At 69.2% G+C, this 46,912-nt stretch carries 51 protein-coding genes (1 of these 51 running past the window's edge); 16 read left to right on the top strand and 35 right to left on the bottom strand.

Features of this window, described 5'->3' with window-relative positions:
* Positions 1-52: 52 nt before the first annotated feature.
* A complete protein-coding gene (locus tag AUC47_RS01305) occupies positions 53-1,348 on the bottom strand; it encodes a sugar ABC transporter substrate-binding protein (RefSeq protein WP_096713420.1) in 1,296 nt (431 codons plus the stop codon).
* A gap of 157 nt (positions 1,349-1,505) precedes the next feature.
* On the opposite strand from AUC47_RS01305, the gene AUC47_RS01300 reads away from it, so the two are divergent.
* From AUC47_RS01300 to AUC47_RS01285, 4 genes are all read left to right on the top strand, one after another.
* Entirely contained in the window at positions 1,506-2,768 is a 1,263-nt protein-coding gene (locus AUC47_RS01300) for an LCP family protein (protein ID WP_096713419.1), read from the top strand.
* Positions 2,769-2,798: 30 nt separating this feature from the next.
* Positions 2,799-3,659 (top strand): spermidine synthase, encoded by an 861-nt coding sequence (locus AUC47_RS01295; RefSeq protein WP_096713418.1) that lies wholly within the window; start codon positions 2,799-2,801, stop codon positions 3,657-3,659.
* 101 nt (positions 3,660-3,760) lie between these two features.
* Positions 3,761-4,288, top strand: coding sequence for a hypothetical protein (locus AUC47_RS01290; protein ID WP_096713417.1), 528 nt, complete (start codon positions 3,761-3,763; stop codon positions 4,286-4,288).
* A 91-nt stretch (positions 4,289-4,379) separates the two neighbouring features.
* Positions 4,380-4,868, top strand: a complete 489-nt coding sequence (locus AUC47_RS01285; RefSeq protein ID WP_096713416.1) for a SprT-like domain-containing protein — start codon at positions 4,380-4,382, stop codon at positions 4,866-4,868.
* Positions 4,869-4,888: 20 nt separating this feature from the next.
* Here the strand turns inward: AUC47_RS01285 and AUC47_RS01280 are convergent, their stop codons facing one another.
* From AUC47_RS01280 to AUC47_RS01230, 11 genes are all read right to left on the bottom strand, one after another.
* Positions 4,889-5,401 (bottom strand): DUF3054 domain-containing protein, encoded by a 513-nt coding sequence (locus AUC47_RS01280; protein ID WP_096713415.1) that lies wholly within the window; start codon positions 5,399-5,401, stop codon positions 4,889-4,891.
* A gap of 41 nt (positions 5,402-5,442) precedes the next feature.
* Positions 5,443-6,099, bottom strand: coding sequence for a 2-phosphosulfolactate phosphatase (locus tag AUC47_RS01275; protein ID WP_096713414.1), 657 nt, complete (start codon positions 6,097-6,099; stop codon positions 5,443-5,445).
* A gap of 67 nt (positions 6,100-6,166) precedes the next feature.
* On the bottom strand, positions 6,167-7,639 hold the full coding sequence (locus tag AUC47_RS01270; protein ID WP_096713413.1) for an ABC transporter permease: 1,473 nt from the start codon (positions 7,637-7,639) through the stop codon (positions 6,167-6,169).
* On the bottom strand, positions 7,636-8,397 hold the full coding sequence (locus tag AUC47_RS01265; protein ID WP_096713412.1) for an ABC transporter ATP-binding protein: 762 nt from the start codon (positions 8,395-8,397) through the stop codon (positions 7,636-7,638). Before AUC47_RS01265 ends, AUC47_RS01270 begins: the two co-directional genes overlap by 4 nt.
* A gap of 184 nt (positions 8,398-8,581) precedes the next feature.
* The gene (locus tag AUC47_RS01260) at positions 8,582-9,217 is read right to left on the bottom strand and encodes a response regulator (protein WP_096713411.1); all 636 of its coding nucleotides are present in this window, start codon (positions 9,215-9,217) and stop codon (positions 8,582-8,584) included.
* Positions 9,214-10,392 carry a sensor histidine kinase gene (locus AUC47_RS01255; protein ID WP_096713410.1) on the bottom strand — a complete coding sequence of 393 codons (1,179 nt, stop codon included), beginning with the start codon at positions 10,390-10,392 and terminating at the stop codon, positions 9,214-9,216. Before AUC47_RS01255 ends, AUC47_RS01260 begins: the two co-directional genes overlap by 4 nt.
* A gap of 64 nt (positions 10,393-10,456) precedes the next feature.
* Positions 10,457-11,248 (bottom strand): class I SAM-dependent methyltransferase, encoded by a 792-nt coding sequence (locus AUC47_RS01250; protein ID WP_096713409.1) that lies wholly within the window; start codon positions 11,246-11,248, stop codon positions 10,457-10,459.
* A gap of 51 nt (positions 11,249-11,299) precedes the next feature.
* Positions 11,300-12,454: an AMP-binding protein gene (locus AUC47_RS01245; protein ID WP_096713408.1), complete on the bottom strand. Its 1,155-nt coding sequence runs from the start codon at positions 12,452-12,454 to the stop codon at positions 11,300-11,302.
* A 20-nt stretch (positions 12,455-12,474) separates the two neighbouring features.
* Positions 12,475-13,386 (bottom strand): 1,4-dihydroxy-2-naphthoyl-CoA synthase, encoded by a 912-nt coding sequence (locus AUC47_RS01240; protein WP_096713407.1) that lies wholly within the window; start codon positions 13,384-13,386, stop codon positions 12,475-12,477.
* Positions 13,387-13,417: 31 nt separating this feature from the next.
* Positions 13,418-14,410, bottom strand: a complete 993-nt coding sequence (locus AUC47_RS01235; protein WP_096713406.1) for a hypothetical protein — start codon at positions 14,408-14,410, stop codon at positions 13,418-13,420.
* 1 nt (position 14,411) lies between these two features.
* Positions 14,412-14,744 (bottom strand): PadR family transcriptional regulator, encoded by a 333-nt coding sequence (locus AUC47_RS01230; protein WP_096713446.1) that lies wholly within the window; start codon positions 14,742-14,744, stop codon positions 14,412-14,414.
* 212 nt (positions 14,745-14,956) lie between these two features.
* Between AUC47_RS01230 and AUC47_RS01225 the strand changes: the two genes are divergently transcribed.
* Together AUC47_RS01225 and AUC47_RS01220 are read left to right on the top strand one after the other, a co-directional pair.
* A complete protein-coding gene (locus AUC47_RS01225; RefSeq protein WP_096713445.1) occupies positions 14,957-15,937 on the top strand; it encodes an o-succinylbenzoate synthase in 981 nt (326 codons plus the stop codon).
* Positions 15,938-16,057: 120 nt separating this feature from the next.
* The gene (locus tag AUC47_RS01220) at positions 16,058-16,642 is read left to right on the top strand and encodes a 2'-5' RNA ligase family protein (RefSeq protein WP_256999391.1); all 585 of its coding nucleotides are present in this window, start codon (positions 16,058-16,060) and stop codon (positions 16,640-16,642) included.
* A gap of 16 nt (positions 16,643-16,658) precedes the next feature.
* On the opposite strand, the gene ccsB is transcribed toward AUC47_RS01220, so the two are convergent.
* The 6 genes from ccsB to AUC47_RS01190 all read right to left on the bottom strand — a co-directional run bounded on the left by ccsB (position 16,659) and on the right by AUC47_RS01190 (position 22,108).
* Positions 16,659-17,648 carry a c-type cytochrome biogenesis protein CcsB gene (gene ccsB / locus AUC47_RS01215; RefSeq protein ID WP_096713405.1) on the bottom strand — a complete coding sequence of 330 codons (990 nt, stop codon included), beginning with the start codon at positions 17,646-17,648 and terminating at the stop codon, positions 16,659-16,661.
* A gap of 4 nt (positions 17,649-17,652) precedes the next feature.
* Positions 17,653-19,491, bottom strand: coding sequence for a cytochrome c biogenesis protein ResB (resB, locus tag AUC47_RS01210; RefSeq protein ID WP_256999390.1), 1,839 nt, complete (start codon positions 19,489-19,491; stop codon positions 17,653-17,655).
* A 43-nt stretch (positions 19,492-19,534) separates the two neighbouring features.
* The gene (locus AUC47_RS01205; RefSeq protein WP_096713403.1) at positions 19,535-20,293 is read right to left on the bottom strand and encodes a cytochrome c biogenesis CcdA family protein; all 759 of its coding nucleotides are present in this window, start codon (positions 20,291-20,293) and stop codon (positions 19,535-19,537) included.
* 16 nt (positions 20,294-20,309) lie between these two features.
* Positions 20,310-20,960, bottom strand: a complete 651-nt coding sequence (locus AUC47_RS01200) for a TlpA family protein disulfide reductase (protein WP_096713402.1) — start codon at positions 20,958-20,960, stop codon at positions 20,310-20,312.
* 142 nt (positions 20,961-21,102) lie between these two features.
* Entirely contained in the window at positions 21,103-21,732 is a 630-nt protein-coding gene (locus AUC47_RS01195) for a histidine phosphatase family protein (protein WP_096713401.1), read from the bottom strand.
* Between the two features lies 1 nt (position 21,733).
* Positions 21,734-22,108: a DUF5684 domain-containing protein gene (locus AUC47_RS01190; RefSeq protein ID WP_096713400.1), complete on the bottom strand. Its 375-nt coding sequence runs from the start codon at positions 22,106-22,108 to the stop codon at positions 21,734-21,736.
* A gap of 116 nt (positions 22,109-22,224) precedes the next feature.
* On the opposite strand from AUC47_RS01190, the gene aspS reads away from it, so the two are divergent.
* Positions 22,225-24,006 (top strand): aspartate--tRNA ligase, encoded by a 1,782-nt coding sequence (gene aspS, locus AUC47_RS01185; RefSeq protein WP_096713399.1) that lies wholly within the window; start codon positions 22,225-22,227, stop codon positions 24,004-24,006.
* A 156-nt stretch (positions 24,007-24,162) separates the two neighbouring features.
* Here aspS and AUC47_RS01180 read toward each other — a convergent pair whose 3' ends face one another.
* A complete protein-coding gene (locus tag AUC47_RS01180; protein WP_096713398.1) occupies positions 24,163-24,990 on the bottom strand; it encodes a sulfite exporter TauE/SafE family protein in 828 nt (275 codons plus the stop codon).
* A 240-nt stretch (positions 24,991-25,230) separates the two neighbouring features.
* On the opposite strand from AUC47_RS01180, the gene AUC47_RS01175 reads away from it, so the two are divergent.
* From AUC47_RS01175 to AUC47_RS01160, 4 genes are read left to right on the top strand one after another with little or no spacing between them, the layout of a single operon-like run.
* Positions 25,231-26,376 carry an ABC transporter substrate-binding protein gene (locus AUC47_RS01175; RefSeq protein WP_096713397.1) on the top strand — a complete coding sequence of 382 codons (1,146 nt, stop codon included), beginning with the start codon at positions 25,231-25,233 and terminating at the stop codon, positions 26,374-26,376.
* Positions 26,373-27,323, top strand: a complete 951-nt coding sequence (locus tag AUC47_RS01170) for an ABC transporter permease (RefSeq protein WP_373557840.1) — start codon at positions 26,373-26,375, stop codon at positions 27,321-27,323. Before AUC47_RS01175 ends, AUC47_RS01170 begins: the two co-directional genes overlap by 4 nt.
* Positions 27,320-28,114, top strand: a complete 795-nt coding sequence (locus AUC47_RS01165; RefSeq protein ID WP_096713395.1) for an ABC transporter permease — start codon at positions 27,320-27,322, stop codon at positions 28,112-28,114. The genes AUC47_RS01170 and AUC47_RS01165 overlap by 4 nt, the downstream gene beginning before the upstream one ends.
* Positions 28,111-29,190: an ABC transporter ATP-binding protein gene (locus AUC47_RS01160; RefSeq protein ID WP_096713394.1), complete on the top strand. Its 1,080-nt coding sequence runs from the start codon at positions 28,111-28,113 to the stop codon at positions 29,188-29,190. Before AUC47_RS01165 ends, AUC47_RS01160 begins: the two co-directional genes overlap by 4 nt.
* A 135-nt stretch (positions 29,191-29,325) precedes the next feature.
* On the opposite strand, the gene AUC47_RS01155 is transcribed toward AUC47_RS01160, so the two are convergent.
* From AUC47_RS01155 to AUC47_RS01110, 10 genes are all read right to left on the bottom strand, one after another.
* Positions 29,326-30,081, bottom strand: coding sequence for an amino acid ABC transporter ATP-binding protein (locus tag AUC47_RS01155; protein ID WP_096713393.1), 756 nt, complete (start codon positions 30,079-30,081; stop codon positions 29,326-29,328).
* Positions 30,078-30,875, bottom strand: coding sequence for an amino acid ABC transporter permease (locus tag AUC47_RS01150; protein ID WP_096713392.1), 798 nt, complete (start codon positions 30,873-30,875; stop codon positions 30,078-30,080). Before AUC47_RS01150 ends, AUC47_RS01155 begins: the two co-directional genes overlap by 4 nt.
* A gap of 36 nt (positions 30,876-30,911) precedes the next feature.
* Positions 30,912-31,727, bottom strand: a complete 816-nt coding sequence (locus AUC47_RS01145; RefSeq protein ID WP_096713391.1) for a basic amino acid ABC transporter substrate-binding protein — start codon at positions 31,725-31,727, stop codon at positions 30,912-30,914.
* Between the two features lie 140 nt (positions 31,728-31,867).
* Positions 31,868-32,170: a Dabb family protein gene (locus tag AUC47_RS01140; protein ID WP_096713390.1), complete on the bottom strand. Its 303-nt coding sequence runs from the start codon at positions 32,168-32,170 to the stop codon at positions 31,868-31,870.
* On the bottom strand, positions 32,167-32,463 hold the full coding sequence (locus AUC47_RS01135; RefSeq protein WP_096713389.1) for a glutaredoxin family protein: 297 nt from the start codon (positions 32,461-32,463) through the stop codon (positions 32,167-32,169). The genes AUC47_RS01140 and AUC47_RS01135 overlap by 4 nt, the downstream gene beginning before the upstream one ends.
* Positions 32,460-32,762 carry a rhodanese-like domain-containing protein gene (locus AUC47_RS01130; RefSeq protein ID WP_096713388.1) on the bottom strand — a complete coding sequence of 101 codons (303 nt, stop codon included), beginning with the start codon at positions 32,760-32,762 and terminating at the stop codon, positions 32,460-32,462. Before AUC47_RS01130 ends, AUC47_RS01135 begins: the two co-directional genes overlap by 4 nt.
* A gap of 81 nt (positions 32,763-32,843) precedes the next feature.
* Entirely contained in the window at positions 32,844-32,942 is a 99-nt protein-coding gene (locus AUC47_RS01125) for a 30S ribosomal protein bS22 (RefSeq protein ID WP_003792170.1), read from the bottom strand.
* 140 nt (positions 32,943-33,082) lie between these two features.
* Complete coding sequence (locus AUC47_RS01120; RefSeq protein ID WP_096713387.1) at positions 33,083-33,274, bottom strand: helix-turn-helix domain-containing protein; 192 nt, start codon at positions 33,272-33,274, stop codon at positions 33,083-33,085.
* A gap of 75 nt (positions 33,275-33,349) precedes the next feature.
* Positions 33,350-34,276, bottom strand: a complete 927-nt coding sequence (locus AUC47_RS01115) for a cyclase family protein (protein WP_096713386.1) — start codon at positions 34,274-34,276, stop codon at positions 33,350-33,352.
* 213 nt (positions 34,277-34,489) lie between these two features.
* Entirely contained in the window at positions 34,490-34,906 is a 417-nt protein-coding gene (locus AUC47_RS01110; RefSeq protein ID WP_096713443.1) for an ArsR/SmtB family transcription factor, read from the bottom strand.
* A 103-nt stretch (positions 34,907-35,009) separates the two neighbouring features.
* On the opposite strand from AUC47_RS01110, the gene AUC47_RS01105 reads away from it, so the two are divergent.
* Both AUC47_RS01105 and AUC47_RS01100 read left to right on the top strand, forming a co-directional pair.
* Positions 35,010-36,440, top strand: a complete 1,431-nt coding sequence (locus AUC47_RS01105; protein WP_096713385.1) for a TrkH family potassium uptake protein — start codon at positions 35,010-35,012, stop codon at positions 36,438-36,440.
* Entirely contained in the window at positions 36,433-37,104 is a 672-nt protein-coding gene (locus AUC47_RS01100) for a potassium channel family protein (RefSeq protein ID WP_096713384.1), read from the top strand. Before AUC47_RS01105 ends, AUC47_RS01100 begins: the two co-directional genes overlap by 8 nt.
* A 45-nt stretch (positions 37,105-37,149) precedes the next feature.
* Here AUC47_RS01100 and proC read toward each other — a convergent pair whose 3' ends face one another.
* A complete protein-coding gene (proC, locus tag AUC47_RS01095) occupies positions 37,150-37,989 on the bottom strand; it encodes a pyrroline-5-carboxylate reductase (protein ID WP_096713383.1) in 840 nt (279 codons plus the stop codon).
* A 60-nt stretch (positions 37,990-38,049) separates the two neighbouring features.
* On the opposite strand from proC, the gene AUC47_RS01090 reads away from it, so the two are divergent.
* Positions 38,050-39,021, top strand: a complete 972-nt coding sequence (locus tag AUC47_RS01090; protein ID WP_096713382.1) for a cation diffusion facilitator family transporter — start codon at positions 38,050-38,052, stop codon at positions 39,019-39,021.
* A gap of 30 nt (positions 39,022-39,051) precedes the next feature.
* On the opposite strand, the gene tadA is transcribed toward AUC47_RS01090, so the two are convergent.
* Positions 39,052-39,507, bottom strand: coding sequence for a tRNA adenosine(34) deaminase TadA (gene tadA, locus AUC47_RS01085; protein ID WP_096713381.1), 456 nt, complete (start codon positions 39,505-39,507; stop codon positions 39,052-39,054).
* Between the two features lie 59 nt (positions 39,508-39,566).
* Between tadA and upp the strand changes: the two genes are divergently transcribed.
* Positions 39,567-40,199 (top strand): uracil phosphoribosyltransferase, encoded by a 633-nt coding sequence (gene upp, locus AUC47_RS01080; protein WP_096713380.1) that lies wholly within the window; start codon positions 39,567-39,569, stop codon positions 40,197-40,199.
* 67 nt (positions 40,200-40,266) lie between these two features.
* Here the strand turns inward: upp and AUC47_RS01075 are convergent, their stop codons facing one another.
* The 3 genes from AUC47_RS01075 to nadE form a co-directional block, all read right to left on the bottom strand.
* Entirely contained in the window at positions 40,267-41,055 is a 789-nt protein-coding gene (locus AUC47_RS01075) for a GNAT family N-acetyltransferase (RefSeq protein WP_096713379.1), read from the bottom strand.
* A complete protein-coding gene (locus tag AUC47_RS01070; protein ID WP_096713378.1) occupies positions 41,052-44,522 on the bottom strand; it encodes a TM0106 family RecB-like putative nuclease in 3,471 nt (1,156 codons plus the stop codon). Before AUC47_RS01070 ends, AUC47_RS01075 begins: the two co-directional genes overlap by 4 nt.
* Positions 44,523-44,596: 74 nt before the next feature.
* On the bottom strand, positions 44,597-45,415 hold the full coding sequence (nadE, locus tag AUC47_RS01065; RefSeq protein WP_096713377.1) for an ammonia-dependent NAD(+) synthetase: 819 nt from the start codon (positions 45,413-45,415) through the stop codon (positions 44,597-44,599).
* Between the two features lie 112 nt (positions 45,416-45,527).
* On the opposite strand from nadE, the gene AUC47_RS01060 reads away from it, so the two are divergent.
* Positions 45,528-46,085: a phosphorylase family protein gene (locus AUC47_RS01060; protein ID WP_096713376.1), complete on the top strand. Its 558-nt coding sequence runs from the start codon at positions 45,528-45,530 to the stop codon at positions 46,083-46,085.
* Between the two features lie 3 nt (positions 46,086-46,088).
* On the opposite strand, the gene AUC47_RS01055 is transcribed toward AUC47_RS01060, so the two are convergent.
* Positions 46,089-46,912, bottom strand: the end of a protein-coding gene (locus AUC47_RS01055) for an AAA family ATPase (RefSeq protein ID WP_096713375.1). The gene runs 2,182 nt beyond the window's last position; the window shows 824 of its 3,006 coding nt (coding positions 2,183-3,006); its start codon lies beyond the right edge, outside the window — the gene reads right to left on this strand; its stop codon occupies positions 46,089-46,091.

The following is a 46,912-nucleotide window of genomic DNA, read 5'->3' as shown; positions in this document are numbered from 1 at the left end:
GGCCGGCAGTGGCGCGTGCACCATCGACATGGGGTGATATTGCCTAACTGTCTTACTGGTTGAGCAGCTCGGTCATCTCAGCAGCGGCATCCTTCGTCGCCGTTGCGACGTCCTTCTGCCCGCTGAGGATGGCCTGGATCATGGCGTTGGTCGTCTTCTTGGCCTGGACGGCACCGAAGTTCGGGGTGACCGGCACGGACGCGCCGCCCTCGACCATCTGCTCCGCGAACGGAGCGACCAGCGGGTCGGTCGAGGCGAGGGCCTCTTCCATCGCCGACTGCACGCCGGGGAAGTAACCGGTCTCGTCCGCCCACTTCTCGGCGAACTCGCCCGTGGTCATGAGCTTGACGAACTGCCACGCGAGGTCGGCGTTCTTCGTCGTGTTGAACACCGAGAGGTGCGAGCCGCCGAGCACGGACGGAGCGATGCCGCCGTCCTCACCGGGGATCACGGCCGCGCCGATCTTGCCGTCGAGGTCGGGTGCGGCCTCGATGAGGGCCTTGGGGGTCCACGAGCCGGAGAGCATCATCGCGACGTTGCCCTGCGTGAAGGCGTCGCGGAGGTCGGTCTCCTTCCAGGTGGTGGCGCCCGCCGAGGAGAACCCGTGCTCGGTCGCGAGTCCCGTGTAGAACTCGATCCCGGCCTGCGACTCCTTGCTGTCGAGCTCGCTGGTCCACTCGCCGCCGTCCTGCGTGGCGACCTCGCCGCCGGCGCCCCAGACCCAGGGGTAGACCTGGAACTCGGCGTCGCCCGGGACGGGGAACGGCAGCATGTCGGGCTTGGCGGCCTTGATGGCCTCGCCGGCGGCGACGATGTCGTCCCACGTCTTCGGAGCCTCGAGACCGAGCTCCTCGAACACGTCGGTGCGGTAGACGAGCGAACGGACTCCGGCGTACCAGGGCATGCCGTACAGCTCGTCGTCGTAGGTGCCGGCGACCGCGAGACCCTCGACGAGGTCGTCGCGGAGGCCCTTCTCGGCGTCGACGTACTCGTCGAGCGGCTCGAGCGCGCCCGCGTCGGCGAACTCGGCGGTCCAGGTGGTGCCGGTCTCGGCGATGTCGGGGGTGGTGCCGCCGGCGATCGAGGTCACGAACCGGTCGTGGGCGTCCGCCCACTGGATCTCCTCGATGGTGACGGTCGCTCCGGTCTCGTCCTCGAAGGCCTTCGAGACCTCGTCGTAGAAGGCGCTGGAGTCGGGGTTGGTGCCCTTCATGATCCAGACGGTGAGCTCCTGGCCTTCGCCGTCGACCGCTCCGCCGTTGTCGTCACCGGCTCCGCCGGCGCAGGCCGCCAGGCCCAGGGTGGCCACAGCGCCGAGCGCCACGACCGGAAGGATGCGCTTGTGCATCAGGGATCTCCTCTTTGAACGTCCTGGCGGGCTCGGGTGCTGCCTACCACGTAGGAAAAAGTATTCACGACTAACTAATTCCCTGCAAGTTGCTCCCGGAAACGTCATGCACCCGTAACATCGGGCTCCGCCAGGCTCGACGGGTAGGCTCTGCCGCATGTCAGGCGCCCTGGATGACACGAGAAGATCGACCGTCGCACGCCACGCGACCCTGCCGACGCCCACGGCACTCTCATCCTTCCTGAAGATCCTGGGCATCTCGCTCAGCGTGGTTCTGGTATCGGCCATCGCCATCGGCGGTTTCGTCGCGGCCGACCTCCTCAACCGCACCGGGGACGGCGCCGTCGCGCTCGAGGACGGCGGCGACGCCGCTCCCCCGGCACTCGGCGCCTACCCGGACGACAAGGCGTTCAGCATCCTCGTCGTCGGGACGGACGAGTGCGGCGAGATCACCACCCAGCTCCTCGGCGAGCGGTGCGAGGAGGCCGACGACGGCATCCGCAACGACGTCAATCTGCTCGTGCACGTGTCGGCCGCACCTCGCAACGTCACCGTGGTGTCGTTCCCCCGCGACCTGATGGTGCGCGTCCCCGAGTGCACGCGGGAGGACGGCTCGACCGCCTCGTCGATGTCGAAGGCGCCGATGAACTCCCTGTTCGACCACGCGGGCGTCTCGTGCATCGCGAAGACCATCACCGACCTCAGCGGCATCCCGATCGAGTTCGCCGCGAAGATCAGCTTCGACGGCGTGATCGAGATCACCGACGCGATCGGCGGCGTCGAGGTGTGCGTCGCAGGCGACGGGATCCGCGACCCTCAGGCCGGCATCGACCTGCCCGTCGGCACCCACACGGTCTCGGGCGCCGACGCGCTCGCGTTCATCCGCACCCGCCACGGCGTCGGCGACGAGAGCGACCTCGCCCGCATCTCCAATCAGCAGCAGTACATGTCGCGGCTGGCGAAGAAGATCCTCAGCGCAGAGACGCTCACCGATCCCTCGACCGTGCTCCGGCTCGCGAACACCGTCGCCGACAACATCGTCCCGAGCCAGTCGCTGAACAACCCGCTGACCCTCAGCCAGCTGGCCCTCGCGCTCAAGGACGTGCGGTTCTCGGACTTCGTGTTCGTGCAGTACCCCAACCTCGACGACCCCGACAACCCGGGCATCAAGGTGGTCCCCGACGAGCAGGCGGCTGAGCCGCTGTGGGCGGCGCTCGCGGCGGGCGAGCCGGTCTCGCTGTCGGGCGACGTGGCGACGAATCAGAGCGTCGAACTCGTCGAGCCCACGGAGCCCGCTCCCACAGAGGAAGCGTCGGCCACGCCCGCGCCGACGGAGGCTCCTCGTGCGACGCTGCCTCCCGAGATCTCCGGGCAGAGCGTCGACCAGGAGACGTGCTCGGTGGGCAACCAGTCCCGCTGATCGACGCGGGCGAGCGCGTAGTCTCAGAGCATGGGCAGGACGAGAGCGCGCGACACCGAGCATCCGCAGACCCGTCTCGACCATGGCGGCATCGCCCGCATCATCCCCTCCGAGTTCGCGAGCGGCTTCGAGCTCATCGTCGACGACACTCCGCAGTCGCACGTCGACCTCGACGACCCCACGCATCTGCACTTCGAGTACATCGTGCGGATGGGAGCGGTGATCGACCAGCTGCGCGACGGCCCTCTCACCGCGGTGCACCTCGGCGCGGGCGCGCTCACCATCCCCCGCTATGTGGCCGCCACCCGGCCGGGCTCGCGGCAGCAGGTCATCGAGCTGGAGGCGCCGCTCGCCGCTCTCGTGAAGGAGCATCTTCCGCTCCCCCGCGATGCCGCGATCCGGGTGCGCATCGGCGACGCCAGGGAAGGCGTCGGCCGTCTGCCCGCCGCACTGCAGGGGTCGTGCCACCTCGTCGTCTCCGACGTCTACTCCGGCGCGCAGACCCCCGCTCACCTCACGAGCGTCGAGTTCTACCGTGAGCTGCGTGCTCTGCTCGCGCCCACCGGCGTGCTGCTCGTCAACGTCGCCGACGGCCCCGGTCTCGCGTTCGCACGCAGGCAGGTCGCCACGATCGCCGAGGTGCTGCCCGAGATCGGTATCCTCGCCGACACCCAGGTGCTGAAGGGCCGCCGTTTCGGAAACCTCGTCATCGCGGCATCCGGCTCTCCCCTGCCGACGGAGTGGCTGCCGCGCACGCTGGCCGCAGGCCCCCACCCGGCGAAGATCGCGCAGGGGGCGGAGGTGGCGTCGTTCATCCAGGGCGCTCGCGTCGTGACGGACGCGGATGCCGTGCCCTCGCCACGTCCGGACGCCTCGCTCTTCCTGCGCTGAGCATCGACCGATCGATCGGATGCGGCGACTCGGGGCGTGCCGCCCCGGCTGGGGCGCCCACGGAGGGCACACTGGTCGGGGGATGCTGCGAGAGGAGAGCAATGAGTTTCATCCGTGGATACGACCACGAGAGTCTTCGCGAACTGGTCGATCTCGATGAATGCGCGGCACGCCTGGAGGAGATCTCGGGTCAGCGCAGCCTTCCCGCCCTGCTCGAGCGCGTGTGGCTGCTGAAGGTGCTGAACCGCCTCGACGATGCGCTCTCGGTCGCCGACGAGACCGTGCGTCAGGCTCGGATGGCCGGCACGCGCAAGGACGTGCTCCGCGCGCGCGTGCTGCACGCGACCGTGCTGCAGCATCGCCGAGCCCACGCCGCCGCCGAGCAGGAGCTGGCGACGTGCGCGACCGAGGCGGAGGGGCAGCGGTGGCTGTCGATCGCCGCGTTCGCGTACCACCACCACGGGCGCAACGCCTACGAGGCGGGCGACTACGACACGGCGCGCGAGAGCTTCAAGCAGTCGCTCTTCCTGCGTCGCGAGGCCGGTGCCGACGACCGGGAGCTCGAGACCGTGCTGCTCGCGATCGAGGCGGCCGAGCGCCGTCGCTCGTCGGAGCTGCTCGCTGGCTGACCCCGCTCGACGTCTGGACGGACGGATGACCGCCGCGGCGCCCGCGTGCGGATGCCGCCGCGATGTCGGCGGCATGGCTTAGCCTGAGCGCATGGCGGAACTTGACCGGGTGCGCGTCTGGGGCGAAGCACTCATCTCGATGCACCTCGACGACAGCTGGTCGTTCGGGTTCGACCATGCGAAGCGCCGCGCGGGTCAGTGCGACTACTCGAAGAAGCGCATCACGGTGTCACGGTATCTGGCCGCCCGGTTCGACGACGACGAGATCCACCAGGTGCTGCTGCACGAGGTCGCCCATGCGCTCGCCGGGCACGCCGCCGCGCACGGCCCGGTGTGGAAGCGCGTGGCGCGCGACCTCGGCTACGTCGGCGGCACCACGCACCACGGCGAGACGGCCGTCGAGCTCGCACCCTGGGTGGGGCGGTGCCCCGCCGGCCATGTGACCTACCGCCATCGACGACCATCGCGCGCGACGTCGTGCGCCCGCTGCTCGCGCACGTTCGACGCGCGGCACCTCTTCTCGTGGACCCGCCGCGAGATCACCGCCGATACGCGACTCGCGGCGCAGATGTCACGCTGACCGCGCGCGGGTCGCCGCGTTCAGTCGCGACGAGGATCGCGATCGTGCTCGGCGACACCGTCGTCCGACGCCGCGGGCTCCGATGCGGCAGCGTCGTCGATCGACGCAGCACCCGCGTGCTCGCTCGCGCCGTCGAGCGATCCGTCGTCACCGACTGAACCGGAAGCCGCCCGCGCGCTCGACCGACGGCGGAGGAGTGCTGCCACAGCACGCCACCCGACGAGCAGCACGCCGAGGACCAGTGTCGCGACGATGACGAAAGCGACCTGCGCCGTGTCGCCCGAGACGACGCGCAGGAGCATTCCGCCCACGACGGTCACGATCCACACCACAGCGCCCCACGCCAACGACCATGGCCGCCGAGGACGACCCGGCAGCAGCGCAGCCACGAGATGCCCGACCAGCAGCGCCACGAGGAACGGCCAGGCCGTGACGAGGAAGCCCGCGGCATCCTCCTGGTGAGACGCTCGCCCGATCACGGCGAAGACGAGCACGAACACGGCGTCGAGGATGAAGGCGGGGACGAACCTCATGCCCCGACCCTACGACCAGGTCGGCCGATCGGTCGCGAGACTCACGCGAAGGCGACGAACACCCCGTCGCGCAGCACCGGGACCGCGTCGATCGCGTCGAGCTCGGCGGCCTCCGTCGCGGTGGTCGGCCTCAGTCCCGCCGCCGTCATGCGGTCGGTGGCGGGCACGCCGTCGGCGATCTCGCGCGCCGACCCGCTCGCGCTGAGCATGTGACGCAGCGCGCGGCGGAGGGCTCGGAACCCTTCGGCCGCGACCGCGGCATCCGGCGCCGTGTGGTCGATGCCCAGATCCGTGAGGGCGGCGATCACGGCACCCGCGCCGAGGTGGTCCTCCACGGCGAAGCGGAGTCCTCCCGTGCTGTCGAGCTCGCCCGCCGCGATCACGGCGACCGACGTGCGGGCCTGGCGTCGCTCCTGCTCCACGGCGATGGCTCGCGCGACGGCACCCGCGTTGCGCACACTGCCGAGGAAGACCGTGGCCCCCTCGGCCGCGGCGGCCACGGCGGCGCCGTTGCGCGACCACTCCCCCGCGTCGGCGAGCGACACGGACGCGCCGGAGGCGACGGCATCCGCCACCGTCGACGAGAAGCGCAGCACGTCGACCACCACGACGACGTCGGCCGGGGCCAGCCGCCCGAGACCCTCGACGCCCCAGTCGAGGCGCACCTGATACGTGGACTGGTCGAAGGGAGTCGGCATCCGTCCAGCCTAAAGCGCGACGTCACCCTCGCCCTCCGACGAGGGCGAGGGTGACGGAAGATGACGCTCAGTCGGCGGCGAGTGCTTCGACCGGGGCGACTCGAGTCGCGAGCCTGGTCGGCGCGGCTGCCGCCACGAGGGTCAGCACCGCCGTCGCGACGACGATGATGACGACCGGGAGCCACGGGACGTGCGGCGCGACGAGCCCTGCGGGGGCGAAGTCGGGATAGGTCGGCACAGAGCCGAGCAGCGACTGGGCGGCGATCCAGCCGTAGACCACGCCCAGTACGAGTCCGGTGAGGGTCGCCGCGACCGTGATGTGCGTCGCCTCCAGCAGCACCATGCGGCGCACCTGCCGGTTCGACAGCCCGATCGACCGCAGCAGTCCCAGTTCGCGGCGGCGCTGGACGACGCCGATCGTCAGCAGGTTGACGAGACCCACTGCGGCGATCACCGCCGACACCGCGACGAGCACCATCATGACGCCGGCGAACGCGTCGTAGGGGGCGAAGAACTCCGGCGGCACCTCTCCGCCCGACTGGCCGATCATCATCTGCTTGACCGACTCGAGGGCGACCGCGAACAGCGTGACGAGCGTGACGCCCATGACCACGCCGATCGTCATGCGTGACGACCGCTCGGGGTAGCGGAGCGCGTTCTCGGCCGCGAGCCGCGCGGTGGCGCTCGACCCGAACAGCCGGCCGACCAACCGCAGCACGGGCGGCATGAACAGGACGGACCCGGTCGCGAGCCCCGTGAACGACAGGATTCCGCCGAAGAACCCCACGACGACGCCGACCGGGTGCAGCAGGCCGAGGCCGACACCGGCCGCGAGCAGAAGCGCCCCGGTGACGAGCAGGATCCATGCGCCGATGTGGCGGCGGGGGCGCGAGACCTCCTCGTGCGTGCGCTCGACCGACCCGCCGATCGCCTGCAGCGGGGTGACGGTCAGCACGCGACGCGATCCGGCCCAGGCCGCGGCCCAGGTGGTGAGCGCGACGCCGATGACGGGAAGCGCGACGAAGGGCTGCACGAGCGTGAAGCTCTCGGGCGAGGTGCCGATGAGCTGCGATCCGATCTGCACGCCCACGGCGGCGAGCCCGATGCCCGCGACGAGGCCGAGCAGCGCGCCGATCACGCCGACGACGAGCCCCTGTTTCCCGACCTCCGCGCGCTGCGATCGCGCCGATGCGCCGATCAGGCGCATGAGGGCGATCTGACGCGTGCGACCGGCGATGATCGTCGAGAACGTGTTCGCGGTGACGATCGCCGCGACGTACATCGCGACCCCCGTCAGCAGGACGGAGAGGATGCCGACGACGAGGGCGAGACTCTCGCTGTCGCCGATGAACGGGTCGGCCTGCAGCACCGCGCCGAGATACGCGGTCGTCTCGACGAGCACGACGCCGAAACCTGCCGACAGCGCGGCGACGAGGACGCTCGCGCCCATACCGCGGTCGCGGAGCCAGGCGAGCCGCGGCGCGGTGGCCGCCGTCTCGGGGACGATCGTGGTCGTCAGCGGCTCGGCCACGGCGGTCATGCCGTCACCTCAGCGGCGAGCATGTAGGCCGAGATCTCCTCGGCGCTCTGACGTGGGTGGTCGGCGACGATGCGACCATCCCCGAGGAACAGCACGCGGTCGGCATAGCTCGCGGCGATCGCATCGTGCGTGACCATCGCGATGGACTGTCCGTGCTCGCGACTCGCGGCGGCGAGCAGCTGCAGCACCTCGCGACCTGTCTGAGAGTCGAGATTTCCGGTGGGCTCGTCGGCGAAGACCAGGTCGGGGGCGGTCGCGAGAGCACGCGCGATGGCCACGCGCTGCTGCTGCCCGCCTGACAGCTGATGGGGTCGGTGATTCAGTCGAGGGCCGAGCCCCAGCGTCTGGACGAGCCCGTCGATGCGCGCTTTCTCGATCGCACTCGGCCGGCGACCGTCGAGCTCGAACGGCAGCAGGATGTTCCCCATCGCCGTGAGCGTCGGGACGAGGTTGAACGCCTGGAAGATGAAGCCGACGCGACGGCGGCGCAGGACCGTGAGGTCGAGGTCGCCGAGGCCGGTGATGTCGGTGTCGCCGATCCAGACGCGTCCGTCGGTCGGGGTGTCGAGCCCGGCCATGATGTGCATGAGCGTCGACTTGCCGGATCCGGACGGACCCATGATCGCGGTGAACTGACCGCGGCGGATTCCGACGCTGACGTCGTCGAGGGCGCGGACGGTGCCCTCTCCCGAGCCGTACGTCTTCGTGAGGTGCTGGACGCGGGCTGCGAGCCCGAGGTCGGTGGTCGTGATCTCCATGTCATCGACGCTATTTCCGGCGCCGTTCTCGGCGCGTCGCCCTGGCGGCGCATTCTCGTACATCGCGAGGATGATCCACTCTCACCCGAGCCACCCCTTTTCGCGCGACCCACCCCCTTAAGGGCACGCTCGAAGGGGGTGGCTCGCGCCGAAGGGGGTGGCTCGCGCTGAGGGAAGGGGTGGGTCAGGCCAGGCCGTGCTCGAACGCGAACACGACGAGCTGCACGCGATCACGCAGGGAGAGCTTGGTGAGGATGCGGCTGATGTGGGTCTTCACGGTCGCCTCGCTGAGGTATTCGCGCGCCGCGATCTCGGAGTTCGACAGGCCCCGTGCGGCCAGCGCGAAGATCTCCTGCTCCCGGTCGGTCAGGGCCGCGAACTGCGAAGGGACGGGCTTGGGCGCCTCGGCGAAGTGCTGGAAGAGCTCGCGTGTGGCGGATGCCGCGATCACGCTCGACCCGGAGTGCACCGTGCGGATCGCGGCGAGCAGGAACTCCGGGTCGGCATCCTTCAGCAGGAAGCCGCTGGCGCCCTGCCGTATCGCGCGCGCGGCGGCCTCGTCGAGGTCGAACGTCGTGAGCATGACGATGCGCGGCGGATCAGGCTGCGTGAGGATCTCGGCGGTGGCGGCGAGGCCGTCCATGACCGGCATCCTGATGTCCATCAGCACGACGTCCGGGCGCACCGAGCGGACGAGCTCGACGGCCTCCTGCCCATTACCCGCCTCTCCGACCACGTCGAGGTCGGGCTGGGAGGCGATGAGCATCCGGATGCCGGCGCGGAACAGCGCCTGGTCATCGACGAGTACGACCCTGATCATGCACCTTCTCCGATCGGGAGCGTCGCGCGCACGACGAACTGCGCGCCCTCCCGCTCCGCCTGAAGGGTACCGCCCACGAGCTGCGCCCGCTCGCGCATACCGATCACGCCGTGCCCGCCGCTCGGCTGCGACGACGCGGACCCGACCGCGTTGCGGACCTGGATCTCGACCCGGTCGGGCAGCCAGGCCAGATGCACGTCGACGGCTCCGTCGCCGTGGCGGATGGCGTTCGTCAGGGCCTCCTGCAGGATGCGGTAGACCGCGAGCTGGATCGCTCCCGGCGGCTCACCGGGGGGTGTCGGGTCGACCGTGATGCGCGGCTCGATGCCCGCCTGGCGCACCTGCGCGAACAGTGTCTCGAGGTCGGCGAGCGTCGGCTGCGGCCCGTCGCCCTGCCGGTGCCGCAGCTGGGTGAGCAGCAGACGCACGTCGCTGAGTGCTCCGCGTGCCGTCTGCGCGATCGTCCCGAGCGCCTCGGTCGCCATCTCCGGTTTGACGGCCGCCGCGTAGCGGGCCCCATCCGCCTGCGCGATGACGACGGCGAGCGAGTGCGCGACGATGTCGTGCATGTCGCGAGCGATGCGCACGCGCTCCTGTTCCTCCGCGGCGAGCGACTCGGCCTGCAGCTGCGCGGAGCGGGTGCGTCGGGCCCGCAGCACGACCCGCCACAGCAGACCGCAGACCCAGGCGAACCCGAGGGCGAGGATCGAGAGAGCCAGCAGCAGCGTGCCCGCCGTCAGCTGGTCCCAGCCGGTGCCCGTGCCGAACGAGGCCCCGCTCACGACGACCAGGAACACCGCCGCGACGAGACCGCCGAACAGCGCGGAGCCGAAACCCCACCACAGGACAGTGCGAGACCCCCACGCCGAGGTCGCGTACAGCACCAGAAGGATCGCCAGATCGATCGGAAGGGGACCGAAGCCCGCGAGCATCTGCAGCACCGCTCCGAGCCAGGCCGCGATCAACGCGAGCGCGGGAGAGAGTCGGCCGATCGCCACACCGCCGAACATGAGCAGACCCGCACCGATCACAGCGGCGGCCGCGGCGCCCTGCACGGCGAGGCTGCCGGTCGACGGTCCGTAGAAGGCCAGCGACAGCGGCGTGAGCAGAAGGAAGAGCACCCCCGCGCCCACGATGTCGAGGGCGAGCGCGGTGCGCGAGAGCGGGCGGATCACTCCCCTACGCTACGCGGCACGGCGCGTTCCCGGCATCCGCCTGCAGATGTATACGCCGGGCGCCTCAGGCGCGCGCGATGATCTCGCCGTGCGGAACAAGATACCAGCCGTCCCCGTCCGCGGCCCAGCGCTTCCACACCGCGCTGATGTCGTCGAGGTCGTCCGCGGTGGCCATGCCGGAGTCGACGAGCTGCCGCGCCAGGGCGGATTCACGGATGCGGTCGGCCCACATCCCGCCCCACCATGCGCGCTGCTCCGGTGTCGCGTAGCACCAGGTGGATGCCGTCGCCTCGACCTCCTCGAATCCCGCGGCGCGCGCCCAGGAGAGCAGACGTCGCCCGGCATCCGGCTCTCCGCCGTTCGCCCGCGCAGCGCGGCGGTACAGGTCGAGCCAGCGGTCGAGCTCGGGCAGCACGGGGAACGACAGGAAGCCCGCGTAGTCGGCGTCGCGCGCCGCCACGATGCCGCCGGGCACGGTGACCCGACGCATCTCCCGCAGCGCCTGCACCGGATCGGCCACATGCTGCAGCACCTGGTGCGCATGCACGACGTCGAAGCTGTGGTCGGCGAAGCTGAGGCCGTGCACGTCCTCGATCGAGAAGTCGAGGTTCGTCAGACCGCGCTCGGCCGCCAGCTCCCGCGAGAGCGACAGCGCGGCCTCGTCGATCTCGGTCGCGGTCACGTGCGCCACGACCGTCGCGAAGTCGACGGTGATGCTCCCGGGCCCCGCACCCACATCGAGCAGTCGGATGCCGTCGTGCAGGTGCGGTCGGAGGTACGCCGCCGAATTCGCGATGTCGCGGACGTTGTGCGAACGGAGGACGGACTCATGGTGCCCGTGCGTGTAGATGGCCATGCTCCAGTCTGTCAGGACGCCGGGTCGCCGCCCGACGAGATGCCGCGGCCGTCAGTGCAGGTCCGCGACCGCCCGGCGGATCGCTTCCCGGTCGGGCTTGCCCGAGGCGAGCAGCTGCAGCTCGTCGACGAGGATGAGCCGCGCCGGACGCGCATGCTTGCCGAGCTGCTCCGCGACGGCATCCCTGGCGTGCGCGAGCTGCTCGGCCTCACTGCGGCGCAGCGCCTCACCGCGGGCCGCCACGATCACGGACGCCTCTCCCCACCGCTCGTCGTCGACCGCGACGACCACCGCGCCGGCGAGTCCGGGCACGCCGCGGACGATCCGCTCGACGCGATCGAGGGAGACGTTGATCCCGCCCGACACGATGACGTTGTCCGCGCGGCCGTGCACCCGCACCACGCCGTCCTCCACGAGGCCGAGGTCGCCCGTGCGATACCAGCGGATGCCGTGCTCGTCGCGCACGAAGTTCCTGGCCGTCAGAGCGCCGTCACCGATGTACCCGTCGGCGAGCATGGGTCCGGCGATGCGCAGCTCGCCGTCGACCGCGCGCACGAGAGCACCGTCGAGCGGAGCGCCGTCGTAGACGCACCCGCCGCTCGTCTCGGTCGCCCCGTACGTGCGCACGAGCCGGATGCCGAGGTCGGCGGCGCGCTCGCGCAGCGGCTCCGGAAGCGCCTGGCCGCCCACGAGGATCGCGCGGTAGGCGCGGAGCGCCGCGAGAACGGGGCCATCAGCGGCGGCATCGAGCAAGGTCGAGAGCTGCGCCGGCACGAGAGACGTGAAGAGCTCGGGGATGCCGTCGCCGGGCGCCGGCCGCAGCAGGGACAGCGTCGCCTCGGCGAAGGCCTCCGGCGAGAACCGCCCATCGAGCGCGACCGGCTCCGTGCCCGCGAGGATGGAGCGGACCACGACCTGCAGTCCGGCGACGTAGCCGCCCGGGAGCGCCAGCAACCAGCGCCCTGATCCGATGCGCTGGGCGGTGGCCTCGGCGCTCGCCCGCAGCGCTTCTGCGCTCAGCGCCACCCGCTTCGGGATGCCGCTCGACCCCGACGTCGCGATGACGACGGCGGTGCCCGCCGGCACCCAGTCCGGCGCGTCGGCGAGCATGCCGAAGCCGAGCGCCGGTCCGCCGTCCATCGCCCGGACGAGCGCGTCCCGGAGCAGCGCCGGATCGTCGGCATCCATCGGGATCAGCGCGACCATGGGCGTCCCCTCTTAGTACCTCAGTAGTGCCAGGGGAACGACGACCAGTCGGCGTCGCGCTTCTCGAGGAACGAGTCCCGGCCCTCGACGGCCTCGTCGGTGCCGTAGGCGAGACGCGTGGCCTCGCCGGCGAAGACCTGCTGCCCGACCAGACCGTCGTCGACGGCATTGAACGCGAACTTCAGCATCCGGATCGCGGTCGGCGACTTGGTGAGGACGGTCCGGGCCATCGCCAACGCCTCGCGCTCGAGGTCGGCGTGCGGCACGACTCGGTTGACCGCGCCGGCCTCGTAGGCGCGCTGCGCCGAGTACTCCTCCGCGAGGAAGAACACCTCGCGCGCGAACTTCTGCCCGGTCTGCCTGGCCATGTACGCGGATCCGTAACCGGCGTCGAAGCTGCCCACATCGGCATCCGTCTGCTTGAAGCGCGCCTGCTCGGCCGAGGCGATCGTGAGGTCGCAGACGACGTGCAGCGAGTGTCCTCCGCCGGCCGCCCATCCCGGGACGACCGCGATGACCACCTTCGGCATGAAACGGATCAGACGCTGCACCTCGAGGATGTGCAGGCGCCCGGCGCGGGCGGGGTCGGCCACCTCGGTCGCGGAGTCGGAGTACTTGTAGCCGTCCCGTCCGCGGATGCGCTGGTCGCCGCCCGAGCAGAAGGCCCAGCCGCCGTCCTTCGGGCTCGGCCCGTTGCCGGTGAGCAGCACCGCTCCGATGCGCGGGTCCTGCCGCGCGATGTCCAGCGCCCGATAGAGCTCGTCGACCGTGTGCGGACGGAAGGCGTTGCGCACCTCCGGACGGTTGAAAGCGATGCGGGCGACGCCGCCGTCGTGCGTGACGTGGGCGGTGATGTCGGTGTAGTCCTCGGCGCCGGGCGCGAGCGTCCACTCATCGGGATCGAACAGGTCGGAGACGAATGCGCTGGTCACGGCATCCAGCCTATTCCCGCGCGCCCGCCGGTCACGAGCGGCGAGCGCGCAGCGTCTTGATCCAGCCGTCGACGATGTCCCACAGACCGCTGCCGACGATCACCACGCCGAGGATCACGGTGAGGATGCGGAGCACTCCGCCCTGCGCGGCAGCCCCCGCGTCGGCCTGTGCCATCTCCGCCGCGTGCTCGACAGCGAGGTACTGCAGGAACCCAGGATTGACCAGGTCGCCCGACACGAGCAGGTACATCGCCGGGACGACGAAGGCCACCGCGAGGATCGTGTTGACGATCGCGGCGCCGACCGTCCACCGACGCTGCCGCCAGATGACGATGGCCAGAGTCGCCTCGGCAAGCAGAAGAACCAGAAGCACCGTCATGCCGACCGGCCAGAGCGAGGGATTGAGGATCGGCACCGGCACGCCGTCGTCGCGGACGAATCCCCGCAGCGCATCCCACAGGATCGCCCCGGCCGCGAGCACCAGGAAGATGAGCGAGCCGATGACCTCGCTGCGCCCCGCGCCCTGATCGGTGAGCTCCGGCAGCTGATCGACGGTCCACGTCGCCCCGGTGTCGGTCGCCGTGCGTTCCAGCACCACGAAGACGAGCGTGGTCCAGAAGCCGACGTGCACGATCGACATGATGATCGCGACCACGACGGCGCCGATCGTCTCGCCGATCGTCGCGAACTCGAGGATCTTGGCGAGCGCCACCCCCACCGCCGCGAACGTCGGGACGATCCAGAGCAGGGCCTTCAGCAGTCTCCACCAGGTCAGGTAGTACCTCGGTCCGATCAGATGCAGCGGACGCTCGGCGTAGCCGGCCGCGAGGATGCCCGGGTCGCCGAGATCGGTGAGCACGGCGCGCTCCGCGGCAGGAAGATCCTCGCCCTGCTCGCGTCTCGCCTCGATCGCATCGGCGATGGATGCTTCGAGCTCGGCGCGCACGTCGTCCTGAGACTCCGGGCGCAGGCTGCGCACGGTCGCGCTGATGTAGCGCTCGGTGAGGGTGGCGGTGCTGGGCATGTCAGTTCTCCTCTGCGGTGAGAGAGGCGATGGCCGCGGTGAGCGCGCGCCATTCGTCGGTGAGGGTGTCGGCGAGCCTGATGCCGGCTTCGGAGGTGCGGTAGAACTTGCGAGGTCGAGCTTCGTCGGTGTTCCACTCGCTCGTGAGGTACCCCTGCTTCTCGAGGCGACGCAGCAGCGGGTAGAGCGTGTTCGCGTCGGTGGCGAACCCGCGGGCGTCGAGCTGCTCGAGCAGGAGGTAGCCGTACCCGGCTGTTCGCAGCAGCTGCAGACACGCCAGCACGACAGTGCCGCGCCGCAGCTCCTGCAGGTGGGTGTCGAGCGTCTCGTTCATGTCGATCACATTACTGTGTGACACACACCATTGTCAACGACACTATTGTGTGTGCAATCTGCTGGAGGCGGCGGGATTACACCGTCGAGCCACCCCTCTCGGAGCGAGCCACCCCCTCAGGGCACTCCCGAAGGGGGGGGTGGGTCGGACCGAGAGGGGTGGCTCGCGCAGAGTTCCGCTCCCCGCGGATCGCGACAGACCAGAATGGGTACATGATCCCGCCGCTCGCAGACCTGCTCGACTCCGCCCGGGTCGTCGCCCTTCCGATGCACACCCGCTTCCGCGGCGTCGACACCCGGGAAGCGCTTCTCTTCGAGGGCCCGCAGGGGTGGGCGGAGTTCTCGCCCTTCGTCGAGTACGACGACGCGGAGGCGGCCACCTGGCTCACAGCGGCGATCGACTTCGCGTGGCACGTCCAGCCCGCGGCAGTGCGCGACAGCATCCGTGTGAACGCGACCGTGCCTGCGGTCGGCGCGGGGACCGTGCCCGACGTGCTCGCCCGCTTCGCCGGATGCCGGACCGCCAAGGTCAAGGTCGCCGAGCCCGGCCAGTCGCTTGCCGACGACGTCGCCCGAGTCCGCGCCGCGCGCGAGTTCATGGGGCCCGAGGGCCGCATCCGCGTCGATGCGAACGGGCTGTGGAACGTTGACGAGGCCGAGCACGCCGTGCACGCTCTCGCGGAGTTCGACCTCGAGTACGTCGAGCAGCCCTGCGCGACGGTGCCCGAGCTCGCCGAGCTGCGGACGCGCGTGAAGTACATGGGCATTCCGGTCGCGGCCGACGAGAGCGTGCGGAAGTCCTCCGACCCGCTGGCGGTCGCACGCGCCAAGGCGGCCGATCTGCTCATCGTCAAGGCGCAGCCGCTCGGTGGCGTCACCCACGCACTGCAGATCGTCACGGCAGCGGGGCTCCCCGTCGTCGTCTCCAGTGCCCTGGACACGGCGATCGGCCTGTCGCAGGGCGCCGCGCTCGCCGCCGCCCTGCCCGCCCTCGACTACGACTGCGGCCTCGGCACGGCATCCCTGTTCCTCGACGACGTCGCGGACCGTCGCCCCGCAGACGGCGCCATCCCCGCGGAGCGCGCGGTCGTCGACCCCGCCGCGCTGACACGTCTCGCGGCCACCCCGGAGCGACGCGACTGGTGGCTCGACAGGCTGCGTCGCTGCTACGAGGTGCTCGAAGCACGACGCTGACCGGGGCTGCGCGGCTGATCTCGCCTCACCCGACGACGGCGTCGATCGATATGTCACGCCGTCGCTCGCTCACGCGTCACCATGACGTCACCCGGCCTCACTCGTCCGTACGATCGGGGCATGCGCCGACCGTTCATGAACGCCCCGGATCAGCTCGCCTCGCTCGACGGGCAGCAGTACCTCGTGCTGCGTCCGAGCGGTCCCGTGGCCGAGCTGTACGAGCGGGAGCAGGATGCCGCCTTGCAGCACGCCGACGTCCGTCATCCGCACACGGGGCACGTGACCCTGCGCGGGTTCTACGAACCGCAGCGACGGGAGGAGCTCGCCGCGCTCGTGCGGGAATGGGCGGCCGCGCAACCCCCGGTCGATGTCACGGTCGAGGCGGTCGACGTCTTCCCCGCACCCTGGCAGATTGTGATCCTGCGGCTCGCGCGCACCGCGACTGTCGTCTCGGCGTATGCGAGCCTGACCCGCGCGCTGGATGCCACGGACTTCCGACGGCTGGGCGAGCTGAGCCTCGAGGACTGGACGTTCCACCTGTCGGTCCTCTACGGGAAGACCCTGTCCGCCCACGAGTGGAACGCCCTCGAGGCGGCATCCGTGCTCGAACTGGCGGACGGACCGACGGAGACGATCGACGAGATCGAGCTCGTCTCCTATGACAGCGGAGCCGAGTATGCCGAGGTCATCCGTCTCGGGGGCTGATCCTCGACAACCCGGGTCAGCTCAGGCCCGAGTAGGCGTGCAGTCCTTTGAAGAAGACGTTCACGATCGTGAAGTTGAAGATCACGGCGGAGAAGCCGACGATCGACAGCCATGCCGAGGGGTTTCCGCGCCAGCCGCGGGTGGCGCGGGCGTGGATGTAGCCGGCGTAGAGCACCCAGATCACGAAGGTCCAGGTCTCCTTGACGTCGAAGCCCCAGAAGCGGCTCCACGCGTAGTACGCCCAGATCGAGCCGGCGATGAGGGTGAAGGTCCAGAGGATGAAGCCGATGATCGTGAACCGGTACGCCATGCTCTCGAGGCGCTCCGAACCGGGGAAGGTACGCAGGAATCCGGGGCCGGTCTTCTCCGCACCCTCCGAGATCAGCCGCTCTCGACGGGACTGCATCAGCTGGATCACCGAGAGCGCGAACGACAGCGCGAAGAACGCCGTGCCCAGCGAGGCCACGAACACGTGGATGACGAGCCACACGCTCTTCAGCGGGTCCATGAGGGGCGAGATCTCGACGTAGAAGTTCGTCGCGGCGAGCCCCAGCAGGATCACGACCAGACCTGTCATGAACGTGCCGAGGAAGCGCAGGTCGACGCGGGTCAGCACGACGAGGAAGACGGCGACGATCAGCAGCGTGCCCATCATCGCGAACTCGTAGAGGTTCGCCCACGGCACACGTCCGGCCGCGAAACCGCGCGTGAGGGTCGCTGCGAGGTGGAAGACGAACGCGAGCACCGTGAGCGAGGTGCCGATGCGGGCCATGACGAACCGCTTCGGAGCGGAGTCGGAGCCGGATGCCGCGGCGCCGCCCTTCGGGGCTGTTCCGCCCCGCGTCGCGGCGGAGGCGCCCACGAGCTCGAACTCCCGCACGCTCGCCGCATCTGCGGAGAGCTGCGAGCGTCGCGCGAGGTCGAAGGCATAGGCCACGAAGGCCGCCGCATAGATCGCGATCGCCGTCCACAGCAGGACAGGAGAGATCACTTCGAGATCGAGCATGGTGTCAGTCTACTTTCGGGGTGTCGGATGCGGGCCGGGCGTCGGTTGAGGGCGTCGACTCGTCGCCGTCCACACCACCGGTCATTGAGCGAGCGGAGCGAGACGAAACGCGCTGCTCGTCGTCGGACCCCTCGGCATCGTCTGCATCGGGATCCGCTTCCGCCTCCGCAACAGCCGCCGTGACCCCCGCCGCGTCGAGCAGTCGTGCGTGCCCGGCGACGAGATCGTCGACCGCGTTCGCGAGCGTCGGATCCTCGCCGCGCGCCAGCCCGGCGTATTCCAGCGAGACTCCCCCGTCGACCGGCGTGGCCTTGACCCACACCCGGCGGCGTGGCACGAAGAGCGCCAGCATCAGGCCGCCGAGGGCGAGCAGCGCGAACCCGAGCACCCACGGCCCGGAGGCGTCGCGGTGGATCTGCAGCGACGCGAAGCGCTTGACCGACTGAGACGCATCGGTCGCGCCCTCGGGCGACTCGTCGTCGAACGTGACGGTGCCGAGGCCGTTCGGCAGATCTGCGGTCTCTCCCGGCGCGAGCTCGATCGATTCGAGATCGGTGCCGCGGCCGGTGACCTTCGTCATCCCCTCGGTGTCGAGCACGTATACCGAGCGGGGCACGCCGTCGTCGATGCCGAGGTCGCCCGAGTACACGTCGAGCGTGAGCGTCGGGTTGGTCAGGTCCGGATAGGCGGAGAAGAACGCCCCGGTGTCGAGCACGCCCGTGGTCGGGTAGAAGAATCCGACGAGACCGATCTGCTCCGCGAGCCCGTCGGGGATCTTGATGACGCCGAGCGAGGTCATGTTGTTGTCCTGCGGCAGGAACGGCGTGCTGTTCGTGAAGACGACGTCGCCCTCGGCGTTGCGCACGGTGATCGTCGGCGCGTAGCCGTTGCCGAGCAGGAACACGTTGTCGTCGGCGACGGCGAGCGGCTCGTTCACCTTCACGGCGCCCGTGCGCTCGTCGCCGTTCTCCAGCACGGTCATATTGGCTGAGAAGTCGCCGGCCTGTCCCGATCCTGCTTCACCGAACGGCTGGTAGGTCACGTCGAACGAGTCGAGCCGCATCGAGTAGGGCGCGAGCGCGCCGTCGCTCACGAAGCGTCCGCGATTCATCGAGTCGTAGTCGAGCAGCGTGTTCGCGAACGTCTCCCCCTCGACGAGCACGCGCTGACCCGTGTAGGCGAAGCCGCCGCCGACGCCGATCGTGATGAGCACGCCCACGAGCGCGAGGTGGAACAGCAGGTTCCCCGTCTCGCGCCAATAGCCGCGCTCCGCCGACACCGACGACGACCGCTTGTCGTCGTAGCGCTCGACGCGATAGCCGAGGGCCTTGAGCTGCTTCTGGGCGACGTCGATGGTCGCGGACGCGTCGGCCACGGCATCCGTCGATGTGCGCTCGACAGCGCGGAAGTCGGCGAGCCGCTTCAGACGCGCCGGGGTGCGAGGCGGTCGGGCGCGCAGCGCCTTGGCGTGGTGCTTGATGCGCGGGATCACGCAGCCGACGAGCGAGGTGAACAGCAGCAGATAGATCGCCGAGAACCACGGCGAGAGGTACACGTCGAACATCTTCAGCCCATCGAGGACGGGGAAGAGATCGGGGTTGTCGCGCTGCCACTGCGTGACGCCGTTCGGGTCGGCCATGCGCTGCGGGAAGATCGATCCCGGGATCGCGGCGATCGCCAGCACGAGCAGCAGGATGAGCGCCGTGCGCATCGACGTCAGCTGACGCCAGCCCCAGCGCAACCACCCCACGAATCCGAGCCGCGGCTGGGTGATCGACTCGTCGCCGTCGATGTGGTCGGAGGGGCGGAGCGGATCGCTGGATCGGCTGGCCTTGGTGCTCACGGAATCCTTCCGGTCCGTCGTCTTCTGGTCAGACGTGTTCTGGTCAGAGCGGGAGGAGGACACTGCTCATCACCGCCTGGAGTCGCGACATGATGTCGGTCCACAGCCCGGTCACCATCAGCAGGCCGAGGAGGATCAGCAGCACGCCGCCGATGATGTTCACGACACGGATGTGACGGCGCAGGAAGCCGATGGTCTTCGTCGCCCACCCGAAGCCCAGGGCGACGAGCAGGAAGGGGATGCCGAGGCCCAGCGAGTACGCGAGACCGAGGAACCCGGCGCGCACCGGGTCTCCGGCGTTGAAGGAGAGGGCGAAGATCGCCGTCAGCGTGGGGCCGAGGCATGGCGCCCATCCGATGCCCAGCGCGATGCCGAGCAGCGGTGCGCCGATCACGCCGTATTTCGAGTCGACGTGGAAGCGCAGCTCGCGCTGCGCGAATCCGAACAGACCGAGGAACACGAGACCCATGAGGATCACGACGGCACCCAGGATGCGGGTGACGAGGTCGCCCCAGCGGATCAGGAAGACGTTCGCCGCCCCGCCGAGCGCGGTGAGCGCGACGAAGACGACGCTGAAGCCGAGGATGAACAGCAGTACGCCCAGGACGAGGCGGCCTCGACCGGGGATCGACGGTGCCGAGCCGTTCACGGGCCGTGGTGACACCGCACCCCCGAGGAAACCGAGGTAGCCGGGCACGAGCGGGAGCACGCACGGCGACAGGAACGAGATGAGTCCCGCGAGCATCGCCACGGGGATCGCCAACCAGAGTGCGCCCGAGTTGATGATGACTTCGGGGCTCACGGCGCACCCGCCGGGCTCACGAGTCCTCCGCCAGCGCGTCCTTGACGAGCGTCGAGAGGACGGAGGTGCCGTCGATCGGGCCGATGATCTTCGCGGCGACACGGCCCTGCTTGTCGAGCACGAGAGTCGTCGGGGTCGCCTGGATCGGCACGGCCTCGGCGAAGGCGAGCTTGGCCTCGGCGGTGTCGACGTCGATGAGGCTCGGGTACGTCACGCCGAATTCCGTCGAGAACGCCTTGGCGGTGTCGGGCTGGTCGCGGGTGTTGATGCCGACGAATGCGACGCCGTCACCGCCCTGGTCCTGCCAGACGGTCTCGAGGTCCTTCGCCTCGAGGCGGCACGGAGCGCAGCCCGCGTACCAGAAGTTCACGACAGTGACCTTGCCCGCGATGTCGGCCGAATCGAACTTCTCGCCGTCTTCCGTGACGCCGCCGAAGGATACGGGCTCACCGCGCTCTGCGACGGGGATCTCGACGATCGCGCCGTCGGCGGCCACGTAGCCGGTGTTGTCTCCGCTGAGGAAGGAGTCGCTGACCGCGTCGGGAGCGCAGGCGCTCAAGCCGACGGCGAGCACCGCGGCGAGCGCGACTCCGACCGCACGGCGAGAAGACCGGATGCGGGAGGGGCGGCCGCTGCGGATCGGACGAACCGTCGAGGCGAGTAGCACGATTCCCAGTTTACGCGCGGGTTCCTATGCGTCGGCCGGGTGGAGGCGGGGTGCGGAGCCCATCCCTGGTCGTTGAGCGAGCGGAGCCCATCCCTGGTCGTTGAGCGAGCGGAGCGAGACGAAACGCGGCGACGACCTTCGCTCACACCGCGCCGACGTCGACCGCGCCACCGGTCGCCGCGGGCTCGGCGTACGCGACCTCGCGCCATACGTCGCCGACCAGTTCGAACGACGTGACGCTCGACAGTGCGCAGCGCCGGGTGCGGGGGTCGTGGCGCAGCGGCAGACCCGCGACGCGGAGGTGCGTGATCCAGATCGGCGCCTGGTGCGACACCATCACGAGGTCTCCCCCGTCGGCCGCGTGCCACGCCTCGGCCATGAGCCCCGTCATTCGCTCCGCGATCGACGCGTACGGCTCTCCCCAGCTCGGCAGCGACGGCTGCCGCAGGTGCCACCAGTTCAGCGGATTCAGCAGGGATCGCTTCATCTGCGTGCCCTCGAACACGTTCGTCGGCTCGATGAGCCGTACGTCGATCTCGGGCACGAGGTCGAAGCGCCCGGCGAAGGGCTCGGCCGATTCCTGGGTGCGCTCGAGCGGCGAGCAGAACAGTCCGCTCACCGGACGATCGAGCCCGGCGACGTACTCCGCCGCCGCACTCGCCATCCGTCGCCCGGCACGGCTCAAGTGGTAGTCGGGGAGCCGTCCGTAGAGCACGCGGCGAGGGTTGTGCACCTCTCCGTGACGGACGAGATGCAGTCGCGAGGCCGGCACATCAGGCCTTGCGGTAGCGCGACTCGCCGAAGCCCAGGATCAGGTAGCCGATGTACGGGAAGACGAAGAGCAGGAAGAACGAGAACAGTCCGCCCTTGCCGAAGCGCTCACCGAGCTTGATCGCCACGATGATGCCGAAGACGAACCCGACGACGGGGATCAGGTAGAGCAGCGCGAGCCATCCGGACATCCCGGCGATCTTCACGAGGAAGACCACGTTGACGATCGGGATGATCGCGAGGATGCCGGGGTACCCGGCCTTCGTGAACACCTTCCAGAGGCCGATGACGACGAGGACGTAGAAGACGAGGGCGATGAGGCCGGTGGTCCCCGAGAAGATCGATGCGTACAGGTCGGAGATGCCGTTGGAGTCCATGGTGCGCCTTTCTGTCGAGGCGATCCTACTGACCGATATGCCACGGGCCGGGGAGCCTATCCCCGCCCACGTAGAATGGGCGGGTTCATCATCTCCCAGATCAGGAGGAATACTCCGTGCTTCGCACTCACTCCGCCGGCTCCCTGCGAGCCGAGCACATCGGCCAGACCGTCACCCTCACCGGGTGGGTGGATCGCCGCCGTGATCACGGAGGAGTCGCGTTCATCGATCTGCGGGACGCATCGGGCATCGCCCAGGTCGTCATCCGCGATGAGGAGACCGCGCACCCGCTGCGCAACGAGTTCGTGCTCCAGGTGACGGGCGAGGTGTCCCGCCGCCCCGACGGCAACGAGAACCCGAACCTGCCGACCGGCGAGATCGAGGTCATCGCCTCCGACGTCGTCGTGCTCAACGAGTCCGCTCCCCTGCCCTTCCAGGTGTCGACGGCGCTCGCCGAGACCGAGAACGTCGGCGAGGAGGCCCGCCTCAAGTACCGCTACCTCGACCTGCGTCGCCCCGCCGCGGCATCCGCTCTGCGTCTGCGTTCCGACGTGTACAAGGCGATCCGCGACGTGCTGCACGCCGAGGACTTCACCGAGGTCGAGACCCCGACCCTCACCCGGTCGACGCCGGAGGGCGCCCGCGACTTCGTCGTGCCGGCGCGCCTGCACCCGGGCAGCTGGTACGCCCTGCCGCAGTCGCCGCAGCTGTTCAAGCAGCTGCTCATGGTCGGCGGTGTGGAGAAGTACTTCCAGATCGCCCGCTGCTACCGCGACGAGGACTTCCGTGCCGACCGTCAGCCGGAGTTCACCCAGCTCGACATCGAGATGAGCTTCGTCGAGCAGGAGGACGTGATTGCCCTCATGGAGCGCCTCGTCGCCGCCATGTGGAAGACGATCGGCGTCGAGGTGCAGACCCCGCTGCCGCGCATGACCTACGCCGAGGCGATGTCGAAGTACGGCTCCGACAAGCCCGACCTGCGCTTCGGCCTCGAGCTCGTCGAGGCGACCGAGTACTTCAAGGACACGCCGTTCCGGGTCTTCCAGGCCGAGTACGTCGGCGCCGTGCGCATGCCCGGTGGCGCGAGCCAGCCCCGCAAGCAGCTCGACGCGTGGCAGGACTGGGCCAAGCAGCGCGGCGCCCGCGGCCTCGCGTATGTGCTGTTCAACGAGGACGGGACGCTCGGCGGCCCCGCCGCGAAGAACCTGTCCGAGGCCGAGCAGGCCGGTCTCGCGGCCTTCGTCGGTGCCGAGCCCGGTGACTGCGTGTTCTTCGCCGCCGGCACCACGAAGGAGAGTCGGGCGCTGCTCGGCGCCGCTCGCGTCGAGATCGGTCGCCGACTCGGCTATCTGAACCCCGACGAGTTCGCGTTCACGTGGGTCGTCGACGCCCCGATGTTCGAGCCGGCGGCCGATGCCGTGGCCTCGGGCGACGTGGCGGTCGGCGCCGGCGCCTGGACCGCCGTGCATCACGCGTTCACCGGTCCGAAGCCGGAGTTCGAGGACACCTTCGACACCGACCCGGGGTCGGCGCTCGCGTACGCGTACGACATCGTGTGCAACGGCTCGGAGCTCGGCGGCGGGTCCATCCGCATCCATCGCGAAGACATCCAGAAGCGCGTGTTCGAGGTCATGGGCCTCAGCGACGAGCTGGCCGAGGAGCAGTTCGGATTCCTGCTCGACGCCTTCAAGTTCGGCGCCCCGCCGCACGGCGGGATCGCGCTCGGCATGGACCGCGTGCTGCAGCACCTGTCGAAGACCGAGTCGATCCGCGAGGTGATCGCGTTCCCGAAATCGGGCAACGGCTTCGACCCGCTCACCGCGGCTCCGGCGCCCATCACGGCCGAGCAGCGCGCCGAGGCCGGCGTCGACTTCGAGCCGGAGGATGCCGAGGCCTGACCTCGCCCCCTATCCCCCTCCTCCTCTTCAGTTGGCACCTGTTGCCGGAATTCCTCGCGAGTTCCGACAACAGGTGCCAACTCGTTTCGGGATCACACCGCCCCGCGGTCCGTTGAGCGAGCGGATCGAGACGAAACGCGGCGGGACGGGCGCGGGTCAGCGGATCGCGGCGATCGCGGGCACGATGTTCTCGTTCCACACGTCGACGCCGAGCTTCGCGATGAGGGCGACCACGACCAGCAGGAACACGACGCGGATGAACGTCGCCCCGCGCGAGATCGCCATCCGCGATCCGAGATAGCTGCCCGCGACGTTCGCGATCGCGAGGATGCCGCCGAGCAGCCACAGCACGGCACCGTGCGGGATGAACAGCAGCAGCGCCCCCGTATTCGTCGCGAGGTTGACGATCTTCGCCTTGGCGCTCGCCTGCAGGAAGTCGTAGCCCAGCAGTGCGACGAGCGAGATGACGAGGAACGTGCCCGTTCCCGGCCCGATGAGACCGTCGTAGAACCCGATCACGAGCCCGGCCAGACCCGCCATGAGGTGGTGCTTGCGGCCCGAGAACCGGAGCTTCGTCGCCGCGCCCATCTGCGGGCGGAACGCCGTGAACAGCGCGACCGCGAGCAGCGCGACGACGATGATGGGCTTGAATGCCGCGGCGGGCAGCACGGTGGCGACAGCGGCGCCGCCGAACGACCCGGCGAGCGCGATCCCCGCCATGGGCAGCGCGGTGCGGATGTCGGGCTTCGCCCGGCGATAGTAGGTCACGCTGCTCGTGGCCGTGCCGAACACCGAGGCGAGCTTGTTCGTCGCAAGGGCTTGGATCGGCGAGATCCCGGGGATCAGCAGCAGGGCGGGAAGCTGCAGCAGTCCGCCACCGCCCACGACGGCGTCGATCCAGCCGGCTGCGAAGGCCGCGACGACGATGAGGATCAGCGTGCCCCAGGTGAGCTGCTCCAGCCCGAGCACACTGCCGATGTCCATCCCTCCAGGATGTCAGACCGCGCGGGCGCGACAGCGCAGCCACCCGCACCGAGTGGCCGCGGACCGGCATCCTGCATCGCTGCGCACAGCTGTCCTGGCGGCACGCCACCCCGCACCGGATCGGCCACGATCTAGACACCGGCCGTTCACCCGACCCCGCACGATCGGCAACGTGCGAGCCGTAGTTTCCTCTCGCAACCCGAATACCGGCACACAGCGCCGGACACCGAGAGGACACCCATGTCTCGCATCACCCGCCGCGCCCGCATCGGCGCCGGCCTCGCCCTGGTCACCACGGCCGCCCTCGCCCTGACCGCGTGCTCCGGCGCGGCCGACGCAGCCGGCTCCGGCTCGGCCGACGGCTCTGTCGACGCCGCCACCGCCACCTCCGTCGAGGACTTCGGCACTTTCGCCGACCTCGAGGAGGCCGCCAAGGCCGAGGGCCAGCTCAACGTCATCGCCCTGCCCCGCGACTGGGCGAACTACGGCGAGATCATCGACCTGTTCATGGAGAAGTACCCCGAGATCACGGTCAACGAGGCCTCGCCCGACGTCTCCAGCGCCGAGGAGATCCAGGCCGCCGAGACCAACAAGGGTCTCGACACCGCGCCCGACGTGTTCGACCTCGGCCTGACGGTCGCCCTGCAGAACACCGACCACTTCGCCCCCTACAAGGTGCAGACGTGGGACGACATCCCCGACGCGCTCAAGGAGCCCACCGGCCTGTTCGTCGGCGATTACGGCGGGTACATGTCGATCGGCTACGACTCCTCGAAGTTCCCCGCCCCCGACTCGCTCGACGACCTGCTGGGCGCCGACTACAAGGGCGCCGTCGCGATCAACGGCGACCCGACCCAGGCGGGTGCGGCCTTCGCGGCCGTCGGCCTCGCGACCGTGCAGTCCGACGGCACGCTCGACGACTACCAGCCGGGCATCGACTTCTTCTCCGAGCTGCAGAAGGCCGGCAACCTGCTCAAGGTCGACGTGACCACCGCGACGATCGCGAGCGGCGAGACCCCCGTCGTCTTCGACTGGGACTACCTGAACGCGACGCACGTCGCCGACAACAAGGACTGGAAGGTCGTCGTGTTCGACGGCACCGGCTACGCCGGCTACTACAACCAGGCCGTGAACGTCGACGCACCGCACCCGGCCGCCGCCCGCCTGTGGCAGGAGTTCCTGTACAGCGACGAGGTGCAGAACCTGTGGCTCGGCGGCGGCGCCCGTCCGGCTCGGATGGACGCCATGACCGAGGCAGGCACGATCGACGCCGACCTCGCCGCGGCGCTTCCCGAGGTGCCGGCTGAGACCGTCGTCCCGACCGAGGAGCAGTCGACGAACGCCGGCACCCTTCTCGGTGAGAAGTGGGCAGCGGCGGTCCAGTGACCACTGCCATCGCAGCGGGGGCGGATGCTTCGGCATCCGCCCCCGCTCCCTCCGCCCCGCTCAGCGCGGGGTCTGCGACACCGTCGCGGGCCCCGCGCTCGGCGCCGTCCGCGGCCTGGCTGGGACTCCTCCCGTTCGCCGCGTACGTGCTGCTGTTCCTGGCCGTGCCGACCGTGCTCGCGATCGGCTCCGGCTTCTTCACGAAAGACGGCGACTTCACCTGGACGAACGTCTCGGCCCTCGCCGATCCCGTCGTCCTCACGACCTTCGCGAACTCCGCCTGGCTGTCCCTCCTGACCGCCGTCGTCGGCGCCGTCGTCGGCGCCCTGGTCTGCTACGCCCTGCTCGGCATGAACCCGGAGGGCGTCGTGCGCTCGACGGTGGATGCCGCAGCCGGGGTGCTCGCGCAGTTCGGCGGCGTCATGCTCGCGTTCGCATTCATCGCGACGATCGGCATCCAGGGCGTGCTGAAGCTCTTCCTGCAGGACGCATTCGGGATCAACATCTACGAGAACGGCACGTGGCTCTACGAGCTGCCCGGCCTCATCCTGCCGTACATCTACTTCCAGATCCCGCTCATGGTCATCACATTCATGCCGGCGCTCGCGGCGCTGAAGCCGCAGTGGGCCGAAGCGAACCTCACCCTCGGCGGCACTCGATCGAGCTTCTGGCTGCGCATCGGCATCCCCGTGCTCGCTCCCTCGTTCCTCGCCAGTCTTCTGCTGCTGTTCGCGAACGCGTTCTCGTCGTACGCCACCGCCGCTGCGCTCGCGAGCCAGGGCTCGCAGATCGTGCCCCTGCAGATCCGCACCGCCCTCACGAGCGAGACCGTGCTGGGTCGTGAGAACCTCGCCGGTGCCCTCGCGCTCGGCATGATCGTCGTCGTCGGAGTCGTCATGGCCCTCTACTCCCTCATCCAGCGCCGAGCCGCGAGGTGGCAGTCATGAACCGTCTCGCCCCTTCCCCCATCACGCGCTGGGTCGTCGGCATCCTCGTCGGAGCGTTCTTCGCGATCCCGCTCATCTCGACCTTCCTGTACACGCTTCGTCAGACCGACGGATCTCTCGGTCTCGAGCGGTGGGCCGCGCTGTTCGACCCCGCGAAGTCGGCGACGATCCGTCCGATCTGGATGGGGCTCGGCAACTCGCTGGTGCTCGCGGTCGTGACCGTGGCGATCGTGCTCCTGCTGCTCGCGCCGACCATGATCCTCGTGAACCTGCGCTTCGGTCGCCTGAGGCCCGGGTTCGAGTTCGCCGTGCTGCTGCCGATCTCCGTCCCCGCGATCGTGCTCGTGGTCGGGCTCGCGCCGATCTACCTGCAGATCGGCCGCACGGTCGGCACCGGCACGTGGACCCTGGCGTTCGCGTACGGCATCACCGTGCTGCCCTTCGCATACCGGTCTATCCAGGCGTCGATCGACGCCGCCGACCTTCGCACGCTCGCCGAGGCCGCGCGTTCCCTCGGCGCGAGCTGGCCGACCGTCGTGCTGAAGGTGCTCGCGCCGAACCTGCGCCAGGGCCTGCTCGCGGCATCCCTCATCTCCATCGCCGTCGTGCTCGGCGAGTTCACGATCGCCTCGCTGCTGAACCGCCAGGTGTTCCAGACCGCCATGGTCGTCGTGCAGAAGCAGGACCCCTATGCGCCGGCGATCTTCACCCTGCTCGCGCTGGTGTTCGTCTTCGTGCTGCTCCTCCTCATCGGCCGCGTCGCCCGCGGCAACCGAAAGGCCCTGTCATGACCCTCCCCCAGACCGCCGACAACATCCTGCTCGCCGAGGCCGGTGAGGGAACGCGCGTGCAGCTGCAGAGCATCGTGAAGAGCTACGGCAGCAACACGGTGCTGCACGGCGTCGACCTCGACATCGCCCCGGGCGAGTTCGTCTCGCTCCTCGGACCGTCGGGATGCGGCAAGACGACCCTGCTCCGCGTGCTCGCGGGCCTGGAGGGACTCGACAGCGGAGCCGTGATGCTCGACGGCGGCGACGTGTCGCGGGTCCCCACGAACAAGCGCGACATCGGGATGGTGTTCCAGTCGTACTCGCTGTTCCCGCACCTGCGCGTGGTCGACAACACGGCGTTCGGCCTGCGTCGCCGCGGCGTGGGCAAGGCGGAGGCCGCGAAGCGCGCGCTCGACGCCCTCGCACTCGTGGGCCTCGGCGACTTCGCTGATCGATACCCGCACCAGCTCTCGGGCGGCCAGCAGCAGCGTGTGGCCCTCGCCCGTGCACTGGTGACCGAACCGAAGGTGCTGCTTCTCGACGAGCCGCTCTCGGCGCTCGATGCGAAGGTGCGGGTGCAGCTGCGCGACGAGATCCGCCGCATCCAGCTGCGCCTCGGCATCACCACGGTGTTCGTGACGCACGACCAGGAGGAAGCCCTCGCCGTCTCCGACCGCATCGCCGTGATGGACTCCGGCCGCATCGAGCAGATCGGCACGCCGGAGGAGCTGTACACGACCCCGTCCACCGCCGGCGTCGCCGCATTCGTCGGTCTGTCCAGCGTCGTCTCGGGCGTCGCCGAGGGCGACCATGTGGTCGTGTGGGGTCAGCGACTGCCGCTGCAGTCACCGGCCGACGGCCCGGTCGACGTCTACCTGCGACCCGAGAACGTGCACTTCGCGTCGGAGGCGGATGCCGCGACCGACGCCCTCGTGCAGGAGAGCACGTTCCTCGGGAGCATGCGCCGCACGCTGGTGCGCACGGAGTCGGGCGAGCTCGTGCGACTGCAGCACGCCCCCGGCATCCATCCCGCCTTCGGCGACCGCGTGCGCATCGCCGTCGCACCCGAGCCTGTGGCGGTGCACCCTCGGGGCTGAGTGAAATGCTCTCCGAGCTGATCCTGTCATCGACCCGACGCCCCGTCTGAGCGCCGACGCCCCTGCCTGCTGACGTCAACAGGCAGGGGCGTCGTCACTGCGCCGGGGCGTCGGCGATGTCGCGGGCGACCGAACTCAGAGCACGCGGGAGAGGAAGTCCTGCGTGCGCGGATGCTGCGGGTTGGCCAGCACCTCGCGAGGGTCGCCCTCTTCGACGATATGACCGCCGTCCATGAAGATCAGGCGCGAACCCACCTCGCGGGCGAAGCCCATCTCATGGGTCACGACGAGCATCGTCATGCCCTCATCGGCGAGCGAGCGCATGACCTGCAGCACTTCGCCGACCAGCTCGGGGTCGAGCGCCGACGTCGGCTCGTCGAACAGCATCATGTCGGGGTTCATGCACAGCGCCCGGGCGATCGCCACACGCTGCTGCTGTCCGCCGGACAGGTGCCCGGGGAAGGCCTTCGCCTTCTCGGCCAGCCCGACCCGGCCGAGCATCTCGTGCGCGATCCGCTCCGAATCCGCCTTGTTGCGCTTCTTCACACGCCGCTGCGCGATCGTCAGGTTGTCGAGCACGCTGAGGTGCGGGAACAGGTTGAAGCTCTGGAACACCATGCCGATGCGGGTGCGCACCCGGTCGATGTCGACGTCGGGGTCGGTGATGTCGATGCCCTCGATGAGCACCTTGCCGTCGGTCGGCTCCTCGAGCAGGTTCACCGAGCGCAGCAGCGTCGACTTGCCCGAGCCCGACGGCCCGATCACGCAGACGACCTCACCGGCCGTGACAGTGAGGTCGATGCCCTTGAGCACCTCGTTGTCGCCGAACGTCTTGACGAGTCCCTGCACGTCGATCGCCGGGGCGTGGACGTCGATCAGATCGGTGGTCATCGGGCCCGTCCCATCCGACGCTCCAGCCACGCGCTGAAGCGCGTGAGCGGGATGGTCACGATCAGGTAGAGGATCGCCGCCATGATCAGCGGGGTTCCGTTCGCGTTCTGGGTCGCGGCATCCCTGGCGAAGTTCGTGAGCTCCTTCGACCAGATGAAAGTACCCGCGACGAAGAGCAGCGAGGTGTCCTTGAGCAGCAGCACGAACTCGTTCGTGAGCGGCGGGATGATGATGCGGAATCCCTGCGGAACCACGATCCAGAAGGTGGTCTTCATCGGCGACATGCCCAGCGAACGGGCCGCCTCCGTCTGCCCCTTCGGCACGGCCTGGATGCCGGCGCGGATCGTCTCGGCCATGTAGGCCGATGCCACCAGGATCAGACCGATCAGTCCGAGGACGACCGGTCCGCCGAGCCGGTTGCCGGGCACACCGAGGGCGATCGGCAGGATGAAGGCGATCGCGAAGATGGTGAGGATCGCGGGCAGACCTCGGAAGAGTTCGATCCACGCGGTCGCGATCCACCGGAACGGTCCGATCTCCGACAGCTTCATGAGCGCCAACAGCACTCCCAGCAGCAGGCCTCCGATGAAGGCCACCGCGGTGAACCAGAGGGTGTTCACGAGCGCCGTGGTGAAGATGCCCGGAAGCATCTTCACCGCGACCGCCGGGTTGAAGAAGAGCTGACTGATCCGCGCCCAGTCCGTGCTGATCGCAGCCCAGACCGCGATGGCGATCAGGACGACGTAGACGGTGTACCGATAGATCTTGCTCTTCGTGGTGCGCCTCAACGCCATTGTCAAGGTCCTCCCGATCCCTTGCCTACCGCCGGGTCAGTTCGCGGTGAAGTAGGTGTCGTAGATCGTCTGGTAGTCACCGCTGTCGCGGAGCTCCTTCAGAGCGCCGTTGACGGCGTCGAGCAGCTCGGCCTTCTCGCCCTTCGCGAAGGCGAAGCCGTAGGACTCGTCGGTGTTGTACTCCTCGACGATCTCGTAGGCGCTGTCGGCCTTCTCGTGCTCGAGGTTTACCGGCTGGTCCTGCAGGATGGCGTCGATCTGCCCGGCCTGCATCGCGGGCCACAGCTCGCCGTCGGAGGGGTACTGCACGATCTGGGCGCCGGTGGCGTTCGCGTTGGCGTAGGCCTCGCCCGTGGTGCCCTGCTGGACGCCGACGTTCTTGCCGCTCAGGTCGTCGATCGACTCGATGCCCGAGTCGGTGCGCACGAGCAGCGACTGCAGCGAGTCGTAGTAGGGGTCGGAGAAGTCGAGGTTCGCCTTGCGGTCGTCGGTGATGGTCATGGCCGACGCGCCCACGTCGCAGGTTCCGGCCGCGAGGGTGGTTCCCGACTGCAGCGCGTCGAAGCCGACGTCCTGGACAGAGAGCTTCAGGTCGAGCTTCTTGGCGATCGCGTCGAGCAGGTCGATGTCGAAGCCGGTGTACCCGGTGCCGTTGTCGCCGCCCTCGAACTCGAACGGCGGGTAGGGGATGTCGGAGCAGACCGTCAGCGTTCCCGCCTCGACGAGACCGTACTCGTTGTCCGCAGCAGAATCGCCGGATCCGGATCCACCTGCGCCGCCTGCGCAGCCCGCGAGGGCGAGGGTGGCGGTCGCCGCGAGAGCGATCCCGGCGATGATGTTGCGACGCTGCATGTCAGCTCCTGAGGGGACGAGGGCCGAATGCCCACGGACGGGTAGGAGAACATCTAAACACGGGCGACACCGCCCGACGGAACCGCGAGGGCTCTCTGCGCATCACGTTTGTGTTGCAAACGGCGCGGATGCCGCGGGCGTCAGATCTCGAAGTCGACGGCGACGCGTCCGGCCACCACGGAACGGACGTAGGCGACGACCTCCTCGTGCGCCGGGTGCACCTGATATTCCTCGAGCGCGGCGATCGAGTCGAAGTCCGCGACCAGGGTGACGTCCCAGTTCGCATCCGGATACGCGACGTTCGCACCGGCCGAGATCGACCGCAGCTGCGGCACGACCCCCTCGAGAGCGAGGAGACGACGCGCGACCTCAGCGGACTGCTCCGCGCGCACCTCGGGGTCTTCGGCGGCGAGCTTCCAGCTCACGACGTGGCGGACCGTCATCGGGTCTCCTTCGCAGGGATCTCGGCGTCTCGGACGAGGGCCGCTTCGAGGGCCTCGCGCAGACGGTCGGCCGACACCCGCCAGTGCGCGTGCAGCTCACCGTCGATGAGGACCACCGGGATCTTCTCCCACCACAGCTCGTACAGCGCGGGATCGTCGGTGATCGACGCCTCGACGATCTCGATGCGCTCCGCCGCGGCATCCGGGAGCTCGGCGACCACCGCGTCGACGATCTCGGACGCGACGTCGCAGAGATGGCAGTCGGGCTTGCCGATGAGCGTGAGCGTGGTCACGCCGACGGCACCTCGACCTCGCGCCCCTGTGCGATCCACTCCCCCGTACCGCCCTCGACGTTGGTCGCGTCGTACCCGCGGGCTTCAAGCGCCTCGACGACGCGCGCGGAGCGGCCACCGGCCTGGCAGATGACGTCGAACGACTCGGCCGGGAGCTCGTCCAGGCGGTTGCCGATCTCGGACATCGGGATGTTGACGGCGCCGGGCACATGCCCTGCGGCGAACTCGTGCGCCTCGCGCACATCGATGAGCGGCGTGCTCTGTCGCTCGGCGAGCTCGGTGACGGTGATCGACTTCATGACTACTCCTCGACGTCAGGCGGAACCGGAGGCAGAGACACAAAGCGCCCGTCCGGAGACAGGCGCTCAGTGTCTGGCCGCTTACTTCTTGTTGCGGCGCTGGTGGCGAGTCTTGCGAAGCAGCTTGCGGTGCTTCTTCTTCGCCATGCGCTTGCGGCGCTTCTTGATGACAGAACCCACGGAAACCTCACTACGTCAGGGGCTGGGCGTCGCATGGTCGCGGACACCCGGGTACGGGCATGGAAAAAAATGCCTCGGAGCAGTCTAGCAAATCGAACGACCTGCTCCGTCACCGGGGCAGGTGGACCGCTGCGCGGCGCTCAGCCGACGTCGGAGATCGGACGCTGCAGCGCGTCGGCGACCGCCGACTCCGGCACGCGGAAACTCCGACCGAAGCGGATGGCAGGCAGCTCCCCAGCGTGCACCATCCGATAAACCGTCATCTTCGACACACGCATCAACTCGGCGACCTCAGCCACCGTAAGGAACCGGACATCTGGCACCTCGGGCATCCCACGTACCCCTTTCTCGATGTGCACACTCTATGGGCTGGCTGGGACGCGTGTAAACCCGTGTGACCTGTGTGATCAGCGATCGTCGCCGACAACGGCCAAGGCCCGCACCGGGAACGTGCCGAATCCGCGCACAGCGGGCGGCGCGGCCGTGAAGCGGGCTCCGCGTGCCGGCACCTCGGCGAGGTCGGTGAGGTGCTCGACCACGTGCACGCCCGCGGCCAGCAGGATGCTGTGCGCCGGCCGCTCCCCTCCGTTCTCGGTGTCATCGATGTTGAGCGAGTCGATGCCGACGAGGACAGCACCCGCCTCGACGAGATGACGCGCGCCGCCCTCGGTGAGGAAGGGTGCACCGCGGCCGTAGGCCGGCGTCCCGAAGTGTCGACTCCATCCCGTGTCCAGCAGCACCGCGGCCCCCGCGAGGTCGCGATCCGCGAGAGCGGTCGCGTCGACGCCGCGCCGCTCCGGCGTCCAGGCGTCGTGCAGGTGGAAGACCTCAGCCGGCAGATCCACGAGCGTCTCGAGCTCGAGCGCCGCGAGATCTCCGCCGTCCGCATATCGGTGGAACGGCGCGTCCAGATACGTACCGGTGTTGCCGATCATGGTGATGATGTCCATCGCGAACTCGGTGCCCTCGGCGTACTTGTTCCGCGAATCCTCACGGGTGAGGTGGGGGGTGATCACGGGTGCGGGCAACCCGGGGTACGTCACGAGTCCGGCTTCGATCCGGTGGCTCAGGTCGATGATCCGGCGTTCCGTCGTCGGCGCCGTCTCGACGCCCCTCGAGCCGCGATGGGGTTCTTCGACGATCCGCAGGTCTCGCAGCTCGACGTCCCGAACGAGCGCCAGTCCGAGATGGCGCACGAGCAGCGTTGCGATCTCCGAGTCGCCGAGGTGGGCCGAGGGGAGGTCGAGGCGGAAGCCCTCCCCTGCCAGTCCCCCTCCGTTGGCGAACGAGAGGGAGAAGTCGAAGTGGGCCCGGTACTCGGCAGGTCGCGTCATCTCCACATCATGGCAAACGTGACTTGCGGCGGCGCAGCATCCGGCCATCCCAGGAGAGACATAGCGGCCGTCCCGGAACCGTTCAGGCGCGCCTGAGACGCTGAGGGAACGGCTCGGACAGGCACCTTTCCGGCCCACGCGGGTATGGGGCCCGCGGCCCCGCCCCCGGCGACAAGCCCCCCGTGTCGTCGGGGGCGGAGTGCGTCCGGCGGGTCAGTTCCCGAAGCGCTTCAGAGCCGACGTGACGACGTGCTTCGCGGATGCCGCGGCGCGGCCGACCACCTCTGCGGCGTGCGCGGCTCCGTCCGGCAGCGGCTGACCAGGGTAGTCGATGTCCGGGGCGTCATCGCCGTAGGCGTCGACGAGGAACGGCACCAGCCAGTCGTCGACGGCCTCGAGCGGCTCGACGGCGAGGCTGTAGAAACGACGCTGACCGTCTTCGCGCACGCTGACCAGCTCCGCCTCACGAAGCACCTTCAGGTGCTTCGACACCGTCGGCTGACTGATGCCGAGGTCGGCGACGATGTGGCTGACGCTCGTGCCGGCATCCCCTTCGGAAGTGCGTCGCAGGAGGAGCTGGAGGATGTCGCGCCTCGTGCCGTCTGCGATCACGTCGAAGATGTCGGTCATGTGATCAGGGTAGTCGTCCCCGGCACGGAGTACCATGACGAAGGCTCGGCGATCACCGTCGTGCCGCCGCCGCTGGGTGGGGAGACAGACGAAGGGGGACGCGATGTCGGGCATCGTGTCGGCGTCGTCCCCCGGCCATCGCCTCAAGACCGCCGCTTCCTGGGGCAAGCACATCATCACGTCGTCGCCGTCGCGGTTCGCGATCGTGATCTTCGCCCTCCTGATCCTCGTCTTCACTGTCCTGCTGTCGCTGCCGATCTCATCGGCGTCACGAACCGTCACACCGCTCGCCGACGCGCTGTTCACGGCGGTGTCGACCATCTGCGTCACGGGACTCGCGACGGTCGACATGGCCAACCACTGGTCCCCGTTCGGACACGTCGTCATCTTCATCGGAGTGAACATCGGCGCGCTGGGCGTGCTGACCCTCGCCTCACTCATGGGCATGCTCATCTCGAAGCGGCTGGGACTTCGAGCCAAGCTTCTCGCTGCGGGGGACACGAATCCTCTGCGCGCACACGGCGGGGTGGTCAACGAGAGCCAGACCGTTCGTCTCGGCGAGGTCGGCCAGCTGCTGACGACGGTCGCGGTGTCGGCTCTCATCATCGAGGGCGCGCTCGCGATTCTCCTCTACCCGGCGCTGGTGATGGCGGGTGTCGATCCGATCGCGGCCCTGTGGGAGGCGCCGTACTTCTCGGCGATGGCGTTCACGAACACGGGATTCGCCCCGAACGACGGCGGTGTCGCGGTGTTCGCCGACGACTACCTCGTACTCACGCTGCTCATGGTCGGAGTCTTCCTCGGCAGCATCGGATTCCCCGTGATCTATACGCTGGCCAAGCATGTGTGGCACGTGCAGAAGTGGTCGCTGCACACCAAGCTCACCCTCGTCACGACCGTGCTCCTCTTCATCCTCGGCGCGGCCGTCTTCCTGGTGCTGGAGTACAACAACCCCAAGACGTTCGGATCGATGGATGCCGTCGACACGACGTTCCAGGCCTTCTTCCTGTCAGCCATGACGCGCTCCGGGGGATTCAACGTCATCGAGATGGACGATCTCAACGGCTCCTCCCTGCTGGCTGCGAGCATGCTCATGTTCGTCGGCGGCGGCTCGGCATCCACCGCCGGCGGCATCAAGGTGACCACCCTCGCCGTGCTCGCCATCGCCGTGTGGTCGGAGGCGAAGGGCCGTCAGTCGGTCGAGGCGTTCGGCCGCCGCATCCCGAGCGACGTGCAGCGCGTCGCGCTCAGCGTCGTCGCGTGGGGTGCCACCATCGTGGCGCTGTCGACGATCGTGATCGCGCAGATCACGAAAGCCGACATCAGCCATGTCCTGTTCGACGTGATCTCGGCCTTCGGCACGGTGGGCCTGTCGACGGGACTCACCGCCGACCTTCCCGACTCCGCGAGCTACGTGATGGCTGCCACCATCTTCATGGGGCGCGTTGGTACAGTGACTCTCGCCGCGGCCGTCGCCGCGACATCGCGAACGCAGTACTACTCACTGCCCGTGGAAAGGCCGATCGTTGGTTGAAGTCCTCCGGGGCGACGCTCCCGTCCTCGTCATCGGTCTCGGCCGGTTCGGCGCCGCGTGCGCAGGCGAGCTCGACCGCCTCGATCGCGAGGTGCTCGCGATCGACGGCAACCTCGAGCTCGTGCAGAAGTGGTCCGACCGCGTCACCCACACGGTGCAGGCCGACGCGAAGAACATCGACGCCCTGCGTCAGATCGGCGCGCAGGACTTCCAGGTCGCCGTCGTCGCGGTCGGCTCGTCCATCGAGGCATCCGTCCTCATCACCGCCAACCTCGTCGACCTGAAGGTGCCGCAGATCTGGGCGAAGGCGGTCTCGCAGTCGCACGGCAAGATCCTCGCCCGTGTCGGCGCCAACCACGTCATCTACCCGGAGCGGGAGGCCGGCGAGCGCGTGGCGCACCTCGTCAGCGGGCGGATGCTCGACTTCATCCGCTTCGACGACGACTTCGTGCTGGCGAAGATGTATCCGCCCAAGTTCATTCGCGGCATCGGCCTGAACGAGTCGGGCGTGCGCAGCAAGTACAGGGTGACGGTCGTCGGGGTGAAGAGCCCCGGCAAGCCCTTCCGCTACGCGGAGGCCAACACGATCGTGACCAACCATGACCTCATCATCGTGTCGGGCACGAACAGCGACATCGAGCGCTTCGCGGCCCTCGACCGCTGAGATCCGACCGCTCCCTCACGCGGGTGCGGCCCACGGGCGCGGTGTTCACGCGCCTGCCGCGAGCTCCTTCGCTCTGGCGAGTGCTGCTGCCGCCGCCTCCGCGAACGTGCGATCCAGGCGCGCGTCCTGCAGCACCGCGACGGCCCGCTCCGTCGTGCCCTTCGGACTCGTGACGCGCCGCCGGAGCTCCGCAGGCTCCTCCCCCGATGCGTCGAGCAGCGCGGTCGCGCCGATGAACGTCTGCTCGGCCATGAGCCGCGCATCGGCCCGGTCGAATCCCATGCCCTCGGCGGCCTTCGTGAGCTCTTCGATGAGCAGGAAGACGTAGGCCGGCCCCGAGCCCGAGATCGTCGAGAGCGCATCGATCTGCGCCTCCGGCACCTCGATCACCGCTCCGACGGTCCCGAACAGGCGGCGCACGAGGGCGAGGTCATCGGCGGAGGCACCGCCGCCGGCTGCGAGACCCGTGACCGCCTTCCCCACGGTGGCCGGCGTGTTCGGCATCGACCGGACGATGCGGGCGTCGGTGCCCAGGATGTCGGCGAACGTCGCGAGGGTGACTCCCGCGGCGAGGCTCACGACGATGGTGTCGTCGCCGAGGGAAGGAGCGATCTCGCGGAGCAGGTCGGGGACCATGGCCGGCTTGACCCCGATGAGCACGATGCGCGCATCGGAGACCGCTGCGGCGTTGCCGTCCGACTGCTCGGAGAGGGCGATGCTGGTGACACCATCGAGGTCGGCGAGGGCCGCGGCCTTCTCTGGGGAGCGGTTGGTGGCGGTGATGCCACCGTCGACGCGGATGCCGGAGGCGACCACTCCGCGGAGGATGGCTCCCCCCATCGATCCGGCACCGACGAACGCGAGAGAGGGGAGAGAGTCAGCCATGTCGTCATCCTACGGCGGGCTCACCAGGCATCCTGCGACCTGCGGTTCTAGACTCGCACCATGAGTGCTTCCGGCGGCAGCAAGGCGATCATCGCGGCGTTCCTGGCGAACCTGGGCATCGCCCTGGCGAAGTTCCTCGCGTGGGCGCTGTCGGGGTCGGCATCCATGCTCGCCGAGGCCATCCACTCCGTCGCCGACTCCGGCAATCAGCTGCTCCTGATGCTCGGCGGACGCAAGGCGAAGCGCGAGGCCGACCGCGCCCACCCGTTCGGGTACGGTCGCGAGCGCTACGTCTACGCGTTCGTCGTGTCGATCATCCTCTTCTCCGTCGGCGGTCTGTTCGCGATCTACGAGGGTGTCGAGAAGCTCACTCACCCGCATGAGCTCGACCAGACCTGGTGGTGGCTCCCGATCGTGGTGCTGCTGATCGCGATCGGGCTCGAGTCGTTCTCCTTGCGCACTGCCGTCAAGGAGAGCAATCTCGTCCGCGAGAAGGGCCAGTCGTGGGCGTCATTCGTGCGCCGTGCGAAGGCTCCCGAGCTCCCGGTCGTGCTGCTGGAGGACGTCGGGGCGCTCACGGGTCTGACATTCGCGCTGCTCGGCGTGGGCCTCACCGTGATCACCGGCAACCCGCTGTTCGACGCGCTGGGCACCGTCATGATCGGCGTGCTGCTGGTGCTGATCGCGATTGTGCTGGGGGTGGAGACCAAGAGCCTGTTGGTCGGTGAGGGCGCGACGTCGGCCGACCACGATCGCATCGTCGACGCGATCAACGCGGGCGACGAGATCGAGAAGATCATCCACATGAAGACCCTGTATCTGGGTCCGGACGAGTTGATGGTGGCCGTGAAGATCGCCCTCAGCGCCGACAAGCCCCTCCGCGAGGCAGCCGACGACATCGACGTGATCGAGGCCCGCATCCGCGAGGCGGTCCCGATCGCCCGGGTCATCTACATCGAACCCGACGTGTACCGCCCGTCGCTCGACCCGGAGCCGTCGACCGACGTCTTCGTCCTGAAGTCCTCGGATTGACTGTGGCGCGTAGGCGCTGATCGATCCCGGTCAGCGCCGCTGCTCGAAGAAGTCTCGGAGCAGTGCCGTCGCGGCATCCGCCTGGACTCCCGCGACGACCTCGGCACGGTAGGGCAGTCGCCGATCGCGCAGCACGTCGTACATGGACCCCGCCGCGCCGGCCTTGTCGTCCCACGCGCCGAACACGACGCGCGCGATGCGCGCCTGCAGGATCGCGCCCGCGCACATCACACACGGCTCGAGGGTGACCACCAGGGTGTGACCCTGCAGATTCCAAGAGCCGACGGATGCCGCAGCGCGCCGCAGCGCCTCGATCTCGGCGTGTCCGGTCGGGTCGTGGGTCTCTTCGCGGGTGTTGCGTCCCTCGGCGATGATGCGTCCGTTCGAGTCGAGGACGACTGCGCCGACCGGGATCTCATCGGCTCGTGCAGCCTCGCCGGCGAGCTGGAGTGCGCGGTGCATCGCTGTCGTGTCGGCGGGCGTCATGCCCCGAGCCTATGCCGTTCGATGTCGTGTGCGGGGCCGCGGCGCATTAGCCTGTATCCATGCGTGTCCACGTCGCCGACCACCCTCTCGTCACCCACAAGCTCTCGGTGCTGCGCGACCATCGCACCCCGTCGCCGGTGTTCCGTCAGCTCACCGAGGAGCTCGTGACGCTTCTCGCGTACGAGGCGACCCGCAGCGTCAAGGTCAGCCCGATCGAGATCACGACCCCCGTCACCAAGACCATGGGCGTGAAGATCTCGGAGCCCCGCCCCATCGTCGTCCCGATCCTGCGCGCCGGTCTCGGAATGCTCGAAGGCCTCGTCAAGCTGCTGCCGACCGCAGAGGTCGGCTTCCTCGGGATGGTGCGTGACGAGCAGACGTTCGAGCCCACGACCTACGCCGAACGCCTCCCCGAGGACCTCAGCGACCGTCAGTGCTTCGCGATCGACCCGATGCTCGCCACCGGCGGCTCGCTCGCCGCCGCGATCCAATTCCTGTTCGACCGCGGGGCCAAGGACGTCACGGCGATCTGCCTGCTCGGCACCCCCGAGGGTGTCGCTGCGATCGAGGAGATGGCCGGCGATCGCGACGTCACGCTCGTGCTCGGCGCCCTCGACGAACGGCTGAACGAGAAGGGCTACATCGTTCCCGGCCTCGGCGACGCCGGAGACCGCCTGTACGGCACGGTCTGAGCCGGCCTCGGCCTGCCGCCGCGTTCTGAGCCGGTCCCGGCCTGCCGCCCCGGTCTGAGCCACACCCTCACACGGTCAGGCGGTATGCCCGCTCGTCGCCGTAGTGCACGAATCCCGCACGACGGAGGATCGGAGCCGACGTCGAGACGCGGCCCTTCACGAGCGCCGTGACCGCGCCTCTCTCGGCGCTCGCGCGAAGGCGTTCGGCGAGGACTGCTCGATACGCCCCGCGTCCGCGTGCATGCTCCAGCGTCGCAGCACCCCAGAGCCGGGCGAAACCGTCGACGATGGTGCAGCCGCCGGTGCTGACGGGGCGGCCATCGATCCGTGCCAGCACGCGGAGAGCTTCTCCGGCCTCGAGCGCGGCTGTGATCTCGGCGAGCTCGGCGCGCAATCCGTCGTTGTCGAGTGCGCTCTGCTCCCACACCGGCACGTTCACGCTGTCGACGTCGCGCACCTGGTCGAGGGTGCGCACGATCTCCGCAGTGACCCCCGGCGGCACCTCTATGGCGGGGCCGTCGACCGCGCGTGCGAAGACGGCGACCGTGTCGATATGGTCGGCTCCCCGACGCCGGAGTTCGTCCTCGAGGTCGGGCGAATCAGAGGCGTTGGTCCAGAAGGTGAAGACGGTCTCGCCCCACGACTTCGTCCGCTCAAGCGCGTCGTCGATCACCGTACCCGGGTCGGACCGCGAGTCGACCTGCGATCCGCGGACGCCACCGCCGAATCTCGCCGGGTAGCGCACCAGCTGCAGGTGGGTCTTCTCCTGCTCGCTGTCACGCGGGAACCACGCCCACGCTGCGGAGGCCCGCAGGATCTGTTCGGTTGTGTGCTCGGTCGGCGCTGCGTGGCTCATTCGGCAGCTCCCACGAGGCGCGCGAACGCGCTCAAACGAGCGACGCCCTCCGGTGTGCGCGGGAGGTCGTCGAGAAGCGCCGGCGAATGGATCAGGTATGCCGCGACCTGAGCCCGGGAGATGGCGACGTTCAGACGATTCTGCATGAGCAGGAATTCCGGTCCGCGCGGAGCATCCTTGCCGCTCGACGCCGCGAGGGACGTGATCGAGACGACCGCTTCCTTGCCCTGGAAGTTGTCGACCGTGCCGACGGGCACGTCGGGGAACCCCGCCGTGGCGAGAGCGTCGTGCACGAGCTGTCGCTGTGCGTTGTACGGCGTGACGACGATGATGTCGCTCTGTCCGAGCGGACGAGTCCGGGTCGCGGCGGTGTGATCGGTGACGGTGCGACCGAGCAGGTCGCTGACCAGCGCCACCACCTCGGCGGCTTCCTCGGGCGACTGCGTGGCGTTGCCGCGATGACGCAGCGGAACCACATGCAGCCCGGGATCGATGCCCTCGATCCCGCGCTTCTCCGTGCCCGGCGCCGACGCCAGGCGTCCGGCGTAGGCGAGGCGTGAGACGGGAGCCGCGACGAATGGGTGCATGCGCCACGAGCGTTCGAGGAAGTATCCGAACTCCGGCCGCACGACCTCGTCACCGTCCATGACCCAGCCGAGCGCCGACGTGTCGACGGGCTCCGGGTGCGCGCCCTGGCTGACCTGCGGCAGCTGCTGCGGGTCTCCCAGGAGCAGCAGGTTCTTCGCGCCTGCTGCGACCGCGATCGTCGACGCGAGCGAGAACTGACCTGCCTCGTCGACGACGAGGAGGTCGAGGCCGTGGCGCTCGACCCTGGTGGTGTTGCTGAAGTCCCAGGCCGTGCCGCCGACGACGACGCCTCGGCCCTCGTTCTCGGCGAGGAACGATGCCATGCCGGTCTTCGGGATCACCGTGTACCCGGGCTCGGCCGCTGAATCCTTCGGGGCCTTCCCCACCTGTCCAGACGGCACCCCGTCGGCGACGACGCGTTCGAGCAGGTTCTCGATGATCGAGTGCGACTGAGCCACGACGCCGATGCGGTAGCCGTGTTCGTTCACGAGCCGCGCTATGACCTGCGATCCCGTGTACGTCTTGCCGGTGCCCGGAGGGCCTTGCACGGCGAGGTAGCTGTCGTCGAGGTCGAGGACGGCCCGCACGATCGCCCCGACCGCGTCATCGCCCTGCGCGGGAAGGCTTCGTCCGGAGCGCGTCCGCGGCGGGATGCGGCGCAGCACATCGGTGGCGGCGTCATGCGGGTAGCCGGGAGCGGCGGCATGCACGGCATCCGCCCACTCGTCGATCGCGCCCTGCAGCGAAACGACTCGCGGCGGGGAGGCAGGGGTCAGCGCGAGCGGCAGCTCGTCCCAGGTCTGCCCCTGGATCGCCGACTCCGTGATGAGGTAGCCGTCGTCCAGCACATCGATGATCGTCACCGTATGCGGCACGTGCACCGCGCGCGACGGCACCTCGAGGTCGAACGGCGCCGGCACCTCGTAGAGCGCGAACGGTTGGCCGCCTGTACCGAGCGTCGTTCCCGGCGACACCTCACCACGGATCTCGATGTCGCGTGACATCACACGACGCCCCTCCCCGACGCTCCACTCGCGAACCACACGGGAGGCGAGGCGGTCGACGCGGACCACGTCGCGTGTGCCGTCCCACATCGTGACGGGCTCACGCAGCCGCTGGAAGTGCGAGACCCAGAAGCTCTTGGCCTCCCTGGGGAAGTAGTCGATCGCCGCGGCCGCGATGCGGTGCACCTGGCCGTCGCCACCCGCGGCCGCGGCTTGCTCGGCATCGGTGAGCAGCGCGACGGAGCGCGGCGACGGCTCGTAGATCACCTCGTCCGCCTCGTCGGGCGGGGCCGGATTCACACCCTCGCGGCGCGCGATCTCGATCAGCCAGTCGCGGAGGCGCCTGGTCGAGACGCAGTCGTACCGGTTGTAGTCGGCGAGGTCGGCGAGAACGGCATCCGCCTCCGCCTGCTCCCCCGCCGCGACGAGCTCGCGGGCGGCGACGTACTGCACGATCGAGTCATCGCCCTTCTGCACATCGCTCGTGCGCACATCCTCGCCCATGTAGAGCGGCTCGAGCTTCTTGATCGAATACGAGCGCGACCCGACGCGTACCGTCCGCAGCACGAGCGGGTAGAGATCGACGAACACGCCCTCGCGCAGGAGCCTGTCGACCTCGGCCTCACGCACGCCGTAGCGGGCCGCCATCGCGATGAGGTGCGAGGTCTCATAGGGGGCGTAGTGGTAGATGTGCATGTCGGGGTGGGTGGTGCGGCGGAGCTTCACGAAATCGAGGAACTGCTCGAAGGCCCGCTTCTCGGCCGCGAAGTCGTGCGCCCACAGCGCGGAGTACTGGTCGTGGTTGTCCACCCAGCCGAACAGGTAGTCGAGTCCCCAGTGCGGCCGACCGTCGAGTGCCGGCTCGGTGTACAGCGGATCGCCCTCGAAGTCGAAGAAGATGTCGCCGTGGCTCGGCACCGGCAGCGTGTGTATCGCAGCGGCGTAGTGCACGTCGTAGGCGGCTGCGCCCTCGGCATCCGCTCGCAACTGCACGCGCGCTTGCGAGCGCAGGGTCTCGAACGTATCGACGTTCATGGCCTCGGGCGCAGCCGTCACCGCGGCGAGCGCGTCGATCGTCTCGATACCGGCCGCGCGCAGACGGGCCCGCTGGACCGGCCTCATCCTCGCGACCATCAGCAGGTCGCGGTGGGCGATGACCTGCTCTTCGCAACTCGCACAGCGGCCGCACGCGACGACGTCGAGGTCTCCGCGGTCGTCTCCCCAGGCGAGCGCTGCCTCGGGGCTCGGATCGTCGATGCGACGATCGGCGATGAGCGAGCGGAGCCGCGCACGGCGCACCTGGAACAGGGGCAGCAGGTCGTCGACGCGATGCGTGCTGACGGTGCCGTCGCCGAGGATCAGGTCGACCTCGTCGGAGCGGGGTACCCCCAGTCGATCGAGCTGATCGACGTATGCCGCCAGTTGCATGAGTGCCGTGACCCGCGCGGTGCGGGCGAGCTTCGAGTCCTGCACCCGCCAGCGGCCGTCGTCGTCGCGCTTCAGGAAGTCGGCGAACCCCACGAACTCGTCGGTCGAGAACGCCGCCTGGAAAACGACGAGGGCGTCGGAATCGAGAGCCGCGATCGTCTCGGTGACGGCGGCGGAGAGAGCATCGGCATCGACCGACGACACCTTCTCGACCTGGTGCACGCGCTCCTCTCCGAGCTCCGCGATGTACCGCTCGAGCACGTTCTGCTCATGCACGTCGCCGAGGCGGGCAGCGCGGGCCAGAGTGGCGTCTTCCGGCTCATCGACCGCGGGTACGCGCCCGAGCTTCGCGTCGATCGCGCGACACCAGGCGAACTCGCACTCGGCAGCCGCTTTGAGATCGCTCGCGCTCCAGATGACGCGTTGCGCCAGGGTGTCGATCCGCACGTTTCTCCCGTTCCTTCGGATGCTTCGACCCTAGCCGCGGCATCCGACACGGGACCTCCGTCGCGCAGGGCCCGTCAGCGCCACCAGGTGTCGTCGGGCGTCACCGGGAGGTGCCGCTTGTGCTGTGTCGCGAGGTACCTGGACTCGATACGCCCGGCGACCTCGGGATCGACGTCCTGACCCTCGAGGAAGGCGTCGATCTGCTCGTAGGTGAGGCCCAGTTCGTCCTCGTCCGCGCGGCCGGGCTGCCCGTCGAGCAGGTCTGCCGTCGGCACCTTGTACGCGAGTCGTTCCGGAGCGTCGAGATGCAGGAGCAGAGAACGCCCCTGCCGCTTGGTCAGGCCCGAGAGCGGCAGGATGTCGGCCGCGCCGTCACCGAACTTCGTGTAGAAACCCGTGACGGCCTCCGCCGCATGGTCGGTGCCGATCACGAGCAGTCCGTCGTGACCCGCGAGCGCGTACTGGGTCACCATCCGCAGGCGCGCCTTGATGTTCCCGCGGTTGAAGTCGGTGATGTCGCTCGTGACCGCGAACTCGATGTCTGCCTCGACGCCGTCGACCCCGTTCTGGATGTTCACCTCGACCGACGCGTCGGGCTCGATGAACGCCAAGGCAGCGGCCGCATCCTCTGCATCGTGCTGCACCCGGTACGGGAGTCGGACGGCGAGGAACTTCGCCTCCCCGCCTTCGGCGCGCACGCGCTCGACGGCGAGCTGAGCCAGCCTGCCCGCCAGAGTCGAATCCTGGCCGCCCGAGATGCCGAGGACGAATCCCTTGGCTCCGGTCGTGCGCAGGTAGTCGACGAGGAACTGCACCCGGCGTTCCACTTCGGCTTCCGGTTCGATCTCGGGCTTCACGCCGAGCGCTTCCGCGATCTGCTGCTGCAGGGTCATGGCGGTCCTCCGGTCTGGTCGACATCAGTATCCTCCCCCAGTGTTACATCGGAATGACGTGCGGGGCGCGGAGCCGCGGCGAGCCGTCTGCGGGCAATGGGAGAATGCAGGGGTGAGACTTCTCGTCGCCGCGATGGCATCCGAACTCGAAGCATTCCCCGAGGCACTCGAGGGGTTCGATCAGCTCGTCACCGGCGAGGGCAAGATGCAGGCGACCTACGCACTGACCCGAGCGCTGTCCGCGAACGATTACGAGGAGATCGTGGTCGTGGGCACAGCCGGCGGTATCGACCCTGAGCTGGACGCCGTGGTGCACGAGATCGGCAGCGCGCTGCAGCACGACGTCTTCGACCTCGAGGGCGTCGCCGGACAGCACGTGTCCCTGCCCGCTCGCGTGTCGACGGGCCGGGAGGGCGTGCTCATCGCGACCGGAGACAGCTTCGTCGGGGATGCGGGGATCACCGCGGTCATCCGCCCCTCCGGTGCCGGGCTCGTCGACATGGAGACGTACGCGTACATCTGGGTCGCGCAGCAGTTCGGCGTGCCGATCCGCGCGTTCAGAGCGATCTCGGATCGTGCCGAGGACGGCGCGCTCGTCGACTTCCGCGCGGCGATCGCCCGGTGCAGCGTGATGCTGCGCGAGACCGTGCGCCAGGAGTACGGGGTCTGACGGTCAGCGGGTCTCGATGATGCTCGGCCCGTTGGGCGTGGCCCGCACGGACAGTTGAGCCGGGATCTGCTCCTGCATCGCTTCGACGTGGCTGATGACGCCGACGGTTCGGCCGCCCTGACGCAGCTCGTCGAGTGTGCGCATGGCGACGTCGAGCGTGTCGCCGTCGAGTGATCCGAATCCCTCATCGATGAAGAGGGTGTCGAGACGGATGCCGCCGGCTCGTGCCGTGACGACCTCGGCGAGTCCGAGAGCGAGCGCGAGCGAGCTCAGGAAGGTCTCGCCACCGGAGAGCGACTGCGCGGGACGGGTCTGACCCGTGTAGGCGTCGAACACGACGATGCCCAGGCCGGACGCGGCACCCCGCGCGGCGAGCGCATCGGAGTGGCGCAGCTGGTACCGCCCGGTGGACATGTCGGCCAGGCGACGATTCGCCGCCTCGACGATCTCCTCGAGCTCGGCTGCCAGCACGAAGGTCTCGAGCGTCATCTTTCGGGTGTTCGCGCCGCGGCCGGCCAACGCGTCTGCGAGCCCCCGCAGCACCTCGAAGTCGGCGGCACCGGCGGCACTCCGCGCATGCGCGGAGGAGGCCGAGTCGACGAGAGCCGTGAGCTGTTCCACGGTCGCGGCGGCGCGCTCCGCCTCGGCGACGGCTGTCGACCACAGCGCCCTCGCCTCGGTGGCGCGGCGCTCGACCGGGTCGAGGTCGATCGGTTCCTCGGGCAGAGTCCGCAGCTCGAGGTCGAACAGGATCGCGCGTTCCTTCTCGCGTTCGACGGCGTGCTGGGAGACACGTGCTTCCAGTTCGGCCTGCACCGCCGGTGTGC

Origin of the sequence: Microbacterium sp. SZ1, assembly GCF_002362255.1 — a bacterium.
Lineage (GTDB): Bacteria > Actinomycetota > Actinomycetes > Actinomycetales > Microbacteriaceae > Microbacterium.
The sequence above is the reverse complement of the archived record's forward strand: the minus strand, read 5'-3'. Positions and strand labels throughout refer to the sequence as shown.

Excerpts from the sequence above, each read along its gene's own strand:
- AUC47_RS01140 (WP_096713390.1), bottom strand. The coding sequence starts at position 32,170 with ATGACGGTCCGCCACGTCGTGAGCTGGAAGCTCGCCGCCGAAGACCCC.
- AUC47_RS01175 (WP_096713397.1), top strand. The coding sequence starts at position 25,231 with ATGTCTCGCATCACCCGCCGCGCCCGCATCGGCGCCGGCCTCGCCCTG.
- AUC47_RS01290 (WP_096713417.1), top strand. The coding sequence starts at position 3,761 with ATGAGTTTCATCCGTGGATACGACCACGAGAGTCTTCGCGAACTGGTC.
- AUC47_RS01110 (WP_096713443.1), bottom strand. The coding sequence starts at position 34,906 with ATGACCGACATCTTCGACGTGATCGCAGACGGCACGAGGCGCGACATC.
- upp (WP_096713380.1), top strand. The coding sequence starts at position 39,567 with ATGCGTGTCCACGTCGCCGACCACCCTCTCGTCACCCACAAGCTCTCG.
- AUC47_RS01150 (WP_096713392.1), bottom strand. The coding sequence starts at position 30,875 with ATGGCGTTGAGGCGCACCACGAAGAGCAAGATCTATCGGTACACCGTC.
- AUC47_RS01295 (WP_096713418.1), top strand. The coding sequence starts at position 2,799 with ATGGGCAGGACGAGAGCGCGCGACACCGAGCATCCGCAGACCCGTCTC.
- AUC47_RS01220 (WP_256999391.1), top strand. The coding sequence starts at position 16,058 with ATGCGCCGACCGTTCATGAACGCCCCGGATCAGCTCGCCTCGCTCGAC.
- AUC47_RS01235 (WP_096713406.1), bottom strand. The coding sequence starts at position 14,410 with ATGCCCAGCACCGCCACCCTCACCGAGCGCTACATCAGCGCGACCGTG.
- AUC47_RS01165 (WP_096713395.1), top strand. The coding sequence starts at position 27,320 with ATGAACCGTCTCGCCCCTTCCCCCATCACGCGCTGGGTCGTCGGCATC.
- AUC47_RS01265 (WP_096713412.1), bottom strand. The coding sequence starts at position 8,397 with ATGGAGATCACGACCACCGACCTCGGGCTCGCAGCCCGCGTCCAGCAC.
- AUC47_RS01155 (WP_096713393.1), bottom strand. The coding sequence starts at position 30,081 with ATGACCACCGATCTGATCGACGTCCACGCCCCGGCGATCGACGTGCAG.
- AUC47_RS01270 (WP_096713413.1), bottom strand. The coding sequence starts at position 7,639 with ATGACCGCCGTGGCCGAGCCGCTGACGACCACGATCGTCCCCGAGACG.
- AUC47_RS01300 (WP_096713419.1), top strand. The coding sequence starts at position 1,506 with ATGTCAGGCGCCCTGGATGACACGAGAAGATCGACCGTCGCACGCCAC.
- tadA (WP_096713381.1), bottom strand. The coding sequence starts at position 39,507 with ATGACGCCCGCCGACACGACAGCGATGCACCGCGCACTCCAGCTCGCC.
- AUC47_RS01145 (WP_096713391.1), bottom strand. The coding sequence starts at position 31,727 with ATGCAGCGTCGCAACATCATCGCCGGGATCGCTCTCGCGGCGACCGCC.
- AUC47_RS01280 (WP_096713415.1), bottom strand. The coding sequence starts at position 5,401 with ATGAGGTTCGTCCCCGCCTTCATCCTCGACGCCGTGTTCGTGCTCGTC.
- AUC47_RS01075 (WP_096713379.1), bottom strand. The coding sequence starts at position 41,055 with ATGAGCCACGCAGCGCCGACCGAGCACACAACCGAACAGATCCTGCGG.
- AUC47_RS01305 (WP_096713420.1), bottom strand. The coding sequence starts at position 1,348 with ATGCACAAGCGCATCCTTCCGGTCGTGGCGCTCGGCGCTGTGGCCACC.
- AUC47_RS01160 (WP_096713394.1), top strand. The coding sequence starts at position 28,111 with ATGACCCTCCCCCAGACCGCCGACAACATCCTGCTCGCCGAGGCCGGT.
- AUC47_RS01130 (WP_096713388.1), bottom strand. The coding sequence starts at position 32,762 with ATGAAGTCGATCACCGTCACCGAGCTCGCCGAGCGACAGAGCACGCCG.
- ccsB (WP_096713405.1), bottom strand. The coding sequence starts at position 17,648 with ATGCTCGATCTCGAAGTGATCTCTCCTGTCCTGCTGTGGACGGCGATC.
- AUC47_RS01285 (WP_096713416.1), top strand. The coding sequence starts at position 4,380 with ATGGCGGAACTTGACCGGGTGCGCGTCTGGGGCGAAGCACTCATCTCG.
- AUC47_RS01115 (WP_096713386.1), bottom strand. The coding sequence starts at position 34,276 with ATGACGCGACCTGCCGAGTACCGGGCCCACTTCGACTTCTCCCTCTCG.
- AUC47_RS01105 (WP_096713385.1), top strand. The coding sequence starts at position 35,010 with ATGTCGGGCATCGTGTCGGCGTCGTCCCCCGGCCATCGCCTCAAGACC.
- AUC47_RS01180 (WP_096713398.1), bottom strand. The coding sequence starts at position 24,990 with ATGGACATCGGCAGTGTGCTCGGGCTGGAGCAGCTCACCTGGGGCACG.
- nadE (WP_096713377.1), bottom strand. The coding sequence starts at position 45,415 with ATGACCCTGCAGCAGCAGATCGCGGAAGCGCTCGGCGTGAAGCCCGAG.
- AUC47_RS01120 (WP_096713387.1), bottom strand. The coding sequence starts at position 33,274 with ATGCCCGAGGTGCCAGATGTCCGGTTCCTTACGGTGGCTGAGGTCGCC.
- AUC47_RS01250 (WP_096713409.1), bottom strand. The coding sequence starts at position 11,248 with ATGGCCATCTACACGCACGGGCACCATGAGTCCGTCCTCCGTTCGCAC.
- AUC47_RS01275 (WP_096713414.1), bottom strand. The coding sequence starts at position 6,099 with ATGCCGACTCCCTTCGACCAGTCCACGTATCAGGTGCGCCTCGACTGG.
- AUC47_RS01245 (WP_096713408.1), bottom strand. The coding sequence starts at position 12,454 with ATGGTCGCGCTGATCCCGATGGATGCCGACGATCCGGCGCTGCTCCGG.
- AUC47_RS01260 (WP_096713411.1), bottom strand. The coding sequence starts at position 9,217 with ATGATCAGGGTCGTACTCGTCGATGACCAGGCGCTGTTCCGCGCCGGC.
- AUC47_RS01225 (WP_096713445.1), top strand. The coding sequence starts at position 14,957 with ATGATCCCGCCGCTCGCAGACCTGCTCGACTCCGCCCGGGTCGTCGCC.
- AUC47_RS01190 (WP_096713400.1), bottom strand. The coding sequence starts at position 22,108 with ATGGACTCCAACGGCATCTCCGACCTGTACGCATCGATCTTCTCGGGG.
- proC (WP_096713383.1), bottom strand. The coding sequence starts at position 37,989 with ATGGCTGACTCTCTCCCCTCTCTCGCGTTCGTCGGTGCCGGATCGATG.
- AUC47_RS01090 (WP_096713382.1), top strand. The coding sequence starts at position 38,050 with ATGAGTGCTTCCGGCGGCAGCAAGGCGATCATCGCGGCGTTCCTGGCG.
- AUC47_RS01230 (WP_096713446.1), bottom strand. The coding sequence starts at position 14,744 with ATGAACGAGACGCTCGACACCCACCTGCAGGAGCTGCGGCGCGGCACT.